Here is a 56,907-nt window from a genome sequence, read left to right on the forward strand (position 1 = left end):
GTCGATCAACGATAGATCGGATCTCCGTCGCCTCGTGGCCGGCTACGATGCCGAGATCGCATATGCGGATGCCGAAATCGGGCGCTTGATTGATCGTCTCGAACGGCACGGACTATACGCCGATACTACCATTACAATTACTGGGGATCACGGCGAGGAGTTCGGTGAGCACGGACTTTATAGAGAACACTGGAGTACGCACGATGGAACACAACGCGTGCCGCTAATCATCAAACCAGCTGCCGACATAAATTTCCAACAAGGAACCCGTGACCACCTTGTCACAAACGTAGATATGCCACCGACGCTGGCTGCTCTCGCCGATCTGCCAATTCCTGAGCGATGGCAGGGTGAATCGCTTGTACCCCTTTTTCAGGATTCTGATCACAATTGGCGTGATGCGATCGTTTTTGATCACGGCCTCTACACCGCACAGCGAGCCGTTCGAACGGCCGACTGGAAATACATCCGGACGCTGAATCCTGGAATGTGGGGTAGTGTCGTCCCGGATGAGCAACTGTACCAGATGAGCGAGGACCCGTGGGAACAAGATAACTGCGTTGCGTCCGCTCCCCAAGTGCGAGATGAGTTACATACACACCTCAGGACGTGGGTGGAGGAGTTCGTTCCGGAAACGGACGCCCTCCAGACGGTGGCTGCAGACGGCCCGGCTGGGACACTTGCGTTCAATACGGACTTCGATGGTGTCTGATGAACCTGATAACTTTACACCCACTGACTGTCTGGGTAGGGGCTCTATGCCAGTGCCGAAGCGAGGGAATAGCAGAATCCCCGACCGGCCGCTGGACAGCGTCAACTCCGAACACATCTCTTACGACACCAAACAGATGGAACGTGCCCCCGACCACTAAGCCGCCAGAATCGAAAAAGATGACCTCTGTGACCGCACTACTTCCTCAATGAGCCTTTCGCCGTTGCTGAGGAATATGGCGTACGCCTTGCTTTTTATGACGATGACCCCCAAACCTCCCTATTCTGGAGTGTCCTCTAGATTGTCCAATTTGACGAGGAATACCGATGTGCCCTCAATTTCCACGACAGCACGCACTACGGCGTCGACTTCTATCAGGGGAACTATTCAGCGATGGTTGGCAGTACCATTAACACAATCCGTGAGTTCGGGGATTGAATCCACTACTTCCGCTCTGTCGAGGGTTATGAGCGGAAATTCGTCGATAGGTGGCACAACGAGAGGGTGACCGAAATGAAGACAGCTATCGATGCGTATCAAGAAGTCGGCTTCAGTGTGTGGATCTGTCCAGATCACATTCCGCGAAGGGTCGGCAAACAGGACTGTGACGACACGAGGACGGGTTACCGATATGGATCGGCTATTCTCGATTGGTCATCTCAAGAGGCGTTAGAGTATCGTGGCATCAACAACGGTCACCAATACGAACGATACAATCTATGACAGTCGAGACGATAGCAGTCACAGGAGGCAATGGAAAAATCGGTTCGGCAGTACTCGACCATCTCAGGAAACACAGCTACGAGACGGTGAACGTCTCGCGAGGGAAAAGACGGGAGGAAATCTCCGACAAGTACGTGACTACGGACCTCCTCGACGCCGGCGAGACGTACGGTGCGCTCGCGAAGGCGGACATAGACGCCGTTATCCATATGGCAACGATTCCAAACCCCTATCGTGACCCCGATTTCAGGGTTTACCAGAGCAACGTTATGTCAGCCGCACACATCCTTGAGGCGGCCGACGCGCTCGGGTTAGAGTCGGTCTGTCTGGCTTCCAGTATCAACGCCATAGGAAGCGAGCATCAAGACCGTCCGGTGGATGTTCGGTACATTCCACTTGACGAAGCCCATCCGCGTATGCCCGGCGACCCTTATGGGATCGCCAAACACGCGATGGAGATCACCGCAGACGGCTTCGGCCGACGACCATCGACCAACCTCACCATCTCCTCACTGCGATACCCGTGGGTGACCACAGATGAGGAGATGCGTGAGTATTTTGTTGAACCCGACCGGTCACTTGACGCACTTCATAGCGTACATCCGGCAACGGGTCGGGAGGTGCTGTTCTCCTATCTCACGATTGAGGATGCGGCGTCAATCGCCCTGAAGGCGGTCGAGGCGGATTACGACGGCCACGAGGTATTCTGGGCAGTCGCAGACGACACTACGGCCGACGCAATGACCCAAGAGGTCGTCGATACGTTCTACCCTGAGACCGATGTGCGGGAACCACTCGCTGGTCAAGAAGCAATTATAGACAATTCGAAGGCAAATGAGTTACTCGATTGGGAGCCCAATCGGAGTTGGCGGGACCTGTAGCGTACGATGGGCGGATCTGAGTTCGCCGTCGTAGGCTCGTACACGCGGGAAGGAGGCGATGGAATTTCAACGTACCGCATTGAGGATAAGTCGATCACACTGTGTGATATTGCGTGGGAGGAAAACCCTTCATTCCTCGATATCCACCCCACACAGGAGTTCTTCGTCGCCGTGAACGAACGGGAAAATGGGTCGGCGGTCAGTTATCGCATCGAAGAGGAAGACGGCTCTCTTGACCGGATTGATGTCACAGAAACGGGAGACGCCGGACCATGCCACATCGCGGTCAGTCCGTGTGGAGAGTACGCTGTCGTCTCTCACTACGCTGGTGGCTCCGTGACGCTACTATCTACAAGTATCGACGGCGTATTTGATGGCCCACTAGATAGACAAGAACATATGGGGTCAGGCGCGCGCGACGGCCGCCAGACGGCCCCACACCCACATTCAGCGTGGTTCGTTACAGACTCGCTCATATACGTGCCTGATCTCGGCACCGACCAGGTCGTCGTCTACGAATTGGATCGTAGTGCGGAACAGCTTCGCCCTCTCAGCAATGCAACAATTGACTGTAGTCCGGGTGTTGGGCCGCGTCACCTGGCGATCCATCCGGACGAACCCGTTGGCTATCTTCTGAACGAACTTAGTCCGGCCCTCACAATTCTTGACCTTTCCGAGCCTCGATCCCCAGTCGTAGGAGACACTCACTCAACGCTTCCAGAGGACGCTGATCCTGCCGGGACTATTGCTGCCGACGTTCACGTTCACCCTGACGGCAAGGACGTGTTCGCCACAAATAGAGGGCATAACTCTATTACGCGGTTCGCATTGGGGGAATCACCACTGAATGTCTCTCGGGCGGGCGTCAGATCGACCGGTGGGGAGTGGCCACGTAATTTCTCGATTCACCCGGATGGCGAACAGATTTTCATCTGCAACCAGCACAGCGATAATGTCGTGCCATTTAGATTTGACCCCGATGTAGGCGCGCTTGACCGAATTGAAACAGGAGAAGTAGAGGTTAGTTCTCCTACCTGCATCAGATTTTTATAAGAATAGGTTGCTGGAAACTTGTTCCGAGTCTCAGTCCCCAAGACGGATGACTCTCAAGGGGGTATGACTCCTTACCTCGAAACTGACCGACAGCGACGGGTACAGCCGATACCCGTCCGAATTTATTAGTACTTACTGAGCTATATTAATGTGATACGAAGCCTGTACGGATGGTTCATCCCTCACTCCGATGGCACAACTTTCGGACCGGGACGCTGTGGTCCGTAGCCAAAACTGTAGCCGTTACCGCGGTTTTCATCTGGGCTGGCCCGTTGTTGGTCAGCCTCTCGGCCCTGGGGTGGAACGGCGTTCCGGTCGTTGCCGCCGTTGGATATTTGACCCGGATTCCGGAGGCAATCGAAACCGCTGAGCGCGAACAGCGTCGCGTCGCCTCTGAGCGGGTTGCGTTTGAGCGATTCGCCACGGAGGTACGGGAGTTGGATGCAGCCGACGCCGGAGCGACCGTACAGGGGCCTCTCCTCCACGATCCCGCGGTTCCGGCCGGTGATTCGACGGCCACCGTCCGGGATCTGTACCGGGACACGGTAATGAGCGTCGACCACTATGAGGCCGAGTACGACGAGCCGCTGGAAACGAACCTTACGGCCGAACTGGGGCTGGATCTCGCGACTGCAGTCAATACAACCGACGTGCTCCATCCGTCGCTCCAGCAGGCGTTAGCTCAGGCGAGCGACACGGCTGCACACAAGCGGGCTGACTTCGAGTCGCAGATAGACTCCGAACTTCGGTCGCTTTCGGCTGCCGAAGACCGGATCCGGGAGGTAGCGGCCTCAGTCGAACGTGTGCGAAGCCGGGACATCAACCAGCACCCGTTCGACGGCCTTCAGGAGGCCACCGAGCAGATCCAAACGGCGGAACAGACTTGTGAGTCGCTCATTGCCGACCGTCAAGCGGAGTACGTCGATGCTCCTATGGCGGGTGGGCTGACCTTACAGGAGTATCTGTATCAGCCCCACGAGTGGACCCATCCGGTCATAGGTGACGCCCTCGGTGTCATCAACACCATCCGGGACGTCGAAGGGCGGCTGCTGGCCATCGTGGTCGATCAGAGGTGATCTTAGTAGGTCCGCGAGTGGTCTGCGCCAAGCGAGGGCAACACAGCCCTCCTGGTCCACCGTGGAGACGATCTAACGTTCCAGATCATCGGTTTCTGGATGTCTAAGAGAGTACGAGTCTTCCGGTCGTCAAGCCGCTGGCTCATAAACCAGTTCGGTGTGCTCAGTTTGCGGTGATGAAGCCATAGTCAACCCATCGGGAACGCGGTTGCCGGCACGGCTGACCGCAATAACCACGCGCGAATCACCGAGGTCCTATGTGTCGTCATAGATGCCGGGCACAGATCCGACAGAAGAACCTCGATGTATTCAACCCTCAACAGCGCGTTATATACGACATGGCTCGCGAGCACAGCCCGGTCGGATCGAGCGAGACCCACGAGCGCTACTCCGAGTTCGTCGATAATCCGCGAACGAAGTGGACTATCCGCAGGTACCTCTCGAAGGGGGACCAGTACAACCCTCTCAAGACGGAAGGCAAGAGCCGGGATGATTAATCCTTTATATGGAAGTGTTCAAATAAGCGAGTCGAGGCTTTCGAGGTATCTTTCTCCGAATCAGTCTTATTTGAACAGTACCCTTTCTATATTGCCGGAAGTTTTGTTGGTGCCACACACAGGGATGTACTGTTTTACGTGTTCGTGGAACTCGAGCAGTACCGGCGTTGCTAGCCACAGACGCGCTCAAGTGGGACGACGTCTTGCAAATCGATGGGGGTACCTTGGTGCTCCTCGGGGGTGGACTTGCACTCGCAGATGGCTTGGCAGCGACTGACGCGACACAGTGGCTCGCAGAACTCACTTTCGTAGTCCTACCGGTGTATCTTTCCCTGTCTCGTTCTTGTGGTGATTAGCATCATAGTGTTCCTTAGCGAACTCGCTCGAATACAGCTGCAGTCGGGACATTTGCGTCGATCCCCATCACCATTGGTCCCCGGTACGCGACCGTTCTGAATACGACAGGCAAGGGTGCAGCTGTCTTCTTGGCAATGACGGGCGCTGTCACTGCGAGTTTTTGATTCGTAGTCCCAGTTGCAACGCCTCCGAGCGCCATTGCATTCGGGACCGGAACTATGCCCCGAGAACATATGCTCCGTGCTGGGGTCCAGTTGGACAGACTGATGATTCTTCTATCAGCGGTGGTCATTCTCGGTGATTTCGTGTTCCTCTGAGTACCTCCACGAATACTGGACGAAATCTCCCTATATAAGCTCCTACTACCCAGATATCTGTGGAGAATTTATATACTCATCATCAGAAATCGTGGACGAAATGTCTGACCTAACCGTCAAAGTAGCCGTGAAGGACGCACTCTCGGAGCACAGCGTCTCGGCAGATTTCTACGATGCCCTCGATGAGGAGGTCGCCGAACTGCTCAACGACGCCGCAGAGCGGGCTGAGGCCACCGACCGAAAGACGGTCCAGCCTCGCGACCTGTAGACCGAGGAATCACAGCAGACCCGTCACTCGGACGTAGCTTTTTGAGGTTCTTGTTCAAAGGTTACCAGACGTGTATGGCTGAGGCACCGAATACTGACCGGCAGGCGGTCGAGCCTGAGACTGGAGAGGTCCTTAGTGTATCCCAACTGAACGACCGGATTGCGTCGGTCATTGAGGACGCGCCTGCCCTCGACGGTGTCGGCTGTATTGGCGAGGTCACGGATCTCCATCAGAACAGTACGGCGCTCTATTTCACCCTCACTGACGGCAACGCCGAGCTTTCCTGTATGATCTGGGCGAACCGCTATCGGAAGGTGGATGCCGACCTTGAGGACGGAACTGAGGTCATCCTCGAAGGCGATATCGACTACTGGACTGAGGGTGGGAAAATCGACCTCAAGCCGTGGGAGGTGATCGTCGTCGGCGACGGCGACCAAGCGGCCGCCGTCGAGCGGCTACGAAGCGAACTCGAAGAACGTGGCTGGTTCGACGACGAGCAGAAACAACGTCCGCCGGCGTTTCCGGAACGGGTCGGTGTCGTGACCTCACTCCGGGGCGACGCTCGCTACGACATCCAGAGCGCGATCCACGAGCAGGACCCTACCGTCGACATCCTAGTGAAGGATGCGACCGTCCAGGGGTCGGAGGCACCGAAGTCCATCGCGAACGGGATTCACCATCTGGACCGGTCAGAGGACGTCGATGCGATCATCGTCGGCCGCGGTGGCGGGAGCGATTCGAACCTCCAAGCATTCAATACCGAACGGGTCGCGGAAGCGATCTTCACCGCGAACACGCCGGTCGTGACTGCCATCGGCCATACTGACGACCGACTGATCGCGGATCGGGTGGCGGACATAGCCGCGATCACGCCGACCGCCGCCGGCGAGTACATCGCGAAGTCGCGGACTGACTTCCTCGCCAGCGAGATTGAGCCGCTGGAGCAACAGTTGGAGGCCGCCTACGAGACCTTCGAGCAGGAGCACGAACACGAACAGGAACTGGCCGAGGCGGTTGAAGAAGCGACGGCTTCCGAGGGCCTTCCGCCGATCTACTACAAGGCCGCGATTGCTGTCCTCCTCCTGCTGTTGTTGCTCATTACTGCCCTCTGGTTGGGAGTGCTCTGAGATGGCGAAGGACCCCGATATCAAACGGCGGATGGATCGCGTCGAGGAGATCATCGACCAGTTCGATGCGGATGAGGAGTCGCTCGAGGACGGCCGTGAGTTCTACGACGAGGGCCAGGAATTGTTGGCTGAAATCCGGGAACGGCTCCAAGACGGGGACGGTGAGGTCATCGAAATCGAGTAGCTAACCCAGCAGTCGATATGTTGTCGGAAATTTAACCAACAACCGATCGGCATAATTGGTGTCTGTTGGTTAAGACGTAGCAGCTCCGAACAACTTACAGAACTAATTACAGGGTTCCCATCACGACGGTTTGCAGCCGGCGGGACGCATCGAAGCGATCCAAGATACAGCAGGTTCAGAGATAGCGGGCGCTGATGGACCCGTCACTCAGGGGCTCAACTGTGAGGTTTACTCTGTCGTGGGGTGGTGCGACGGTCACTACTGGTCGAAGGGTTGCCGCTGCTCGGAGGCCTGACAGCGGTTGATCCCGTCAGCAGTTATCTCGATGTACAGGGCGGCTCACATCCCGCATAGTGGAGACAGGTGATCCGATAAGCGTTGGTTTGGCCGTTGTCGACGTATCTAATCCGGAGTGGCCGTAGATACGATTACGTTGGATGCCGATTCCGGCCGAGAATCGTTAGTTAGCCGTTCCCAGTGGCTGTCCCCGCCGTCCCGACGCGTCGCTCAAGGAAATTATCAAGGATCCTGAACAGGCGAATCTTCTGGTCGATATCGGAGGAAGCGTGGCCCTCCTCGCCGAGTTCGACGAACTCGTAGTCGCCCGCGTCACCGCGTTCGTAGCCCAACTCCTGGAGGCGATCGTCATAGAGCCGCGCCTGCTCCACCGGAACGCGGCGGTCGTTGACGCCGTGGACCAACAACAGCGGACACTCGAGGTTCTCAGCGTACTCGACAGGCGAGCGTTCCCGATACAGTTCAGGATTCTCCTCGGGTGTTCCGAGGTTCTTCTCCATCAATTCGGTGCGGAAATGTGGCATCGTCGTTTCGTACATTCGTTCGAGGTCAGTCAGCCCGATCCACGCGATGCCGGCGGCGTAGAGGTCCGGGTACTGGACGGTCTGCCAGTAGGCCGAATAGCCACCGTAGGAGCCGCCGAAGACGACCACCCGGTCGGGATCAAGGAAGTCGTTCTCGGCGAGCGCGTGTTCCGTACCGACGGCTACGTCGCCCTGTTCGGCACCACCCCAGTCGTCGTAAAGTTCCTCGACGAACTCGCGGCCGCGGCCCGTCGACCCACGATAATTGACCTGCAGGACGGAGAAGCCGCGCGAGACCAGGAACTGGGTATAGAGATCAAACCTGCGGTAGTCGGCCGCACGCGGGCCACCGTGTGGGTTGACGATGAGCGGCGACGGCCGCTCGCCCGAGTCGTATAGCAACCCCTCGATCTCTAGTGTGTCGTAGGGGGCATATTCGATGGCGGCCTGTCGCGTCTCGGGGACGCCGTTGGATTCGAAGGTAAAGAAATCGGCGTCGGTGAAATCATCCGGCGAGAACGGGCCATAGTCCGCGGCTAGCAGCGTGTCCGTCGTGTCGTCGGTCAGCTCGTACACGAGCAGATCCGGCCGCGTGCTTGGCGTGGTGTGACTGACGAGCAGGCGGTCGTCGTCGATCTGTGTCGTCCCCCGCGCGGAGAACGTTGCGAAGCCTTCAGAGAGGTCGAGTTCGCGCGAGCTGCCGTCCAGGTTGTAGACGACCGGGACGACCGCCGCGTCGCGCGTTCGGTGGACGAGAAACCGCTCGCCGTCGGCGAGGAAGGCGACCGGTGATTCCTCCGAATCGGATCCGTACCACGTCACGTCCCCCGTCTCGAAGTCGTAGACGCCGGCGCGACCGAAGTTGGTGGAGTTGTCGGAGACGAGCAGCGCCGAGCCGTCGGGCGAGAAGTCGACGGGTGAGGCCTCCGCACCCGTCTCGCCGATCTCCAAGTTCCGGGGGTTCGACCCGTCGGCATCCATCACGTACACGTCTTGATTCTCGAAGTCGTCCGCCTCGTTGGTTGCGAAGGCGACACGCTCCTCGTCGGGTGAGAGCGTCGCGCTCGTAGCAGCACGCTCGTAGTTGGTGAGTTTCGTCGTCTCTTCGGTGTCGCGATCGTGGCGATAGACGTTCATTTGGCCGTCACGCGAGGACCCGAAGTAGAGGACGCGGCCGTCGTCGCTCACCGCTTGGAGGACGTTCTGCCCGTCCTGTTCGACGACGGGGTCGACGGTCCCATCGCGGTCGACGACGTGAATGTCGTTCTGTTCGTTGCCACCCTCGTCCATATGGAAGAACACCTCGTTGCTCGTTCCCCATTTCAGATACCAGCGGGCGTTGCGCGGCACCTCGCCGTCGGTGACGCGCTCTCTATTGCCGGTCGCGATGTCGATAAGATGGAGTTCGTTGCAGCCGGAGCCGTCGTAATAGACGGCGACGGTCGACCCGTCGGGCGAGACGGTCGGATGGTGGAAACCGGGGAGCCCCGCGAGTTCTTCGAGGACGTTCTCTACATCGTCAATCGGCATCTCACGCGGAGTAACGGCTGGCTCCGTCCTGAAGGTTTGGTTACACGACCACCATCGGTCCCGAAACTGAAGCGGGCCGGAGGATCGGATCACACGCGATATTAGTGCTTCGATGTTCCGGAGTGTTTTTGATGTCATAAGCGCTAATGTCGCAGTTACACTTACCCAGCTCCGACGAGCTTGCCACCGTGTCCTTCGAGCAAGATGGCGCGGAAGTCGGTAACAGTATCATTAAGGCGAACCCGCTGCCCGCCGCGGCCCGACACGCCGACACCCCCCTTACGATCGACGTGACTGGCGGTGTGCTCACTCAGGTCACGTACGAACCGGATCGACCTGCAACTCGCGAACAACCCGTTCAAGACCGGTTCGACCAACTCTCATCCCGCCCACCGCGTGATAACGACCGAACCTGACCCCGTACGCTGTCGATCCACAACTACCGTAGTGCCAACTGTCCCGGAGCATTCAACGTAGTCAGCGCAGTACGGAATGGATGGAATACATTTTTTCCCCGTTGGCTGCTGTATTCCCCACCAGATTTCGATATAAATTGGGATTATCTCGATTTAATCGGCATTAACTACCGACTGCCACTTTCAACCTCCCCTGAATAGCAGCCGGTGTGCACCAATACAGGATGGGTGCATTCGAATTCCCACAACTATGATCACCAGATCGGTCACGATCGAAGAGGTCGACGACCTGTACTTGACGTGGCACGACCACATCAACGCTTCCGCCCTCTACCGCCGGGCCCTCCACGAAGAGATGACCGTTCGCGGTGTCGACCCCGACGAACTCCGGACGCTTCTCGAACGGGCCCGCGAGCAGGGATACACGTTCGACGAGATTGCTGAGAATACCAACCGCTTTGCCGATCTCCAGTCACTCGTAGAGAACCAACAGTCCCAACGACCGGCTGGTAACGGTGCTGATGAGTAACCCGTATGTCACGTGAGCAGCCTCCCTCCAACCCGGATCATAGTACCGACACCTGGTCACTACTGACCGGTGCGATCCCCCGGCAGGCGGCGTTCACCGTCATCATCCTGTGCCTAGTTGCCGTCCAACCGGCCGCTGCGCAGAGTAACGCCGTCTGTAGTGCCGATAATCTCCCGAGTATGATTGAAGGGTTCTTCCAGCTAACGACCGCGCTGGGGATCGTCGGCCTCGCCATCGTGTGGCAAGCGGATTCGCTCATCGAGATGTTTACGCTGAATCCGGAGCAGAAGAAGGGGCTCAAACGGCACAAGCGGTCGGCGATGAAATCCGCGGTCGTCCTCGTTGTCTTAGGCCCCCTGTATACGGTCGCTGGCTCTACGATGAGCCTTCCACTGGCACAATGCGTCAACCTGGCCCCCTGGTGACCCTCCCACAGGTCTCGGTGCAAGCTCAATGAAGCAGCAAACCCTCCCCGTACTGACGGTCAGTTTGCTCCTGACCAGTCTAGTCACGGGTATCGTCGCCGCTGACCCACCGCGACCGGGCACGGAGGGGAATGGACTCACGGAAAACGAGTCGACAACGCTGTGGTCCCGCGATTCGGACACCTACATCAGCCAGGAGGAGTACCGCCAGCGGTACGGGGAGAATCGCTCTGCCATCCATCAGGTCGCGAATGGGACGGATATTACGTTCAAACGGCCGCCCGCGACAGCGGCGACGTGGACGCGGAACGACTTCGAGGACCTCGACGCCGGCGGCCCGGATACGTCCGTGCATCCACCGCACGCAGACCTCGAGGACGGCGTCTTCATCGAGGATGCTCACGCAACGATCTTCGCGGTCCAGCCCTCTACTCGTGGCCACCTCGAGTCCGGTGAAACCCCACTATACATCGCACCGAATGGGACGCTGCGCGGGTTCGTTGATTACCGCGTTCGCGTTCCTAACGGGAGCTCCTCCAGCAACACGACGATCTCGTGGTCGCTCACGGAGCACGAAATCGAAGACGTCCGCTTAAAGACGGACAGCGAGACCATCGCCGAGCGTGACGGAGCCCATACGCCGGCCCTCGACTACCAGATTGAGGACGACTGGAGTGCAAATCTCACGCTGGAAGCGAAGATACGCGTCCGGCTGAAAAAAACCGTCAGGACCGACCTGGGTGACCGGACGGACATCGACGTTACCTATCGGACGGAAACACGGGACGTCTCCGATTCGATCGCCGTCGAGATCTACGACCTCTCGGCGTCCCCCTACTACGCCGAGTATCCGAACGGTGACGCCGGCGTGGCCATCTTCCAGTCGCGGCCGTGGCAGGGGTACACGCTCACGGAGGACGGTGAGGCACGGGTCCGTGGCGTCTGGCGGTTCTACACCGCTCGGAACACCAACTGGGATACGCTCGTTCGGTCGAATCGGACTGCTAGTGCGACCGTTCAGTCGGATGCGATTCCGGTGTACGTTCACGCCTATCCCTCGCGGATCGGGCCGCGGGCTGAACCAGTTCGCGATGGCCCAGAGATTATCGACACTTGGGGCAATGATCGACCGTCTCCGGACGAAACTCTCGGCGAGAACATCAACACCGATATCGTCAACCAGTTGTACACGACGACGGATGGCCTCGCTGTCCGCACCGAGACAGTCGACCGCGATGCGCTCCAGGTAGCGGGGATCGTCCGTGGGGTGAACGCCTCGATTGTGGCGCCTGACCCTGGCTCTGAGCGACAGCTCCGCCGCAGTACTCTGACTGTTGAGATCCTTCGGCAGAACGAAAGCCAAGCCACACTCCGCATCGAACTCCGGGACAGCGAGACCGGCGCACCAATCATTCTCAGCGATCCCGACCGACAATATCCAATCGGCGGGAACACTCGTAACGGCTACATCTCCATCGCAGATCAGCGCGTCGAAACCAACGCTTCAGGGGTAGCGATCGTGACGATCGACGAGCCGGGGATCTACACGGCTCGGTACCACCCAGGCTCGTGGCTCGGGCACGACCCCGCGTATGTGAGTGCGACGGCAACTGCTCGGTGGCATCCGCTCGGCACCATCGACGGTTGGTTCGCGTTCATTTTCGAGGTCAGCTGGCAGCTCATCCCGTTTCTTGTGATGTTCTACGCAGGCAAGCGGCTCCTCCGAATGCTCGGTCCAGAAGATATCTTCCAATGGAACCCATAGTCTATGACTAGAAACCACCCACACATCAGTCGGCGAGCCGCCCTCCGAACAGTCGCAGGTGCCGCCCTCGTAAGCGTCGCTGGCTGTCTGAACGACAATGGCGGCTCTGGAACACCTGGTGACGGAACGACCTCTCCAGATGGCAACGGCCCACTCACCCGTATCGCTGTCGAGGGAACAACACTCGTCGTCGAACTCTCCGAAGAGGCCGACGTCAACCAAGTCAACCTCATCCAACCGAACGGCGAGTTATTCGGGAAGCGTAACGTAGCCGCAGGTGCTCAGCAGGTCTCACTCGAGATCGGCACCGCGTATGCACCCGGTGAGTATCGCGTACTCGCACTGAAGGGTGAGGAGACTGTCGCAGAAACCTCGCTCGCTATCCAGCCGGAATTGGTGATACGAGATGTTGGGCTCTATCGGAATAACCCGGATAAACCATGGGACGAAGTCTATGACGAAAGCCAAACGGATTCGAAAAAGAATGGGGAAGCATTCGTCACCGTGGAGAATACCGGGAGTGGTCCGGAAGCAGTAGTTGAACTCCGATTTACCGGGGATGTTCCCAATCCTGTCGATGATCCCCGTGGAAGTGGGATATACGAAAAGGAACGTGTCGTAGTCGGTGCAGGTGAGACAGTAGACATCTTCAGCAACTCGTTCCCGTTTGGCTCGGAAATCGGGGAGGACGGTATGGGTTGTTCAACTGATGGAAATAGCGGTCAGTTTACTGTCGTATTGGAGACTCGGACTGCAGGCCAACAAGTCACGAAATCCTACGACGTGGAGTACACTGGCTCTGACGAGATGCAGAATTGCGAGGTCACAATTAGCGAGGCTTGATGTATGGTTGATCTCATTGATGTCGTCTTAGAGGGGTTCAAGAGCGTTGTTGACTGGATTATTGGCCTCTTTATGGATGACCTGACGACCGGCTATAATACGCTCACCGAGGAATTATTCGGAACTCCTACACCTCAAACAGATGGCGCATTCGTTTTTGGCGAACCATCGAACGCACCCTGGACCACAATTCAAGATTCCCTCGTCGGCGGCGAAATTATGCTCATCGCATTACTGCTGCTCGTAATGAGCGTCCAAGGCCGGCATACAATCCGGATATTCAACATCGGAAGTGCCTATGAGGCGAAGAAGACGAAGAAAACGGCGTGGGTGGGTGCCTTCCTGATTATCGTCTGGTATTGGATCGGTGTACTCGCTCTCTATATCGTGGACGGGTTTTCAATCGCACTGATGCCGAGTATGGCTTCGCTTCGGAACGCTATGTTGGGCTTCCTCACCGTGTCTCTAACGAATCCAGGATTATCTCTTCTATTCGCCCTACTCGGAGGGATTTCGATGTGGGCATTGCAGGCGCTGTTCTACATCCGTGAGATTCTCCTCTACGTGTATCTCTACGGAATGCCAATCGCAATCGCTCTCGGATATGGGAATATTCCTGTTGTGTCTGATATCGCATTGGGCTTTGCCAAGCGATTTGTGCCCTTGGCTGTCCTGCCATTGCCGGCGGCGATGGTCTTCAAGGGCTATGATCTAATCTACGGCGGTGGGACGCTCACACCAGGAACAGCGTTCCTCAAATATCTCGTTGCTGCGTCCCTCCCGCTGGTTGCTCTCTATATCACCTGGAAGACGTTCAAATACGCGACCCCGTTGACGGCCAAAGTCGTCGGCGGTGCAACGAAAGGCGCAGCACTTGTCGGCGGTGTCGCCGCTGGAGCCTACGTCGGTGGCGCCGGCGTCGCGACGACCGCCGCTCGGTGGGGGCCGAAAGCCGCCGCTGGCCACGCCGTCGCCCAAAAGGCGGCTGCCCGCGGTGAGCATAGAGGAGACGATGGCGGCACGCCGTCGTACCGTCGAACAGAGAATGACCCAGGTGGAGCGACAGCAGAATCGGCGAGTGACGACCGTGGGATGGAGTTTGATCGAGGAATCCACTAACAATGTCAGCAGATCAAGACGCGGCCGCACGGCGCATCATGGATCAGTTCGGCGAGGAGAGTCGCATCCCGTATCTCAATATCGAGGAAGGGGACGTCGGTATGCTCATCGCCTTCCCCATTATTGGGCTGTTTATCGCTGGCCTCACCGGGATCGAATCACTGGCCCTCCCGTTCGTCGCTGGCGGGCTTGGCTTTGGCGTCGCCGTCATCTACGTCTCACCAACCCACCTGAACGCCTGGACGTGGACCAAAGACATCTATCGGTACCTCAAACGGCCTCAGGTTACATTCAGTGCGCCCGCCGACGCCGACACGAGTACCAACGAGTCAGAGCGCAACGAAGGCGGACTCGCGAACTACACGCCGTTCAAGCCCGACGAGCGAACGCAGGATCTCACGAACATCAAGCGGGCGTGGCCGGGCGCTGGTGCCATCCAGCGTGAAGACGGCGCGATGGAGGCGTTTATCGAGATCGACCCCGGCAATATGGATTTCGCGATGTCCGACGACTGGGCACAGCTCCAGGATGCTGGCGAAGAGTTCGCCAACAAAGAGCTGGACTCGAAGCTCAAACTCCACGCCACAACCCGTTCCTTCCCGGTCGAGCAGATTACGGAGAACATCGAAGACCGCCTCAACGACGAAGACGTCACGGAGAATCCGATCCTCCGGGAGCTTCTTGAGGAGTACAGGGAGACACGGCCGAAAGAGATGCGAGAGCGCGGCATCCAGCAGGTGCGATACTACATCGGCGTCGAGGTCACCCCGCTGGAGGTCTACGACCGCTTCCGCGACGAGGGTACGCCCGCCGAGAAGCTCACCCAATTCCCCGTCATCGGCTTCCTGTTCAACCCGTTCGTCACCCGTCGCGAGGACCTCACCGACGTCGAACGTCGCGCTCAGATGTTCGAGAAGCTCGACAGTCGGGTTAACGACGTGCGATCCGAGTTCATCCAGCAGGCGTCCGGATGGTCCGCACGGCGACTCAGCACGGTCGAACTGTTCGTCCTGAATATGGACTTCTGGAACGGTCGCGAACACGACTACGACGAGGCAGAGCGTATCGTTCGCGAACAACCAATCATCGGCCACTCGCGCCGGGAGGATGCGTTCGATGCGTAGCGCGATCCTCCAAGCAGGGGGCGGCGTGGGCAGCCAGCTCGTCAGATGGCTCTCCAGTCCGACCTCTACGGAGGGTGCGGCGCTCTATCTCCTCATCGTCGTCCTGCTCGGTATCGGTGGGAAACTCCTCTGGGACTGGTACACCGAAGACGACACGGAAGAAGTCGAGTTCTCCGACGTACTCGACGAAGAGACACTCGAACAGGGCGAGGCCGAACGCCAGCTCCTCGACGACATCGCCGAGTCACACAAGACGGTGACCGCGCCGGCTGCCGCCGAGTGGGAAACGCGAGCCGCCCGAGTCGGCGAGCAGTGGACGACGACACTGTACATCGCCGACTACCCGGACTACCCCAACGACGGCTACCTCAGCGATCTCTTCGAGATGACCGACGTGCAGTTCGACCTGACGGCCCACATCACGCCGAAAAACCAGGAGCGGGCCCGGAACGAACTGCAGGACATCGCCGATGACCTCCAAGTGGATGCCGACCTGGAACAGAGCGTCCGGAGTGCCTACCTCCAAGAGCGGGCCAACGAGGCCGCAGCGACGTACACAGCTGTCGAGAACGGCGCGAGCGTTTTCGACCAGGGGATGTTCATCACCGTTCGGGCCGACGAGAAAGACGATCTCAGAGACGCCGTCCAGAAGGTCAAGAGTGCGCTTCGTGACGACCCGGCGAACCTCACGCCGAAGACTGCAATCTGTCGGCAGGACCTCGCTCTTCAGTCCGCCGCGCCCATCGGCGACAACGAGTTCGGCCGCACGTCAATCGCACTCGGCGGCGCCGTCGGCGCATTACTCTCCTCGCCGCACAACGCGACGATCCTCGAGGAGGGCGGCGTCGAGTTCGGGATTCACAAGGACAACCAGAGTCCTGTGGTCATCGACCCGTTCGCCCGAGACAACGGGTACGCGATGTTCACCGTCGGCGACACGGGCTCGGGGAAGTCGTTCAGTTCCAAGCAGAACTTCATCCGCTCCATCGAACAGAGCAAGGACCGCATCGGCATCATCCTCGAACCGCTCAACAACTGGGCCGGTGTCTCGGAAGCCCTCGACGCCAAACGGATCACGGTCGGCGGGACACTCGGGCTGAACCCCTTGGAGATCCGGGAGACGCCGGAGCACGTCCAGCGGGCGATGGGTGAGGACGCAAGCCCGTTTAACGAGAAGCTCGATGACGCGATGAGCTTCCTCACCAACTTCTTCGCGCTGCGGGGGATCTCGCTGGGTGATCGGCGGACGACGCTCGAACTCGGGCTCAAGCGGGCGTACAAGCGCCAGGGCATCATCGACGACATCTCCACGCACAGCAATCCGAATCCGACCATCCGCGAGATGATGGACGTCTTCGAGGATATGGTCGACGACCCCGAGGAGTTCGTCGTCCGGTCCGACGAGGAGGCAGGGAAGATCAAGGAGGACGCGACGTGGCTGCTCAATCAGCTCCGCCCCTTCGAGGACGACGGTCGGCACAGCAACCTCGGCCAAGAGTCCGACTTCGACATTCGCGACGAGAAGGTCATTTACCTCGACCTCGCTCAGCAGGAGGGCAGCGTCGATAGCAGTACGGCACTGACTATGCAGCTCCTGATCTCGTTGGTCTACGAGCGGGCGAAAGTCTCGGAGAAGGAGGTCGTGTTCTACATCGACGAGGCGCGGTACATTATACAGGACGCCGCGAGCCTAGCGTTCCTCGAGACGGTGTTCCGCCATCACCGGCACCACGATCTCTCGATTCGGCTGGTCACCCAGACCGTCGACGAGTTCTTCGAGCACGCCGAGAGCGAGGCGATTCTGGACCAGTGTGCGGTCAAGCAGTTCCACCGTCTCGACGGGATGGACGAGGAGTGGGCCGACGAGTTTGGGTTGAACTACGCGCAGATGCGGTTCGTCCAGGACGCCGTGCCGGGCAACGAGGACGCCGGCTTCTCCGAGGCACTGGTGGGCGTCGACGGCGAATGGCGTGGGATCCAAGTCAAAGCGATGCCCAAGGAGAAGCAGGTCATCGACTTCGAGCCAACGGAGCAACGGCGATCCTCGCTCCCCGGTACTGGTAGTGACGCTATGAATCCGGATGCCCAGACGTTCCAGGATGATCTTGAAGCTCGAGTGACCGGCAGCGACGAACCTCCGTCCGAGCGGACGCCAGCGGAGACCGATGGGGGCGCAGCGGGAGGTGAGCAACGATGATTCGTGACTATCTTCGCGTGACGCCAACCTCCGAACAGATCGCTCCGGAGCGTCTGCCGCAGGCACTGGAGAGCCTTCACAAACTGACCACAACGGACTCGCCAGGGCTAACTGACAAGCTCAATCCGTTATATAGCGAGACACCCCTCCGATTCGAATTTCTCGCGCTCAGTGAGGGTGCAGACCACCCCGTCGAATTCTACTACGGTGCCGACGATCATCTGGATACCCTTGAGAAACGGCTCCGGTCGATCTATCCCGAGACGTTCGACATCGAGCGTACCGAGATCGACATCACATCCCGACTCGTGCAGCCTGTCGAATTCGACCGCGAGACATTCGTCGAGCACTATGAGTCAGGTGAGCTCACGTACGAGTTCGGCCCTGATGAGCGATACGAGCTCGAGGCTGACGACAACGATCGAGCGGGGTCAGGGGACGCCGAATCAGTCGCGGATGGAGGAACGGTCGGCGATCTGTCTGCCGACCACTTCATCGAGATCGGCGATACTGCCCTCGATCTCGCCCCACCAGATGCGATTCCCGAGGATGAGCCACTCACGACGCTTGCCAAACCAACGGTAACATCGGAGGGGACGATACTCGCCCGGCCAGCGACTAATACTGTCTCCCCACTCGGGGTCCGATGGCAAGGCTCGGTGACTCGGAAACAAGACTGGATGACCTCACTCGCGCCGTTTACAGGCGACGAAGCAGACGAGAGTCCCGAGGCTGTCGGCCAGCCTGGTGGTGCGCTCGCATCGCTCGTCGATGATCTAACTGAGGCCAGTGCGCCATTGGCGTTTCAGGTCGTCTTCCGACGACGGGCAAGTTGGCAGGGCGATGCCGAACTTCGCAAGGAAGACATCACCGACGGGCGGGATACCTGGGCACAACGAATTCTCGGACCAATCTTCGAATCTGGCGATGGGTCTGACCGCCGAAGCCAGGAGGAATTGAGTGGCACACAAGCAAAGCGCGTCGGAGCCATCGAGGCGAAAAATCCAAAGCGATCGTTCGCCGCGAATATTCGGGCCGTCGGCGTTCCAGTCAGTGACGACGGCCGTGAGACGCTCGACAAGCGGCTACAGTCACTCGGGTCAGTCTTCGATACACTCGATGGGCCGTACTACGAGGTCGAAGCGGAGCGGATACGCGATCAGGGGTTCCGGGAGGCTAAGAAAGAACAGCACGCACGAGCCGCGCTGCACCGACTCTTGGACCGCGAGATCACGACCGGTCGAGGGAAGACCCGTCCGGAGTTCATACTGAGTGGCCGAGAACTCGCGAACTTCTTGATCGTTCCCTCCTCGGAGCAACTCTCCGTAGAAGGAGCACGAGGAACGCGTGCGGAACAACAGAGCCGGAATCCGCTCGCCCGGCCTCACCAGGATCTGATGGATGAGTTTCGTGAGGGGATGGCTATCGGCTACGCTCTCGACGACACCGGTGACCCTGAAGATGTCCCGACACGTATTCCGCCCCGACTACTGCCGATGCATTACGGGCGGTTCGGGACCACCGGTTCAGGCAAGTCGAAGTCGTTCCTCAACGACCTGCTGTCGCTGTACAATACCACAGAGGGGCCGACAATCCTCATCGTCCCGAAGAACGATGAGATGGCCCAGAATTATATGCGGGCTCACGCGCGCCGATTCGGGATGACCGACCTCAAGCAGAACGTCGTTCACTTCCCGATCCCGGACATCCTCCCCGGGTTCTCGTTTTTCGATCTCGAACCCTCACTAGAGAGTGGTCGCCGGCGTGAGGACGCAGTCCGGCGGAAAGCCGACCACTACGAGGAGATCCTCAAGCTCGTTATGGACGCGGACCGATACAAGCGGGCAACCGTCGCCCCAACCCTCATCAAGACGCTCATCACGGCGCTGTTCGACGAGGAATACGGCCGCGAAAACGGCCAGTACCGAGAGTCGGCCGACTACTTCGCCCACCGACAGCTGGAACACGTCATCGACCAGCTGTGGGAAGCCGGCCCGCCACAGCCGAATCTCGCAGAGGCGCCGCAATCGAGTGATGAGGAGGTCGCCAGAATGATCCGGCGACAACTCCAGCACGATTCGACCACTTTCGACAACGTGATGGGTGGCGTCACACACCGTCTCAACTACATCTCGCAGGATCCACACCTGCGCCGCATTTTCAACAATACCCAGCGGCAGTTCGATTTCCGAGGAGTACTCGACGAGAATCAGGTCATCCTGTTCGATCTCGGTGACCTTCGTGACGATGCCGCCCGGATTATGACGGGCCTGATTCTGACCCATCTCGACGACGCGCTCAAAGATCGCAAGCGCGACCTCACACAGTACTCTGATGACTACGTCGTGAATCTGCTCGTCGACGAAGCAGCCTCAGTCGTGGTCTCCGATATTATGAACGACCTCCTCGAGAAGGGGCGGGGCTTCCGGCTTTCTGTGGGCCTGTCAATGCAGTTCCCCGAGCAACTGGAAGCGGAAGGCGGACGGAAAATCTACCTGAACGCCCTGAATAACATCGGAACCTCACTCGTCAGCAAAATCAACGTCGACCGCGAACTGGCGCGGGGGATGGCCCACGAGGATATGGATCCGACAGATTTCGCCAACCGGATTCGGTCGTTGCCCCGTGGGGAGTGGATCGGCAGCGTACCGAGTCCGGCGTTCGGGGAAACCGGGCCGTATCCGTTCAGCCTCAAACCACTCGAAATCCCACCGGGCCATCCCGAGAGTGAGCACCCGCTGACAGATCACGAGGAGGAGCGGTTCACTGAAACGCTCGCCTCGATGCACGAGGAAGCTAGTGATGACTACGGGGTTCCAGCAAGCTCATCCGCATCGACAACGAGCGCACCGGCGGAGTTAGACGAGGTGCTCAGCATCGAAAGCGCCGACCTAGATGTTGCGCTCGCGACCGTGGTTCGAAGCCTCCAGCTTCGAGAAGGATGCCGTGAGGAGAATGGTTGGGTGGCTGTCGAAGCGGTTGACGACGAACTCAGACGGCTCTTCGACGACGTCGACGCCGAACCGCCATCGTATGATGCACTCGCCGAAATCCGAGAACGGTCACGATACCTCGATACGACCGTCGATATCGACACCGATGAACTTCGCATCCGACTCACTGACGCCGGCGAAGAAGTCGCGAAACCCGATACTGGTGGCGTGCAGGCCGCTGGGGGGAGTGCCCACGACGCAGCACTCCGCCAGATCGAAGAAGAGCTTACCACACTCGGCTTCACGGTCTCGATCCTCGCACAGGATGGCAGTGAGAAACCCGACGCGAGGGCGAGCCACCCCGACGTTGCCGACCGATTCGCCATCGAAGTCGAAACGACGACACCCGAGAATCCCGCAAAGGTGCTCACGAACCTCCGGAAAGCCCAAGAAACAGGGGACATCCCGCTGTTTGTCGTTCGCCCAGGAAACAAGGAAACTGAGTGGGCCAAGCGCGTTGACGGCATTCTCACATCACCCGTCCGTACCCTCCAGAATGGTGAGACGCGGTTCTACACGACTGACTCGAATCTCACGTTCAACGGTGGAGCGACCGAAGAAGGTGGAGTGACGGCCGTGCGACCGGCGACCGACGACGAGAACGGGACCCAGAATATCTGGCAGCGTGATGGCGACGAGATCGTCCTCCGTGATGCCAGCGAGACGGAACACATCCGCCTCCCATCACTTGAAAAACTCTCGAAAGATCGTGTTCCGGCCATCTACAGCTACGACCACGCTGCCGACGAGTACGTCGTATACGAGCACGGTGAGCAACACATCTACGAGACGAAATCGGCGTTCGAGGGCGACTGGGTGCGTATCAAGAAGCCATTCGTCCCCGAAGCCGAACTCCCCGTCCCAGATTATACCCCCACGTCGTACGTTATCGTCATTCTCCCTGAGGAAGGCAACCCGGTCGTGTACGATACTGACGGTACGTACTCGATTGACACCATACTCGATACCGTCACCACAAGTGAGTGCGAAGAAACGGCGGGACAACAGGCTGACCATATCCACCAGGCGCCTCAGCCATCGATTGACGATATTGCTGATGATCCAGAGGCGGTTGTTGAGCGATTCGCAGAGACACACCTCGTCGAAGACCCGCAAAGCAGAGTAGCCGCCGGAGAGGTCTACGAAATCTACGAACAGTGGGCTGAAGCTCACGGGATTGATACAGATAGCAAACCCTGGTTCGGTCGTCGCCTCGGGAACTATGTCACGTTCGAGCGGAACACAGACAGTGAGAACGGCGACTCTGTTCGATACTACGAGGGGCTTGCACTCAAATCAGAATAGAGCTGGAGGTGAATACAATGCAATCCACACTCAGCGCCAAATATATCGTAAATACAAATTTGAGTTTGTATAACAGGAAACACCTCTCGCGTTACGGAAACATCGAGGCATATCGTCTCCGCAGCACCGAAATCAGCAGACAGCGCGGGGTTACGGCAATCAATCGAAATGCCGTAACACAAGCATTCTGGAGGGATTTTGCCGTATGCACGTATCGGGAGCCTCAAACTCAGGATTTCACGGAGTTAGATGATCTGTTATGGCAAAAACCAACTAGTATAGAACGGGGGGTCCCCGTTGGGACCAAGGGATTGGATCGCGACGTGAAGCAGCGTGAATTCTGTGCTGGCTCAGAGCTAGTGAGAGCCATACGAGGTCCTACGTAAGGATGAGTGAACCTATGGTCGACGAGCCGGAGGCGATTCCGGAAACGTTACGCGACCGTGACCAGTGGGTGTGTTGGCGGGAAGAGAAGCGAGACGGCAAACCGACGAAGATTCCGGTGACGCCGGGGGTTGGCGGGTTCGCGTCGTCAACGGATCCCGAGACCTGGACAGGCTTCGAGGCAGCACTCGACTACACCGAGACAGAGCATGCCGATGGCGTCGGATTCGTGTTTACCGACGACGATCCCATCGTCGGCGTGGATCTGGACGACTGCCGTAATCCCGAGACAGATGATGTCGACGACACGGCACTGGACATCATTGATCGACTCGACTCCTATACGGAGGTATCACCGTCCGGGACCGGCTATCATATCCTGATTACCGGCACACTCCCAGACGGGCGGAACCGGCGTGGGAGCGTCGAACTGTACGACACGGCACGCTTTTTCACCGTTACTGGCGACCACGTTGAGCGGACCCCAACGCACGTTGCACGTCGGCAGGACGCGCTCACAGCGATTCACCGCGAATACGTCCAGGAGGCCGAGCGTGACACAGCACCCGAGTCCGAACAGCGTGGTGACGCTGACGACCGATCACCGACGAGCGGTGCAGTCAACGTCGACGTTGACCTCGAAGACGAGGACCTCCTCGAAAAAGCGCGAAACGCATCGAACGGCGAGAAGTTCGAGCGGCTCTGGAACGGGAATACGGCCGGCTACGACAGCCAGTCCGAGGCCGATATGGCGCTGTGTTGTCTGCTAGCGTTCTGGACCGGCGGCGACCGGACCCAAATGGAGCAGTTGTTCCGCCAGTCGGGATTGATGCGGGAGAAGTGGGACGAGGTCCACTACGCTGACGGGTCGACGTACGGCGAGAAGACCATCGAACGAGCGATTGCGACCACGTCGGAGTTCTACGACCCGGCCACCGGCGACGACACCGCGGACGCCCACGATCCCGCTGTCGACTCGTCTCCAGGTGGCGACGCCGGTGACTCGGGGCGAAGCCGTGCGTATCTAGCCGAGAAGAACCGACTGTTGACCGAGCGGGTCGACGAACTCGAAGCGACACTAGCGGAGAAAGCCGAGCGGATCGACACCCTCGAAGCAGAAATTGAGCGACTCACCGAGGAACTCGCAAGTCGCGACCGAGAGTCAGGGGATTCCCAAGAGGCGCATACTGTCGATGCTGGTGAGGGTAATAACGAATCCGAGACAGCGTCCGTGTGGGGCCGGACGAAACGGTTGTTCGGAAGTAACTCTAAGTAACGGCGAGACCGCGACGTAGCGTTTATTCTCCCCGAGAGGGGTGACGGGGCTTCGAACTGCCCCGAGCAACGTATGCATTCCGAGCGACAGCACCAGCGAGACCGAGGTATTGACCGAGAACCAGCTCAGCCGAACGCATCTACATCTCCCCGGCCCGGCCTTCATTTCTCAGTCCCGAACGACCGGAGCAATGCGTCGATCGTCACCTTCGTCGAGTGTGTCCTCGTTGAGCTTACGCACGAACACGTCGGAGCCGAGTACAGCTCCTCGAACGTCTGGGGAAAAAAGACACAGTACATCGCCGCTGATACGGCCGACGAGACGTTCAGGAAGCGCCATTTCGACGAACGACTCGGATGGCACGAGCAGATGCTTCCTCGTGAGGAGGTTCGTGACAACCTGATCAACCGACTCACACGGGCCGTGTCACTGGCGTCGAACCGAAGTCATACTGCTCCTGTCGACCAACCCGATACCTTCCGTGTGAAGCCCCTGCGTCAGCTGCGAACCGACTCACAAACTGGCAGTTGTTAACCAACAGACGCCCGTGTTTCGGCCGTCGCGTTGGTTAACATCACCGCGACGGAGACCATCTTCTGTTCCATACGGCCAGGTCGTGCTTCCAGCAGTACGTTTGTCGGCGCCAGGAGGCGCGAGGCGCGCTCAAGTAGCGTGTCCGACCTGATCTCGCATAACTGGTTCAGATGCAATCGATGATACAGCAGACGATCACGTACAACTCGAAACCAAGCTGATCGAACAAGACCGAGATGCGACCGGCTTCTCGACCGCGGATGTCGACGAAACATCCGCTCAACACCTCGTTGGCGATCTTCTCGAGGACGATGTGGTCATCCCGGTCGCCGAACAACGAGTTCTCGTTCACGAGCCGAGTGGCACGGCGTTCGACTCTATTACGCAGCTAGCTGTCTTCCACCGAGGCTGGGCGGCGGCTCGTGGCGCCGGTGAGGAGGACGCGTAATGCAACAGACGCTCTCCGGCTGTGCGTTCTGCGATGCGCGCCCCAGCTCGGAACTGGGCGACGCCCGCACTTGGGGAACCGACGAGATCGTCACACACCCGATCTGCACGGCGTGTGCGAGACAGGCAACCGCTGATCCCGAGGACTGCGACCGACACGCGTGCGATAGCTGTGGACTGGTTGTCGACGCCTTTTCAGCCCGTACCTCGTTCCGAGTGCAGCTCGGCAATCTCGAAGGGACAGTCCGCTTCTGCGCGCGGTGTGCTCCGGATGATCCGGCGACGTATTGGACGCAAGACCTCGAGCCACATCTCGTCGAGTAACGGATCATAAACGAGATGGCGAATATGGGTAAACCAGTAATTGCCAGTAACACCCACTAGACCAGAGATTTTTAATACTGCACCCACCTATTTCTCGATAGTACTGGGGAGCATCGTTATGTCGAGTCAACGAGATTCCACCGGCGGATCGTCTGCACTTGAGCGGTTCCTGAGCGGTGGCCGCATCGATCCTGAGGACCTCGGAGAGCCCCCGCTCGCAAACACGGAGGATTCGCTACTCGATCGCGAGCGAATCCACGTCGAGCCCGACACGGACGAGGAGTGACTGTGTGCACGGAGCGGACCCAGTTCCAGACCATCCCGATTCAGTAATTTTCCCGGCCGACCACGGCAAAGCGACTGTTTTCCTGGGGAAAGAAGCATTACTCGCACGGTTGACTGACCGCCGATCAGCACGGCATCAGGCGGTCATTGATCGCTTCTTTGAACTGAGCCGTGACCAGGCGTTCTACTATACGAATGTCTACGTGCTTGCGGAGGTCTTTACCAGCGTTCGGTACGGCACGTCGGCTCGCGAGACGGCCCAGTTACAGGCAGATATCGAAGACTCTGCGATCCGGGTCCTGCACGGCAGTGATGACTGGAGCAGCACCAATCTATCGAACACGCCGAAGGAGGTCTTTCTGGCTGCAACGCAACTGTATGAAGAACGCGAGAAGATCGTGTTCAACATCACGGAGGCCACACTCGTTCTTGAAGCAGCTCGCGCCGAGGCTAGCTTCGTCTTCACGTATGATGGGACGATTGCCACGCTCGCGCGAAGTTTCGGGCTTGATGTCCTTCCGTATTCCATGCCGCACCGCTCGACAGGATAGTCCTCTCTTCTGACACCGGCAACCAGGCTGCTCAGTCACACTAGGGGGTTCCACTCGCTTGAAAGCCCGCAGCCGCTCGGCATCCCGCGCCCCACGCTGCGCTCCTCGTTCCTCCGGTGCTAGCGGGGTCGGGGGACGACCGAGGCGGCCTCGCCCTTTCTGAGTCCACCAGGAGGTAGGCTGGTTCTCTGAGCGTGATACCCGGTTGGCCGGTGTTTCTCTACGGCCCGCCCCGCTCGCCGCTGCCGCCCTCCGCGTCGCTCGCGACTGACCAATCCCGGCGGCCTCGCGACGTACTGGACGCGCGACCTCGAGGAGCATCTCGTCCAAGAGCTCAGCGAATGAAGAGGACTGGCGGTGTCCGTGCGTCACCCTCTGGAATATGGGCTGAGCCCGTCATTTAAATACTTGTAGCACGATGGTACTACTATGAAATACGCGAGTGTCAGCGTCAAGTTCCCGGTCGAACTCGATACCGAGATCGAGCGATTCCTCGATGAAACGGGGATCTACACGAATAAGAGCGAGTTCATCAAGGAAGCCTGCCGGTCCCATCTCCGAGAACTCAATGACGACACGGCGATCGCCGCGCTTCGGTTAGAGCAGCTGCTGGCGCAGGCCGAACAGAGCCGCCAGTCCGATAGCGATATCGACGCAGAGCTCGCGGCACTCGGGGAGAAAGTCGATGCGGACGACCTCGAACAGGCCGTCGAAGAGGCACGAAAGGAGACGTCCGAGCAGGTGTACGGGTCTGACGCGTGAAGATCCTCGATACGAATCTGTGGGTCTTCGGGACGTTGCGAACCAACGAGCAGGCGACCGAATTGCTTGCCGCAATCGACCGCGGCGAGACGACATCAGCGATCAACGCGTATATGATCCAAGAGGCGCTGGCCGCCTTCGACCGGACACAGAGTCTCTCTGCGGCGGACCGTGATACCGTCAAAACGAGGTTTCTGACGCGACTCACGCGAATGACAGGGCTCATCGAGGCGCCGTCGAGTCGTGATGTCAGTGAGGCACTCGTACGGGAGCAGCGATCAGCACCCGCAGTACAGACGCTCGCCCGGGTCTGTGGGATCCAACCCAAGGACGTTCCAATCCTCGTGTTGGCGTTCGAGCACCGTGACCGTGAGCCGACCATTCTCACGAACGACAAATCCTTCGCCGAGTTCGAGCCAGCCGCGCACTCACTCCCTGAAATCGCCATCGAACACGTTCCCTGATGACGCCCCCATCTCGCTACGGCAGTAGCCTCCTGACACCCGTGTGATAACATAACACTGCCACCATATATTGAAAACGACGGCGGTACTCGGTATCGGTATGGAGTGCCCTGCGTGTGGCGGCCCTATCACGCTGGAAGTGGGGCCGAATTAGCCGCTCTCAGCATCAGTGGCGGATGCAGTGCTTGCTGCTGACGAAGACGAGCAGATCGTCGTCACCCGACATTGCTGGGCGTGTGGATGGAGTGAGGAGCGGTCGGTGTCCATCGACTCCATCGAAATAACCGAGGGAGACACCCACGCTGTCGAGCGAGCTGCGCTTCTCGACGACATCATGACGGAGGCCACGGCGATTGACGACCTCGCGACGCTCGAAAACGCCCTCGCCGAGGTTCGCCGTCAGCGTCGTCTCGAGACTGCTGGGTCTGGCTCAACTGACGACGTCGACGGTGGATAGGTGCTACTCATGACCGAGACCGACGCGCTTTACGACGTTCGAGAACGGACGAGGGATCCAGCCCACGCATCGGTCGACGACGTGATCACACTCGTCCTTGAGCGAGCACGGGAGCCGCGTGCCGACCATCATAACGCCCATTTCGATGAGGCTATGACTGCTGTCGTCGATCGATATGGGGCGGATGCTGTCCGAACCGTCATCCACCGTGTGCTCGTCGAGCACTATCCATTTCGCACAGCCACGGTCAATCTCGACATGCGCAATTTCGATGGTGTTCGGATCGGCACGACGGCTGTCTGGACCCTTCGGGAGTTGAACGCGCAGGGAGACGACTGAGACGCGTCTCGTAAAAGCCCTCGACCGCTCGGCATCCCGCGACCCACGCTGCGCGCCTCGCTTCACTCGGTGCTTGCGGGATCGGGGGACGTCCGAGGCGGCCTCGCCCTTTCTGAGTCCACCAGGACGTCAGCTGGATCTCCGAGCGTCGAGGGCGAATAAGCAGGTGGTTCGATACGGCCCGCCCCGCTCGCCGCGTTCCGCCCTCCGCGTCGCTCGCGACCGACCATTCCGGGCGTGCGGGCGCTCTCCACACCGCCCGCGCCCGTTCCGGGCTAAAATGAATGTGCCCTCGACGCCAGCGGGAAAGCGAGAGGGGTTGCGCGGCGTGGCTGCTCACCCCCCACGCTTTCTCCGCTGGCCGCTCGCTCCGGGCGGGTCGGTGAGCGGTGCTGGTTGGTCGTCCGCCTCGGGCGCGCTCTCGCTCGCGCCCACAGGGCGCTCGCGAAGGCGCGAGCGAGAGCGCGCAGATGGTTCTGTCGGTTGTTGTCGTCGAGGAAATCCGCGATGTTGGAGCATCGCGGTGTCGGGCGCGTGAGCGCCTTCAGGAACCAGTGAGTTCCAATGTCAAGTAAGAACGTCTCCAGTGAAGTAGTTTCGGTCGATGAACAGGCTTTCGAGAAACACGACGAAGTCGAGGTCGACGAGGACGGATTCGAGGTCGTCGACGAGACCCCGGAGTTCCGGGCGACGGTCGACATGGAAGTGCAGGCGAAAGTCGATTCCAACCACCCAGATGCGCGGGTCGAGGAAGGCCCGGATCACATGTTCGGGAAGACTCTCGAACAGGAGGAGCGCATCGAGGCCCGGGAGGCCGAACTGGAGCACATCAGTGCCCAGGCGGAACTCAGTCAGCAGGAGGGACGCGCGAGGCGGACGCGGGAGGTCGTCGTCGAGCAGTGTGGCCGGGATGAGCCCAAACCGGTGGAGCGCACGGACCTGCGAGAGAAGCTGACGCAAGAGGAACTCGCGGAGGTCAACGAGCAGGCGATGCGGATCAGCGACGAAGTGCAAGGCGGCTGGTCGAGAGCAGTCGTCGCGAGGCAGTTGGCCGAGAAGGTGCAACGCGGAGAGGACGTGACGAAGGCAGTGCTGGAGACGTTGGAGGAACTGAAGGCGGTCCCCGGTGCAATCGTGCCCATCGCGGATGTGCCGGACGTGTCGGTCGGAGAGGTGACGGTCGAAGGAACTATCGAGACCCTCTGGGAGCCTTCCTCCACAAGCATCCAGCAAGTCGGGCTGATAGCGGATGATAGCGGGAAAATCAAGTTCACCTGCTGGGAGAAATCGCAGCAGACGGTAGTGCAGGAAGGTCAGACAGTGCGGTTCAGGGCAGCAGCCAAGAACTGGTACGAAGGCCGGTGCTCAATCGCGCTGACCAGGTGGTCTCAGATCGAGTTCCCGGAGCGCGGTCGGTGGTGGGAAGAATAGGGAGTCGAGGCAACCCTCTTTTTTACTGTGTGCCGGACCGGCCCTAACCCCGCCGCCCCACCCTCCGCTCCGTGCTCGCTCCCTACGGTCGCTGCGCGCGCAGCCACGACCGTTCTCAACAGCGGAGGGGCGACTTCAACACCTCACAACCAGATGACGCAGGTCGTGTTTATTCGCGCCGGCGAGGGGTGCAACGCGATGTCAACCGACTCATCCGAGTACCACGATTTCGATGCGTGGTTCGCCGGCTTCTTCGACGGCGAAGGCTGTATCCGCATCTCGATTGCCGACCGAGAGCGGTACAGTACTGGCTTTGAACTTACACCAATGGTCCGAATCACCCACGAACAGCTGACTGGAACTCTCGACGCAGAAGGCTGGATTGGCGTGAAAGTAGACCAGAATAGTGAGTATCGAGTCGACCATCGACTTCAGCCGCAGATCGAGGTCACCGAGACGTATCGTGACCACCTGATGGAGGCGCTCTGTGCGTACTGTGATGCTCACGACGTGAACTGTCATGTGTCGAGTCTCGAATCCAACGAGAACCGGAGCGACCAGTACATCTGGGGCGTGCAGGGTATCAGCAATACACGGACGCTCCTGACCCCGCTCCGCGATCAGTTCATCGTCAAGCGCGAGCAGGTCGATCTCCTCCTTGACGAGATTCTGCCCCGGATGGACCAGGGCGTGCATCACGAGAAAGAAGGCTTTCTTGAACTGATGTACTACGTCGACCGGTTCAACTCGTACAAGGGCGGCAGGCGAGGGCAATACACACTCGAGTATTTCGAGGAACTCTGGGGGATGGAGTACTCACCGAAGTAGTCAGATTGAGCTCGACTCAGTACGTGCTTCGGTATACGCGCTCCCAAGACGAGGAAGGTGAGCGTGCAGCGTGAGGTTTGTCCTGCCCTCAGAAGGATGGAGGGCGATACAATTCGTCCTCTCGGACCCAGTTATGAGTGATCAGCAGACAACGACAAGCCGTGAGCGGCTGCGAATGCATCTCGTGCAGGCACTGACTCGTACAGAATCAGACGATGTCCAGTGGCATCTCAAGGCTGCGTTGCGAGAATGGGAGAACTTGCCGCCGACACCGCTGCAAGAGTGTCCTATCTGTGGGAAAGTCGGACTACCGGAACGGATTCAGCAACATAAATGCACTAATTGAGAGCAGATAATGGGATAGTTCGCATACCCTTCAGCGCAACCACCAAACGAAAGGTGAATACAGATGAACGATAGAACGAACTAGGTCATAACATCCCTGATTCCCGTCAGAAGCGTCGTGACCGAGACAGAGGTTGTATGCAGCAGTTGGTCGTTGTTTGTTTCAACCAATCAGAAACGAAACAACCCCTATATGAACGTGCGGGTTGATTGAGAAGGGACAGTTCCTACAACCCGGTTTTTAAGTCGGTGTATGGCCAATTCAGAGTATGGGAATCGTCCGGGATTCAGAACACAGCGACAGTGCGCCGACCATCGAAGGGACGGGAATCCGGGTCAAGGACATCGCCTCTGCATACGAACACAGCGGCTACGATCCCGACGAGATTACACAGCTGTACCCCGATCTCAGCCTGAGTGACGTTCACCGGGCACTCGCATACTATTACGACCACATCGATGACTTCCGGTCGCCCTCGTCCGAACCGGCGTCCGCGTAATGCGACCGCTGTACTGCGACGAGAGTATCTGGATTCCCGTCGCTGATGGACTTCGACGGCGCGGGTGGACAGTTCACACCGCCCGAGACGAGGGAACCCTCGGTGATCCTGACGGTGAACAGTTGCGGTACGCGGTGGAACATAATTGGCTTCTCCTGACGTTCGATGATGATTTTCTCTCACTCGTCGAAGGCCAAGAGTTGGAACACAGGGGATTGCTCTATGTTCGACAGGCTGGACGGCAGATCGGCGATGTCGTGAAAGTCGTTGATGAGCACCTACAGTACCGATCCGAGGAGGATCAGTCGATTCAATACTTGTAAAGTAGCGATACTCGCCCGTCTATAGACTCCCTGAACGGAACGGTTCTTGTGGGGTGTGGGAAGCCTGCTATGACACCCTGACGTAATCGTATTGGGTGTTAGTTAATCAATCATCGAATCCAGCGACTCCTTCTGCTCGGCGGTTTCGACGTCATTATAATGCTTGTTCGTGACCGCCAGATCCTCGTGTCGGAGTTGTTCCTGCGCCTTCTCGGGCTGCTGTTGGTAGAGTTCTTTCCCGAGCCCGCGGCGTGCTGCGTGCGGTTTTAGCACGTCGCCATCGGAGGCGCGGATCCCAGATTCAATGCACAGTGTCTCAAGGACGCTGCGACCACCGTGCGTCCCGGGTGCCTGCGGGATGCGGTCGTACTCCCGGTAGGCTGCGAGATAGTCACCGGAATCGACGTCGTCGGGAAGGCCCTTCAGGAGCGTGTGCGCGTGCCGCGTCGCGAACACCGGCCACTCGTCGTTTGTCGGGTTCTGCCGGCGCTTGTGGACGCGGAGGTAGCGTAGCGCCCGCTCGTGGATCGCGACCCGCTGCCACTCACGTTTCTTCGCCCACACCCGCATCTGGCCCGTCTCGAGGTCGACGTTCGACCACCTGAGGCCGTCGCGTTGCTCGTCGCGACCGTCCCGGAGAACCTCGGCCCCACGGACGCCCGTGTACCCGAACAGGGCGATCAAGGCGCGGTCCCGACTCGCAACGGTCGGATCCATCCACTCGTGCTCGGCGGCGCTCTCGGCGCGCCAGTCGGCCCACCGGACGATCTCCACGCGGTTCTGTCGCGTCCACCGCTGTTGGGTCGTGGGGTCGCTGGTGTCCTCGGGGAGCTCCTCTTTCGGTGCCTGTCGGAACGCCGGGTTGGATTCGAGCCACCCACGACGAACGCAGTAGGTCAGCCATCCGGAGACGACGTCGTAGTAGTTGCGGGCGGTCGCCGGGGAGATCCCGTCGCCGTCGACGCGCCGGCGGAGGTAGGAGGCATAGGTCACCAGCACCCGCGTGTCGAGATCGGCGACGGTCTCGGCGCCGCGGTCCTCGATGTGCTCGATGAACGACTTGAGGATGTGGCTCGCTGTCGATTGGTAGATCCCCGAGTCCCTGGAGTCGAGATAGTACTCCACCGCATCCTGGAGGGTGGTCTCGTGACCCTGATCCCTGGAGGAACCGGCGGTCTGAGTGCGGTCGACCATCTATCCTTCCGCTACAGTGGCGACCCACAAATATCCACTACACACTACTGTTCTAATGTAAAGTCTCTCTGTCTGAAATCTAATCCCCCGTATTCGCAACTTATAGAATCTCTGGACCAGCAATAGTATCTATTCGCCGGATATTATATTGTATATCGGTATACCGAATATAGGCATCCTGAGTTGAGACGATGGCCAGCAGTGGCTGTCGCGCATAGAAACATAAGTGCTCAAAAATGACTACCGGAGTTCGTCGACGAGAGCATTAGCTGCGTTATCGGCGAGCTCACCCGCCAGACGTCTCTGCCAGAAATCGATATCCTCGTGGCCGATCGATTGCACACCCCACGGAACTATTCTACTCTCATCCGGTGTCCCACCGCGAAGCCAACTCTCCTCGGGGATGTCGATGAGCCCATCCATCCATGATTTTGAGGTCAACGTGAGCGCGATATACTGCTCGCCGTGGAACGGACGGCCTTTGTGGTTCGAAAGGATAAGCCAAGGACGAGCGTCTTCCTCGCCTTTGAACGGGTCGTCGCCATAGACGACGTCGCCCCGCTCGAAGATCGGTTTCTGTTCGTCGGTCACTGTTCGTCATCAACGCTCGGATGCGGGTCGCTGGGCGCGTGCTCGCGCCAGGATTCCTTGTCCTCCCCACCCAATTGGTCGTTGAATAGAGCCGTTGCTCGTTCATACCCGCTGTATCCGTCAAGGCGCTCGGCGTCCTCCGTCACCGCCCAGTACGTCGCCTTGTGTTCGACGAGGGCACGATCCTTCAACCGCGAGAGAGCCGTACTGACCGCACCTTCGTCGACGCCGATCTGGGACGCGATCTCGCGCGCTTTGAACGCTCGATCCTCGTGAGCTGCGAGAAAACCGAGGACTTGATCGGGGACGGAGAGGTCCTCGAGTTCGTCCTCACTCGTGTTCTCGAAGGTGTCTCGGTCGATGGACATCGGTGAACGGAGGTACGCCATACGCTGTAAAGAGTGTTAGGTATGAAAGCTACGAAAATGCTGAAGGTGACTCACTGTCCATCGCGAAGGAATTCGAGAACCGTATGCATTGAGGCGGCCAGTCTCAACCTCCCAAAGCCTCTGTAGTTGCGAATAGCCACGTTTTGCCGAACAGGATTCAGGTCTTCGGCCAACTCGCAACCCCCTCAACGGAAAACAAGCCCTCGGAACCTGTCGTGAACCCGAAATACGGCTACCAACTCGAATCACAGAACACGGTCAGATATCTCTGTAGGATTAATTCGGCGCAGGGGACTTACAAATCGTCGCAAGGAGTGAGGTCCATTTTAACAGCATTTGTCCATTCTCACACAGATGCAAGGAGGAAGCCCACGGTTGTAGCCGTGAGGGAGATCCGACCCTCTCTATCTGTGTGTTTTAGGTAGAATACGCTCGAATATTCGCGAGGGAGAAGCCACGATCTAGCCCCCACGATACCAATGCAACAGGATCTGACGTTAGTAATAGGAATTATTCATCGTGTGGATCGCCTCGCTTGGCTGCGGGAGGCGCGCTCCGTTCACGTCCCCGGCGAGACGATCGAGGAGTTACAATGACTGTGTGCAGCAAACCGCTCGACCCCCTCGTAACGGGCGCGCAGGTCGGTGTGCTCCTAACACTGGTGTGGTTCGTGAGCCCTCTCGACTCCAAGAACGTGTGGACCGATCGCGGGAAGTTCATCCGGTGGCACGAGGCGCTGCGGCGTGCCGTGAGAGAGCACCGATGAAACCCGCGAAGACTAAAGAGGAGCTCGATCTGGGACCCGACGAGGCGCCCGGAGCGGACCTTCGGGCGATCGGCGGTGGCGACGGCGTCGGCAACGATGCGCGGTATCACAAACTCGACTGCCCGCACGCCGACACCGCCCAGGTTGCGCCAGTCGGCGCGTTGCGGGCGCGGTCCGGGATCAAAGCTGCGCGCTGTTGTCACGATCCTTAGCAGGTGCAAAGTCGCAGTACCACCACAGGATCTGTCGAAATCCTCAACTTCAGACAGTTTAGAGAGACTGTGCAGAATACACAGCGCGTATCTAGAACTTCTACGTATCGACTATCAAATACACTTTTTGATGAAAGAATAGTTTACATTATTACAGTATATCACATAAGTAAATATGAGATTCCAAACGGCGTCTGTCCAGCGTTTTTTAATATACTTCGAGACAATATATGAAATTATATATTTATTATAGATATATAATTAAACATATATGATGGGTTAGCCGTTACAAGCAGGTACGGCGACAGCTTACGAATAGCCCATATTGAGGCTCACAATATTCGTGACCTCCTCTAGCTTTTGAGGAATCTCTTCGTCGTACCGGCTTCCCTGCATTCGACTGGAAGGACCAGAAACACTGATGGCGCCGTGGACCTCGCAGTTGTTATCGGTAACCGCCCGAGCCACACAGCGGAGGCCAGGCAGCCGTTCCTCATCGTCAAAAGCGACGCCCTGCTCGCGGATCTGATCAAGCCGATCAAACAGTTCCTCACGCTCGGTAATGTTGTTTTCTGTCGTCGCTGGGAGGCCGTGTTGATCGATTATTTCCTCAACTCGTTCACGGGGCAGTTCTGCCAAGATAGCCTTCCCGAGAGCCGTGCTATGGAGGTGGACACGGTGGCCTGTGTAGGAATCGACCTCTACGGCATTTTCACCCTGCTCACGGTGGAGATAAATTCCTTTGCGATACTCCTCAACAAGTAGGTTCACAAGATCGCCGGTCTCCTCCGCTAAACCTTCGAGTTCTGGCTTTGCGACCTGGTGAATTTTTGGGTTAGTATCGCCCAGGGTATTGTCGGCGCGGTACTAGGCGTCGACGGCCGGCAGTAAGATTAGGGTGGCCGTGTTCGCAAATGATGTCAAAAACGACGCGCTGGAGCGGAGCTGACGGGGCGAGGTTTTATTGGGATTACTTTTCGTCGATAGCTGCGACCAATGCGCAGAGGGCCTCGAAAAAGATGGACGCGGCGAGGACGGCCGTCGAGTTGGATTGATCGTCATATGGTGGCGACACCTCGACGAGATCGAACCCGACGAGGTCTAACCCGTGGAGCGTCCGTGTCAGTCCGAGAATCTCCCGTGAGGTAAGCCCACCCGGCATCGGTGTACCAGTTCCCGGAGCGAATGCGGGATCGACGACATCGATATCGATGGTGGCGAATGCCGCCCCCTCGACTCGCTCTTGAACTGCCGTTCGGATTTCGTCGATAGAATTCTCCCCGAATTCATCTGTGGTATAGTATTTAATACCGGAATTTTCGACGCGGTCGATGTCCTCGCGACCGTAGAGGCCGCCTCGGTCGCCGATTCTGATCGACGTTTCTGGATCGATCAACCCTTCCTCGATAGCGTAGTGAACGGTCGTCCCGTGGTTATGATTCTTCCCAAAGTACTCGGTCCAGAGGTCTGAGTGGGCATCGAACTGGACGAGCGAAACAGGTCCGTACTCGTCGGCAACGGCGCGGAGTACGGGGAGCGTAGTCGAGTGATCACCGCCGATGATGGCCGGTGATGCCCCGTTTTCGAACACGTAGTCGACTCGATCCTCAATCTCCTCGAAAGTCGTCTCCGTATATCCCGGTACGACAGGCGCGTCGTCGTGGTCGACGATCGCAAACTCCCGGAGGTCGGTATCGGTGACGGGGTTGTACGGTTTGAGTAGGGTCGACGCCTGCCGGACCGCCCGCGGCCCGAAGCGCGCGCCAGGCCGATAAGTTGTCGCGTCGTCGTATGGAACGCCGAGGACTGCAACGTCAGCGTCGACGTCCTCGAGTTCATACGTGTGTTCCATTCGCATAAACGTCGGAATCCCCGCGAACCGGGGGACCTCCATCGGATCGATCATCGTTCGGGTATCGTCTGAAAAAGAGTTAAAAATATTGGTGATGCTGAGCAGATATTCGTTCCGATTGAACATCAGCGGTGTCTGATGCTTTGATGGCTATTATCGAAGATCGACCGGCTATCGAGTATCGTAATCGAACAACGAACGTGCTCGACTTGGTCTTTTTTAGGGTATACCATCCGAAACAGACAGAGATAATTTTAAATCTTTACTGGATAAATTTGACAATACCAAAAGTTTATATAGTATTCATTTGTACTCCTGTCTGTTCGCTATGTTAGAACAACGCATACCCGAGAAGCGAGGTGCTGCCTTCGAGATCGCAGCGGGCGACACTTTCGAAGTAACTGACCCCGAAGGACAGCAGGTCGCGGACCTCGTTGCCTTCAATGCCGAGAACCCATCAGAGCGGTTCTCTACGAAGTACAGCTACCGGCGGAACAACAAGGTCCGAGTGTCGACGGGCGATACCCTCTACACGACGGAGGGTCGTGAGATCCTCACCATCACTGAGGACGACTGCGGGGTCCACGACCTTCTATACGCGCCCTGCAACGAGTGGGTGCTCGACGACTATTACGACCAGCCCGACCAGAACGGCTGCCGGGAGAACCTCTCGGAAGCCCTCGCGCCGCTTGGTGTTGACGAGGACCTCGTCCTCAACACGCTGAACGTCTTTATGAAGTCCACGATCGCTGAACAGACGTACATCGATATCCGGGAGCCTCCGTCAGAACCGGGCGACACCGTACAGTTCCAGGCGGAGCAGGACTCTTACGTCGCGGTCTCCTCGTGTGCCGGCGAGTCCGTCGTCAACGCCGGCGAGACGAACCCCATTGACATCCGCGTCCCTGACGGAACGGACATTCATACGAACTTCTGAGCGGCGGGATCCTGTCGTCCGGCATCCGGCGCAAAAAAAAACGCTTCCTCGATATTTTTGATCGAAACGACAGCGGTGGAAGTCGTCTGATAATGACCGCTCTTGCCTCGTACCGTCGATCACAGCCAACGGGGTGAGGACCAGCGGTGCATACTGAGACCAGCTATTATCAGTCGTCGGCCGGCGTCCCTCCTTTGGCGTGCTGTCCGGTGCCGCCTTCCAGGTCGGCTGGGTCCGCTTCGCGGACCTCGTAAATGAACTCATTGACGCGGTCTTCCGGCGGTTCCGGTGTGAGGTACGATACTACGATCATAACCCCAATCACGACAATGGCGCCGGGGAAGCCGACCCAGATGTTGAACACTGACGTGTCGGTGGCCAGCAGGTAGACGAGCGTCGCGGTGCCGGCGACAAGCCCAGCACTGACCCCATACTTGTTCGCGCGCGGCCACCAGAAGGCGGCGATGGCGACGGGGAACAGCAGGAAGTACCCTGGGAAGCTCAGATCGAGGACGAGCTGGATGAGCTCGCCCAGCGGCCTCGTCGCGACGAGCAGCGCCCCGAGTGCGATAACCCCAGAGACGACCTTCGAGTACGTCGCGAGCTTCTTCTCGGAGGCGTCACCGCTGATGAGTACTTGGTAGACGTCTCGGGAGAAGATGGAGCCGATCATGAGGATGATGGAGTCCGCGGTCGACATCGCGGCTGCGACGGCTGCGGCCATCATCAGTCCGAGCAGCGGCCCCGGCATCTGTTCGATGAACCGGAGGACGACCGTGTCGGTCTGCGCACCCTCTAAACCAGGGAATACTACGAGCCCAGCGAACCCGATTAGGCCTGCGAACAGGGTCAATAGGAACGTGTCGCCGACGCCCTCTGCGAGACCCAGTCCCCAGACGCCGGAGTGGTTCTTCGCGGCGTAGTATCGCTCCCACATATGCGGCCAGACAGGAAGTGAGAGCCCGAATCCAGCTGCGACGGTGTATAGGTTGATGAGGTCGCCCTGGATAGTGCCGACTTTCGCCGCCTGCTCGGTTGCGCGAACGTAGATATCTCCGGGGACGGTAAAGACGATCCACAGGGAGACGGCGGCGAGACCGCCGAACAATAGGATTGCCTGGAGCGCGTCGGTGTATACGACACCTCGCATCCCCCCGATCGCGATGTACACAGCCATAAATAGGCCGATGTAGGCAATAGCGGCGTTTTGGGAAATGAATTCGCCCGTGAGCACGTTCAGGACGAGCCCCATACCCTTGAACTGAATCGCGATGTAGAAGAACGAGAACCCAATCGCGATGAGGGCCACGATGACGCGGAGTGTACTACTGTCGTCGAACCGATCACAGAGGAGGTCCGACGGGGTGACATAGTCTTTCCCCATCTTACTGATTTTCCAGAACTTCTCGCCTAGAATCACCATCGCCGGAATGTCGGTAACGACGATAGCGCCGACGATGACGATGCCTGCGATGCCGAGGCTGTAGGTGATGCCGCTGCCCCCAAGGAACGTGAACGAACTCAGTGCGGTCCCAATCCCGGTGAGGAAGATGAGGGCTGAACTAATCGTCCCTTCGGCGACGAAGTAATCGCTCACGTCGTCCAGGGTCAGTTGCGAGCCGCGGTACCCTAAATAAACGAGGACTAACAGATACACCGTGGTGACGGTCAGACCCATCCAGACCCAGATCGATGGCATCGTCAGGCCCCCTCCCTCTTGATCTCAGAGACGTCGGTCGACTCTGCGTCTGGTTTCTCCTTCGGTCCCTGACTGACGACGTCGCTGATATCCGGTTTCCCGAGGTAATACCATGCGAATGTCGCGTTTGCGCCCGTGACCGCGAAGACGAAGACCACGAGCACGACGAACGCTTCGGGTAGCCCGAAGACGAACCGTCCCGCAGCCTCACGGTACGACTGCAGATAGAGGACCAAGCCCACGTTCGTAATAAGGACGAACGTCAGCCAGATCGCGCCCCGTTTTCGTTTTGCTAACATAGATGATCGTGTCCCGACTGTTGATCGAAAGCGGCACTGAGGCCATCTAGGTCGCAGTCGACCCGCCTGTGGTGGATACGAACGGTGCCGGTCGTCGTTCCAACCGGGCGATCGGTCCGACGCTCGTTGGCTTTGAGTGCGTATTGCCAGCCGAAACGTGCTGGCTCGGAGCGTACGAAACCGTGCCTTGTGGTATCTACTGTCATATGTGACTTGCGGTTGCGACCTTGTCTCAATAATATTTATATCTTTGGGAGGGATTGGAGAAGCGTGACAGTCAACATTAATCGCGATAGGCTCGTCGAGACAATGAAGGAACAAGCCGAAATCGGCGCTACCGAAAAAGGTGGCCTCGATCGCCTCGCGCTGACGGACGCTGACAAGGCTATTAGAGACTGGTTCTGCGAACAGCTCGAAGAGCTTGGACTGGACATCCGAATCGATGAAATGGGTAACATCTTCGGATATCGTGCAGGGGTAAACCCGGATGCAGGAACCGTTCTGTTGGGGTCTCACCTCGATTCACAGCCGAACGGCGGGATCTACGACGGTGCGTTGGGAGTGATTAGCGCGCTCGAGTTCTTACGGACTCTCGAAGACGAAAATATCAGTACCGAATCAGGAATAGAGATCGTCAACTGGACGAACGAGGAGGGTTCTCGGTTCCCACCCGCGATGATGTCGAGTGCTGTTTGGGCCGGTGAAATCCCGATAGAGGAGGCATATGCTACGACGGACCAGGACGGAGTGACATTCGTCGACGCCCTGGAACGTATTGACTATCGTGGAGAAGTGCCCGCCGAACCACAGCGGGACTACAACGCCTCTCTGGAACTTCATATCGAGCAGGGCCCCTACTTGGACAAGGGAGGGTACAACGTAGGGATTGTAACCGGGATTGTTGGACTCCGCTGGGGGGAATTCACGTTCTATGGCCAGGCCAACCACTCGGGAACGACCCCGATGCACTATCGCAACGATGCGCTTGTTGCGGCCAGTAACCTCGTCACCCTGATTCGGGTGATACCCGGGACGCTTGGGGAACGAACGGTCGCAACTACCGGAGTTCTTGAGGCCGATCCCGCCTCAATCAACGTCATCCCGGGGAAGGCTCGCGTAACGTTCGACCTACGCGATCCGGACGATCAAATAGCCGACACCGGTGTCGAACGCATCAAGGCGGAGGCGCGTGCCGCGGCGGAGCGTGAAGGTGTGACGTGGGAGTACAAAGAGCGAATGCGTGCATCGAGCGTTGACTTCGCTGATCGTTGTGTCACCGCAGTTCGGGAGGCCGTCTCCGACTTGGGGTACGACGGACGTGATCTGGTGAGTGGAGCGGGACACGACGCGACGTACACGGCGAGCGTTTGCGACACTGGAATGGTGTTCGCGGTCAGCGAAGGCGGTAAGAGCCATACACCCGAGGAGTTCACGGACTGGGACGACTGCTATGCCGCGGCGAATACGTACGCGAACGCCGCTCTCTCGCTCGCTGGCGTCGCTGACGTGACCGACAATGACTGATGAGCGACTTGAACGGCTTCGTCGGGAGGCTGACCGTCTTGGGTTCGACGTCTCCACGTCGGTGCTCGAAAATTGTCTCGAAACGGCAGAAAACCTGCGAACGACGGCGAGGGCGCTTGATGACCGGGCCGACGTAGAAGTGTCCACTTATCCGGACGTTTCCTCAAGAGGAGAGTACAACGAACTGCTCGCATATTATGAGACTGCCCGACAACGACGTGCAACTGGCCCGCTTTCGGGTTTGCGTGTCGTTATAAAGGACAATATCAGTGTAGCTGATCTCCCGCTGACGTGTGGCTCGAAGCGGATTGCTGTTGTTCCCAACACCGATGCGACTGTCACATCTCGACTACTCGATGCGGGTGCAGTCCTCGTCGGGAAGGCAAATATGGATGCCTTCGCATTCGGACCGAGCGGTGAATTCAGCGACTACGATCCGGTCGAGAATCCCACGTATCCCGATCGTGTTCCCGGAGGCTCCTCGTCCGGAAGTGGTGCCGCCGTTGCCTCAGGAGAGGCCGAAATTGCGCTCGGAAGTGACACCGGCGGCTCGATTCGGATCCCGGCTGCCGCTTGCGGAGTCATTGGGATGAAACCCACACACGCACTCGTCCCACGGCACGGGTTCGTTTCGTTTGCCCCATCGCTTGATACGATCGGCCCGCTCGGACGGGATATCGAAACTGTTGCCAAGACGCTGTCTGTGTTAGCTGGCCCAAGTATTCACGATCCGACGGCACGCGATCGGTCCCTTCCACGCTTTTCGGAGGGTTTTAACCTCCCTGAGAATCCGACAGTAGGGCTGCCACAAGAGTTCTTCGAGGCCGCAGACAACCGAGGTCGCCGAAGCCGTTCGGAACGCTGTCAGTAATTCTCCTCTCTCGATACAGTCCACCGAGCTGGCTCGTGGCGCGATCGAAGGGGCGTACTTCCTCATCGGAGCGGCTGAATTTGTCTGGTATTTGGATCAGGAAGGAATTATCCGTGGTCAGGGATCGGAGTACACGGACGCGGTCCGAGAACTACTACGGGCCGTCCGAGATGTTGATTTGGGAGACCACATCGCGTCCCGTATCCTCCCCTCAGCGCTGTTGGACTCCGAGACGGAGGGCGGTTCGTATTTCGCTGCGCGGCGAGAGGCATTTCAGTATATCGAGCGAGTCACTGAAACCTTGGATACGGTGGATGCACTCGTTCTACCGACACTACGCACACAACCGCCCGGGTTCGGAGAGATGGAAAGTGCTGAGGATATGTTGGCGCTATTGGGGAACACAGCGCCATTCAATCTTGCACGGGTGCCGGCCGTGTCAGTTCCCGTCGGGACGGTTAAGGGCGCACCGGTAGCAGCGCAGGTCGTCGGATCTCAATTCAGTGACTTGCAGACGCTCGCTATTGCCGAGCAGTTGCCACGGATTGATTAATATTAGAGATTCTAAACGAGTTTGGATTATCCAAACCCAGGCTAGCGCTTTCTAATCCACTCTGATAGCTTATTCTGACTTTTTTAATATAGTGAACTGTTCCGTGATATTATAATTGTAAGAGGAGGCTATTTTAAATACGTGGATTGCAATTTACACCGCCTGTGTTACATAACTAGTATTGTAATCCCCGTTAGATAGTTTGCTTTATCCAAATATACTAAAGTTCCAATTTTTGACTCTATATTTGAATGTCTTATTTAAATATGGGTATTAAAACAAAGTTCGAGCTAGATCAGCTCAAAAGAGTTGCTAACTCTTCAGTGAGATAGCTGCGAAATCCTCCCGAGCAGGTGGAGGTCTTCTCGCCACTCACCGTTGAACTTCGGGAGCAACCGGTCCCAAGGCTCGGTGTGAGGAATCCGAGGCTACTCCGATTCCCGGGCCTAATCCATTGACTCCACCTTATTGAGACATTATGACATCGTCGAATGCGTCCGAAACAGAGTTGAGGAGATCGAATGGGAACGAGTCACGCTCGTATTGGAACGCAGCGAATTCTCTGGCCCATTAGGACTCGGTACGTCCTTGGTTATTCTCGTAGTTTTCCATCTTTCCTATATCATATACCCCCCTTAATCTCAATTGGCAAATAAAATAAGAAAAATTTTTATGATATGAATATCCGACTTGGCTATGCAGATGAAAGAGATTCGAATCCCCGAAAAACGAGCAGTTTCGTTCAAAGTCGGTGAAGGAAAGGAATTTGAAGTGACAGATCCAAAAGGATCCCAAGTAGCTGATTTAGTGGCTTTTCAAGCTGATAACACCAGTATTAGATTTTCTACAAAGTACACGTATAAAAAAACTGGAAAAGTAAGGATATCAATAGGTGACTCCCTATTTACTACAGAAGGAAATCCTATTCTGACGATTGTATCTGATGACTGTGGAATTCATGATTTGTTGTACGCTCCGTGCAACGACTGGATTCTTACAGATTACGGCCAAGAAACAGATACTCACGGATGCAGGGAAAACTTGTTCGAAGCACTGGAGCCTACCGGTATCCCGAAGACAGATGTTCACAGTACATTGAATATATTTATGAAGTCGACAATCGCTGAACAAAAGTACATTGATATTCGTGAGCCCGAATCTGAGCCAGGAGATACAATTCGATTCAGGGCAGACCAGGAGTCGATCGTTGCCGTATCGTCGTGTGCTGGTGAATCAACAGTGAATGGAGGAGATACGAAACCAATTGACATCAGAGTACCAGAAGATTCAGTTATCAACTCTAATTTTTAGTAGGATAATTACACTCTCGATAGTAAAATAAAATTTAGATTAAAACCACGGCTGGTACTGTATATATCAAATGAGAGCCTATACTTAGCATTATTTATTAGTGATGGAAACAGCAGGATGGGCACAAAAAACGGATCTTGATTAAATCTCTACGCTTGGTCTGTCTGCAGGGAGATCGCGATGGCGTCTGCTGTGCTTGCTACCCTCCTCGGTATTGTTTCGTAGAATTCCTCGTCTTGCATCCGACTTGTCGGCTTTGTAATACTCACTGCGCCTTGGATGCAGTCATTCTTATCAAGTATTGGAGCTCCGACTGCCCGTTCACCCCGAAGCTCTTCCTCGTCGTTGAGTGCGAACCCGCGTTCACGGATTAGCTCCAGTTCGTCGAACAACTCTTCCCGATTCGTAATGGTGTTCGAAGTCTTTGATGGAAGACCGTCTCGGGCAAGTATCTCTTCAACGTCATTGTCTGGAAGGTGCGCAAGTATCGCCTTTCCATAGGCTGTATTGTGGAAGTAACTGGTTTTTTGGGTTATTTGCATAAAGTACTTCGTTCCGACTGCCTGCTCACCACTCGCCCCATAGAGATATATCGGGCTATATTGATCCTCTGTTACGAGGTGGACATATTCATCAGTCTCCTTCGCCAAGCGGTCAACCTTCTCCTTCCCCGCAATGTAGAGGGGATCGTTGTTTCGCACGAATTCCCCTATACTCAGGAATTGCAAGCTCAATTCATATGTGTGGCCGTTCTTGACGACCTTCCCCTTCTCACGGAGCGTCGCTAAGTGTGTGTATGCTGTACCTTTAGGTAGATCCAGTTCGTTCGCGACATCACTAACTCGTGCTCCGTTCTGCTCTTTTAGGACATCGACTACTTCCCAACTCGTCTCAGCAGTCGTCATCGTTCTTGGAGACTCATCGGGCATATATTAGGTAGCCGTCTGGTGGGATCTTAACCGTTCGGACCGTTGAAGGTGTTAAGATTAGAGTATTGAATTGTGAAATGCGGCGAGTGCTTTGAGCTAGCGATCTACCGATTTTCAAGAGCTATCGTAGGGAATCGGTTATAAAAGAGACTAGTTCGGTATTTCAGTAGGCCAAATCAGACACTGGCGATGCGCCCATCACACGGGCAACGTCCTGCTCTGGGGCGGTCTCGAAGACGGAGACCGACTCAGCCAGTCCCTTCTCAACCCGTGCACGGAGGGTCGCGGCAAGTTGGTTGATATGATAGCGATCGGGTCCGATCGAGATTTCGAATGCCTGGCGTGCGTCGTCGGAGATACGTGCGAGACACCGATTCTCGTCGTGGACGATCGCCACGATCGACAGCTGATCAATAGCCGCTGATCCAGCGCATCCGTCAAAGGTACCTCTCAGCCTCGTCAAGGACCAAGATCATCGGCTGGTCGATGTGTTACGTAACTGCCAGCGAAGGTCTTCGTCCGTGGCATTCTGTCGAGGGGTGACACCTCCGGATACGACCGCGACCGCCCGTCTGAGAACGGCTCCCGTCGTAGCTCCAAGACCCTCAACGAGGCCGGTACCGACATCTGCGTACTGTTCAAGGCGGCCCATCGTATGCTTCGCGAGGACCGTTTTCCCGACCCCTGCGGGTCCGTGGGTCATAACGTTCTTGGCGGCTTGGCCTGTGTCGCGGGGTCTAACGCCTCTATGAAGATTACTAAGTTCCCCTGGATCACCAAACAGGGGTTGAGTGAGATCACGTATCGACAATTGCAGTAAGTATGTGGATTGAGTATCTGAGTAAAATCATCTGTGAATATTTAAGATGGCAGATGTCATCTAATCGTGACAGATGCACACGACAAAAGAATTGGATGCCACTTCTTTTGAGTACCAGGTCGATGGAGACGCAGTCCCCAAAGAAACAGTAATGCCATCCGTAACATCCGATGACCGAATGGGTATTGTGATGCGAACAGGGGCCGAGGGACTCGGCGCTGGTAACTTTATCCTCTCGTATGTCACTGCGTTCTACGATTATCTCAGAGAAACCCGCAAAGAGGATTTTTTCGAGTATCCGGACTACTACACCTTCCAGACGACCAATGAACCGGCGGACTACCGGATGCTCGACATTTATCCCGATCACAAAAACGTCACAGTTGAACCTGATGCAGAGCAGCTATTACGAGCGATCAACGACCGAGGGATAACGACTCTTCTCGTCCCGGATGTGCCACCTACGTCTCCCGACGTAGATAACATCACACTCCAAAGCGTTCACCGACGGATCGATCACTGCTACGTATACGCTCCGGATGGTCGTCCCAGCAATGGAGAGTTCTTAATACGTCAGCCACACCAGCCGGCAAGTGAGTGGTTCGAAGCAACTGTCGAGTCACTTACCGGTGACTCTGAGGTAAGCGTTCCCTCATTTGGTTCCGACAATGACTGGATAGATCAGCAGTTCCAAGAGGTCTCGGTTGAACAGGCCGTTGAACGTCTGCCAGTTTAGAAGCGTTACCAAGAGATAGTTTCTGTCTTGATCGATGGATGGTTCCACTGTATTGAGCGAGTCGCCACACTATCATTTCGGAGAACGTCGGTGACCGATACGCGCTGTGTATACAGCACGGGCTTAGAAATACCCACTGGAACTGATAGCCTCTCCAACAATCCGTTCATAGATTTGTATAGTACCTGATCCACTGAATATCAAGGAAGAACATCCCTCGGAGCAGGCGGTGGTTCAAGAATTGAGGAAGCCCAATTCAAGTACGCTAAGAAATTGGTACCAGGGTCGGTGCAGTCTCGCAATCACGGGCTGGTCGAGGATCGAATTCCCAGATCGCGGCCGCTGGTGGGAATAGCCGGGGCGATGCGCCCCTTTTTTGCTGGGGTGTACGCGGTCACCGCCACCTACCACCACCTCCACGTTCCGGGCTGCTCACGGCGCACAGCGCCGTTGCGCGGCCGGGCTTTCGCCACTACAGTCATCGGTATCAGCGCCGTCCTCCGTGGTGTGTATTTGCCCCCTAATGGGTGAGGGGCATTCCGAGAGACGCGATTCGCGTGCGTCCCCTCGTGTGTATTTATGGCAATCAGAGACATCTACGAAACGGCGTTCGACGAAGACGTCCAGACGGAATCGAGTGCGAACCAGTGTCCCGAGTGCGGCGGCCGGGTCACTACCAACACAGTCGAGACCGTCTGCGAGGACTGTGGCCTCGTCATCGACGAGCAGCGGATCGACCACGGGCCAGAGTGGCGGGCGTTCGACGACGAGCGCGAACGGACTGGCGCTCCGTTGACGGCGGCACGACACGATCGAGGGTTGTCGACGGAGATCGGCCGCGGGACCGATGCGAACGGGAACGAACTCTCGGGACAGAAGCGACGGCGGCTCGCTCGGATGCGGCGTGAACAGACCCGTGGGCGGTTTCAGTCGAAAGCTGAACGCAACCTCGCACACGGGCTTAGTGAAGTCCGCCGGATCAGTAGTGCGCTCGAACTGTCCGAGACGATCCGTGACCAGGCCTGCCGGCTCTTCCGCAGCGCTCAGAACGAGGACCTCCTCCAGGGCCGGTCGATCGAGGCGATGGCCGCCGCGAGTGTCTACGGCGCGTGTCGGTGTAACGGGCGACCACGAACGCTCGACGACATCACCGAGTCGGCGCGCGTCGAGCAATCGCGGGTGACGGACGCATACACGACGCTGAATACGGAACTCGGCCTACCAGCCCAACCCGTGACGCCGAGTGCGTTCGTCCCGCGGTTGGCATCGGAGCTCGATGTCTCCGATCAGATCCGGCAGCGGGCTCGGCAGTTGGCGGAAGCATCCGAATCGACCGGAGCAATCACGGGGGTTCAGCCATCCGGGTTCGCCGCAGCCTGTCTGTACAAGGCCGGACGCGAAGACGGACGGTGGCTCACCCAGTCGGACGTCGCTGACGTTGCGAACGTCTCGGTGGTCACCGTGCGGACCCACCGCGACGCGCTGGACGAACTGGCTGTCTAACGCCCCGACTGCTGATTTTCGGTTGTATGTCTGTAGGCTGATTGATGGGAGCGCTATTGTTTAAATCCGAAGACGAAGCGTGACATCCTCACCCGCCGTGAACGGCGGGGCTTCCTACAAGGGAAGGCTCGCTACGCGAGGAAGTTTCGGAACTGTACGCCGAGAGGGTCGTCTGTCGGGGTTCCCGACTCGCCTCCCGGTGTCCCGTGGTGCTGTCACAGGCACTCCCGTCCCGTGGCGAGTCATCGCCCGCCGGTTTCCAAGGCAGGCTCCCCACGGGTCAAGGCGACCGGCGAGGTTGGTCGCCGCGTTGATGTCCGCTTGGTACTCCGTTACCCAACAGTCGTCGTTTGTGCAGCGGAATGCTGCCTGTTCCGGGCGCTCCCCGACGTGACCGCAAGCGTGGCACGTCTGCGACGTGTAGGCCGCGTTGACGTACTCGACGGGGATACCGGCGTCGAAGGCTTTGTCCTCGATGCGCCCCTGCAAGCGGGCAAACGCCCACGAGTGGAGGCGGCGGTTCATCCATTTGCCGTAGTCCAGCGACTCGCGGATGTAGGTCAAATCTTCGAGGACGATAACCGGGTCCTCAAACTGCCGGGCGTACTCGACGGCTTCCCGGCTGGCCTTCTCGACAATATCCGTGAGCGCGTGCTGGTAGTGGGTGAACCGCTCGTCAATCCGCCACTCGGCGGATCCGCGCTCTTGCAGGCGCTTCAGCGTCGTGTGCATCTCTTTGCGGAGGTGTCGCGCTCGCCCGCCGTCAACGAACAGCGGGTCCACCGGAGCGCCCTGCTCGACGGCACAGCCGACGAGCAACGACGACTCACCCACGTCGAAGCCGACCGGCGTGGGGTCGTCGGGCGTCTCCGGTTGCTCAATTTTGTACTCGACGGTGACGTGCAACGTCCACGAACTGCTGTGTTGGCGCAGGCGGAACTCGCCAACGGACACGTCGCCATCATAGAGTCGGTCCCACAGCTCCCGCTGGTCGGGGTTGATTCGCAACGGTATCCAGAACGAGGTTCCGCGCCCGGCCTGTGGCACTCGCCAGCAGAACTCGTGAGTGCGGTCGGGCGAGTGGTCGAGCTGCCACCCACGGTTCGTGAACCGAATGGGATGGTCCTCGGCCAATTCCTCGGCGTCGTAGGTACGCCGGAGTTGCGGGACGTACTGTTTGAGCGCGTCCTTCGCGTAAGAGGACAGGTCGTAGCCGGTCACAACGTCGTTGACCGCCGTCTGTGTGTCGGCCCCGGACGCGAAGGCGTCACGGAGCGCACAGCGGTAGGTCGCCTCGGTGCGCTGGAGCCGCCGCTCTTTGTGCGCCGTAGGTGGCGCGAGCGTGGCTTCGAGCGTCTTGGTGGCGGTCGTCATGACCGACATTCGACAATCGAACAAACACACCTAATACACATAAAAACCATGCTAACTACACATATATATGGGCAAAGAGATTCGATTCATAGTCGAGGAGGACCAGTTCGAGCGACTGAAAGCGGTGAAAGAACGGCGCGGCTACACTTGGAAGGGGCTGATGCTGGAAGGTGTAGACGCGCTCGACATCGACGACAGAGACAAGTAGGACCGACGGCCAGCGACGGTTATAGTGGACGCACAGGGCGGCAGACGCGATTCCTTCTCGGCGTGAACAGCGGGATTTCCTCGCTACTTCAAAGATGACCGACCAGTACGCCGACTACGAAGCCCTCCGACCGCTCGGTGAAGCGACCCACGTTCCCGACGACCAACTCGCCAGTAGTAGTGGCGAGCCCCGGCGGCAACGCTCTGGTGGCGTCGACACGGACTATCCAGACGACCCGACAGCAGATGAGACCGAGTGCGCTTCCTGTGGAGCGTCAATCCCCGCTGGCCAGTCGAAGTGCCGGTTCTGTCTCACCAACCATCTCGAAGGAGCCGACGACCAGGACACATCGACTGCCGAACGGACTCTCCTCCACGTCATCCAGCTGCTCGTAGAGGCGTCGACGTTCTACGGCGCCGTCGGGAAGGGATCTGCTGCGGCCACCCTCCTCGCGAAGGGAGATGATGACCCAGTAGTCGATGACTGCAAGCTAATCTACGATCTCGACGAGGAACCGGCCCCACAGCTTGTCGATCAGTGGCCCTCGCTCCCCTCGGCGACACGGGTCACGTCTGAATGTGGTAATCAGCTGCTCGCGGCTGCTCGTGAGCGGACGGCGTGGACAGAGACGACGCAGTCCCGTCACGACGGCGAGCACGCGACGTTTCTCTACGACGAAACCGGGAGCGAGGTTCGCACCGAAGCTCGTCTTGCAAGCCTCCGTGAGGACGCAGACAACGACCTCTGGCTGGTGCCAGCGATTGCGCTCCAGGAATCCGTTGACAAGACCGATACCGAACAGCCACGACGCGAGCGTCCAAACAGAACTCACCTCGAGTGTCGAGAGTGTGATCGGGAGACTAAGCATCGATTCCGCGAATTCGAGGCTGTCCCCGATGACGAGTGGACCGGGCAGCCAATGTGGGGCTGTCAGCGGTGCGGCACGCCACGCTACGGGCCCGAACCCGAAGCCGGTCAGTAAAGACGACGTCAAATTAACCAACAATCCTGGTGTCGGCTCGGAGTTGTTGGTTAACAGAAGCCAGCTCGCGACCACCCGACGATACCACACCTGCTGACTGCCCGCCGGTGTTTTTCGGCGCCGAGAATTGGCGGAGGCGCACACATGGACCCACAAGACACCCCTGGCTATCGACTTCACCGCGCGCTCAGCAGCCTCACCAGTATCGACAGCGACCAATTGGAGCCCGCTGATCAGGAGCGAATTAGCACCGCGACGACGCTCCTTGAGCAGGTGGATGTTCTCACCCAACCGAATACGACATCGGACGGTGACGTCCACGGAGACTCCTGACAGCACGACGCGTCAGCAGTGCAGTGTCCTGTGGCCGTCACAGCGTGAGCAGTTGTTCGCCCCCTGAAGGGGTGCGGGGGCGCGAGACCGCTCCCGAGAACAACCCATAGCAACACTCCAAGCCGCAACGACATCGACCGGCGCGCTCGTATCGGATCCACAGGCAGTCCGCGAGCTCTGTGAGAACCACTACTTCGGGACGCTCAACTGGGAAATAGACGACGATGGCGAACTCGTCATCTGGGGCTACGACAGCTTCGACGTGTACGAGGCTCGTGAGAACGGGCTTCCTGACTACGACGGTGGCATCGTCACCCACGAGTTCCTCCGGTCGCTCGCAGAATATCTCGAACCGGACGAAGAATTCGACATTCAGACAGCCGGATTTACCAAGTGCCGATTTCCCGTGCTGGCGAAACGGTACGTCATCCGCGACGGTGAGGTGCTGTACGCGGACCTCAGTTCCCCCGACCCGATCGACGAGTAGCGTTGTTCGTCCCCCGGGAGGGGTGCGGGGCGATCCAGTCGTGGGTCGTTCTGCGAGGTGATTGTTCAATGGGCCACCGCGCACTCGTTGCGTACGAACGAACTGACGGACAGTACACGCTCCACTACTCTCATTGGGGTGCAGCAAATCTCAAGCTCAAGCACCGAATCTCGGCCAAAACACCGTTCGGTGGCGACGACACCGACTCGAAGTGGGCGAAACAGCTGCTGGCAGAACTGGCCGATGGCCTCGAGGCAGACGCCGTCGACGGCTACTTCGCCGGCAAAGACCGACCGTCGACGGTCGTCAAGCCGAAGCCCCGCGCCACCGGGCTCACCCTTGAGGAGATCATCGCTGACCATCTCGACTACCTCCATCACGAGGCGTTCTACGTGGTGTCAGCCACCTTCGAGGTGGCCGCCTACCGGACGCTGTGGTTCGGCCTGCAGTACGACTCCGAGACAATCGACCACGGCGAGACGGTCGGGAACGGCGCGCTCGCGACCGTTCGGTGGCACGATGGCGAGCCGGTCGGCGACGGCCACCTACAGGGACAGTTCGCGGCCCTCAAAGACGTCGTCGGCGACATAATCGACAAGGGCGTCTTCACGCCGTCGACGGCGAGGCAGTACCTAAAACGGAAGCTCGCTGAGCGGGTCGGGGACCGACAGGAGCTGCTCATTCCGACTGGAGAATCACCCTTCGAGAGGGCGAGCCTGAACCACACCTAATTCGATCTGCTTCGTGGCAGCTGCTGTTTTTCAGGGGTCGGAATGGGTGAGCCCCGCCGTAGGCTCGTGATTCGATGACATCAGACGACGACCCGTTTCACGACTGCGAGTTGGATCCCGAGGCGATCCTCGGAACACACACCTTCGAAGACGTCCTGTTCACCGACGAGACGGAAACCCCGGTGAACGTGCTCACCGGCGAGACACCGGCACATTCGCAAGCAACCGTCGAGGAAGCGAAGGAGTTCGTTGCGAGTATCGACACGGAGACGCCCCAAATCGCGCTCCCCACATCCGTCGAGTCGCAGGTCGAAACACAGAGCAAGCCCTACACGGCGGCCGCATTCTTCCACTTCAAGGCAACTGGCTCGCTCGAACGCCACCGCGCCTACCACGCCGCCTACGAGGCGGATGCGTTCGCGGTCGACTTCGAGGCAGACTACGAATCGGGCGACCTGACTATCACTATCGAACGAGCGGACGAGGCCTGAGAATCTGTTGTCACGAGCAGGTTTTTCGAGCGCCGGCGATGGGTACCGGCGCAGCTGGAGCGAGCAACGACCCCCGGTGCGTCGGCGTTTCGAGGTGTTCGAGATGCATATGGTGATATACGCACTCGTAGAGGCATCGACGCACGACGACGCGCTGTCCACCGGAAAGTCGGTGTTCGACCGCCTGGTCGGCGCGGACCCACACGCCAGCGCCGTCTTCGATTACTGTGTGACCTTCGACGAGGAGGACACGTCCGTTGCGGGGAAGGCATGATGGGGGGAGTTGCCGACGGCAGCCCCCGTCGACTCCGATGACGGCCAGGACCTGCTCGAGCGTGGCTGGGAGGCGACGAAGGAGGAATTCGAGCGGAATCTCGACCGAGTGAAAGAGGCCATCGAGGAGCTCTCCGACGAGGAGATTATGCGCGACGAAGATCTCGCTCGGCACGCCTTCCATCAGGTCGGCGCCTACGACGGGCCAACGATCTTCCTGTACAACGAATATGCGACCGGTATCCGTCACCGTGGACAGCTGGATCGACTCCTCGAGGAGAGTGAGGAGCTTTGGATCGTACCCGCTGACGTCCACTTCTGAATAATGCCCAGGATCACCAACTGGCAACGCGAGAGCCGCTCGCCGACGCTTGCGTATCGGAACACCGAGACCGGTGCGCGAGCCGTCCTGCATCGAGCCCCGGATTCCTACCGGTACAAGTGGCGCGGAGCAATCCTCATCGACGGCTACCCGGTGTGGTCGCGGGGGTACGAGACGAAGGACGCAAAATCGTTCCGTGACGAGCTCCGTGACCGGCCAGCGCCCGAACTGAGTTGTCCCGAGTGTCCGAACAGCGATGTAGCAATCGGTGGGAAAACGGCTGACGGTGCGAAGGTTCAGCGCTGGTTCGAGTGTCGGAACTGTGGGTACGAAACATCCTCGCGAATTGTCTACGGCGCCGAGCGCTGATTGATTGGAACGTATCTGCGGTGACGTTTATTTTGGGCCGGAATGGGTGGCCCGTCTCAATCGGGCCAGATCCACAGATGAGTCTGGAAGTCATCGACCGCCACAGCGAAGCACTGTTCGAGTTCCTCTGGTGTCCCGTCTGCGGGCACGAGGTATTCAGTCACATTCCCTTCGAAGGTGTGTTCTGCAAGAACTGCAACACGCAGGTCGAACTCCAAGAATCCCGAGAGACGCGCGGCTACGAGGAGGCCGTTCTCGCCTGCTTCGACACCCACTCGACGTGGAACCTCCACGTCGACGAGAAGCTCCGTCGCGACCTACCCGATGGGTCGGCACGGGTGAAGATCCTCGGCGCACCGGGTGCCTACGAGGTCGACTGGTGGAGTCCAGCACCCGGCGATGACTGGCAGCCGGTCGAACAAGGCGAGTTCGACGATGTCGACGAACCAGCCGATATCTCCCATCTCGCGTAGTACAGCTTCAGCCGTAAATTGCTAGACACCTATTGTGGAGTGTCTGTCGCTCGAATCTAGCAGTTCAGCGTTGAAGTAGCAGTAGGGGAAAGCAGTCCCTGTGGCTGTTTGTCACCCCCCGAGTGGTGCGGGGGTGCTCGAACGAGTAGCTCCCGAACAATCCGATGAGTAGACCTAGCGACCCATATTCGATCGAACAGTCACGCCCACCGAACAACTGCGACATCGCCTACGTCGGGTATCGGCAGCGCAGGCAGGCTATCGTTGAGAAACGTCCCGGCCAAGAACGGCTCACGCCAGAGCGGAGTCTCGAACTGGTGAATCACAGTCCCTCGGGATTCGAATGGGGATATGGTGGTAGTGGTCCGGCACAACTCGCGCTCGCACTCCTCCTCGACTACACAGGTAACGAAGCGTTCGCCCTCGACCACTACCAGGCGTTCAAAACCGAGGTCGTGAGCCAGCTGGACTGTGCTGGGTCTGCTCGAAGCTGGCGACTCACCGGGCCCGAGATCGACGCAGTCCTTCACGGAACACCCGGCGAGCCGGTCGCACCGTCCATCAACTAATGATCACAGAGAGCAATCTATGGTAGAACCCACTCAGCAGTCTCGTGCGAACGAGGAATCGACAGAGAATAACGAGCGACAGACACCAACCGAGTACATCGAACGTAGTGACATCGGCGTCTCACTCACCGTGAAGCTCACTCGCGGTACTGGCACCCGCGACCAAGACAAGATCGTCGCGAAGGCGAAAGGCAAGACGCTTGAAGACGCCCGCGAGGATATGGAAACCCTCCGCGAGTACATCCACGATCTCGCCGAAGACGCTCGCCAGATTCAGCCAGCAGACCCACACGAAGAGTAATTCTTTTGATAGTCGCACAGAATTGTGTAACCATAGGATGTACGAAGTATGCGGTGAGAAGGAACTCAAGGTCATCCTCGCGCTCGATCCGGGCGATTCCATCTCCGGCGTCGCGCGGAAGATCGACGAGAACCGGGAGACGATTCGGCGCGTCGTGAACCGTCTCGAGGAGGCCGGCTACGTCGCGTATGATGATGGTCTCCAGTTCCTTGATCAGACGATTCGGGATGTCGGGCTCGAGTTCCTGGCCGCAGCAGCGGCTACCTCACCGCCGTCAATCCCGGAGGCGTACGTCCTTCCGCAGTTCGCCGGCATAGACTACGCATTCACCGCTATCGATGCAGTCTACGTCTGGACTCGCGGTGGCTATCAGGTCGCTCGCGAGCCGGATGACTATCCGCTGTTCATCGCCGTCCACGAGTCCGATTTTGACGCCTGGACGGCGTTCTTCGACCGATTTGGGATCCCAACTGCGGAGGAACGCCAACCTGCCGACAAATTCGACGGTGCCATCCAGATCGTCCTCGAGCCCCGTTCAGAAATCGAGGGCGAGATGGTCGACGGACGACCCGTCATCCCGCTCCAAGAGACCGTGGCGTTCGCAAACGAGTACTACGCGACCTTCGAGTCCGCACTCGATATGCTCGGCCGGATGTACGACGATGTCGATACAGATGCGAACTATCGCATAGAGCCTGTCTAAAATGAGTCAGGAAGGCCGCAGTAAGGCGCTCATCCAAGTACTCGAAGAACTGGAACAGTCCGACATCGGATTCGTCCTCGTTGGTGGGTACGCGATCAGTCAGTTCGAACCGCGATTCTCGACCGACCTGGATCTCGTCATCGCCCCGGATGACTACGACGACATCGTGGCATTCCTCGAAGCACGCGGTTTCGAACGGACGACCGAGCTCGAAGTTCCACCGGAAGAGACCATCTATAATCGAGAGATCGACATCTTTGAACGGACCGAAGGACTCCCCCACCCGGTCGGCGTCGACATTCTCGTGAATGGGCTTGGCTGTCGGCAAACCGAGGCGGAATGGTCGTTCGACTATCTGCGTGACCACAGTACTGAAACGACGATTTCGGGCGGGACCCGGTCGACGACCGCACGAGCAGCTGACGGAGAAATCCTCGTCGCCGCGAAACTCCATAGCGGCCGAAAGACGGATCTCGCTGATGTCCTCGCCGCTATCCCAGCGATCGACCTCGATGGCGTCGAGTCGCATCTCCACCGCGGCGATGCTGATGCCCTCCGGTCGCAGCTCAGTGAGGCCCAAGCCTTCATCGAAGAAGGTGGGCTGGATCACCGATTCAAGAGCATGTTCGGCCAATCGTCGGCATCAGCCGACGACATCGAGACGCTCCTCGAATTCCTCAAACGACAGCAGAAGTGAAATAGCGTTTCCCAGGCCTACAGCGACGGTATCTGTGCGTAGCTATCGCTGAGAAGGGACGCCCAGAGAGAACCGACGCTGTTTGTCCTCGCCTCAGCAGGAGCGGAGGCGACCATCCATAAGCGACACAGGAGGGCGCGATCCAGACTCGAACGAACTGTCACCAGAACAACGCCTCGAACCCCAGAATACGCGACTCATCAACGCCGGCATCGTGACGATTCACGATATGGAGACGCTGCGAGCCTGCGTCGCCTACGAGAACGCGAATCAGCAGCGCGTCCAGATCCTCCGCCGACTCGAACAGCGGGCCAGCGAAATCCGCGAAGAAAACGATTGAATCGATAGTCGTGGGCTGTTTGTCGGAGCCTCGGTGGGTGGAGGCTCAATCCAGATGAGCGATCGACCAGAAATCGAGATTCACCGACAGACTGCGTTCGGTGACGATGGCCAACTCGAAGTAACCGAAACGAGCGTCGAGACCTCACTCAAGGATTTCGGCGCTGACGTGGATCATCGCGACCGAGATTCGCGTCTTGACCAGCCCGAGGCGAGTGAGTTCGGCGTCGACGATCGACCCGAAGTGGAGCAAACATCCGAGGGAGATCAGTCAACCCTCTTCGCTGATACGGACGAGGATCAGCAAACCCTCAACGGTGAGGATGCGGCCGCTCGCTGTCTCTTCAATGAATAAACTGCCCCTATTGATTAGTCATCCGTCGAAATATTGTAGTCTGAGTGCTAATTTTGAAGCGACGCTGAGGGCCTAATAGCCGGTGGGTTTTTTCAGCCTCCAGCAGGGGTGCGGGGAATCCGAATGCCCGCATTCAACCGATGGAGATGAATCCGACTACCGACCCACGAACAGTCGTACAGGATGCGAGTGAGCGATGGCA

The 56,907-nt window shown here is 58.1% G+C and carries 60 protein-coding genes and 3 pseudogenes (2 of these 63 running past the window's edge); 53 read left to right on the plus strand and 10 right to left on the minus strand.

What is annotated here, in order from left to right:
- The 7 genes from H5V44_RS16050 to H5V44_RS16085 form a co-directional block, all read left to right on the plus strand.
- Positions 1-712, plus strand: the 3' portion of a protein-coding gene (locus tag H5V44_RS16050; RefSeq protein WP_185194150.1) for a sulfatase family protein. Its footprint begins 677 nt before the window's first position; the window shows 712 of its 1,389 coding nt (coding positions 678-1,389); its start codon lies off the left edge, out of view; the stop codon is at positions 710-712.
- 719 nt (positions 713-1,431) lie between these two features.
- A complete protein-coding gene (locus H5V44_RS16055) occupies positions 1,432-2,316 on the plus strand; it encodes an NAD-dependent epimerase/dehydratase family protein (RefSeq protein WP_185194151.1) in 885 nt (294 codons plus the stop codon).
- Positions 2,317-2,322: 6 nt separating this feature from the next.
- On the plus strand, positions 2,323-3,369 hold the full coding sequence (locus tag H5V44_RS16060) for a lactonase family protein (RefSeq protein ID WP_185194152.1): 1,047 nt from the start codon (positions 2,323-2,325) through the stop codon (positions 3,367-3,369).
- A gap of 170 nt (positions 3,370-3,539) precedes the next feature.
- On the plus strand, positions 3,540-4,445 hold the full coding sequence (locus tag H5V44_RS16065) for a DUF7260 family protein (protein ID WP_449271820.1): 906 nt from the start codon (positions 3,540-3,542) through the stop codon (positions 4,443-4,445).
- 1,271 nt (positions 4,446-5,716) lie between these two features.
- On the plus strand, positions 5,717-5,884 hold the full coding sequence (locus tag H5V44_RS16075; RefSeq protein ID WP_185194154.1) for a DUF1931 domain-containing protein: 168 nt from the start codon (positions 5,717-5,719) through the stop codon (positions 5,882-5,884).
- 74 nt (positions 5,885-5,958) lie between these two features.
- Positions 5,959-7,011 (plus strand): exodeoxyribonuclease VII large subunit, encoded by a 1,053-nt coding sequence (xseA, locus tag H5V44_RS16080; RefSeq protein ID WP_185194155.1) that lies wholly within the window; start codon positions 5,959-5,961, stop codon positions 7,009-7,011.
- 1 nt (position 7,012) lies between these two features.
- Positions 7,013-7,195 carry an exodeoxyribonuclease VII small subunit gene (locus H5V44_RS16085; RefSeq protein WP_185194156.1) on the plus strand — a complete coding sequence of 61 codons (183 nt, stop codon included), beginning with the start codon at positions 7,013-7,015 and terminating at the stop codon, positions 7,193-7,195.
- 464 nt (positions 7,196-7,659) lie between these two features.
- On the opposite strand, the gene H5V44_RS16090 is transcribed toward H5V44_RS16085, so the two are convergent.
- A complete protein-coding gene (locus H5V44_RS16090; RefSeq protein ID WP_185194157.1) occupies positions 7,660-9,546 on the minus strand; it encodes a prolyl oligopeptidase family serine peptidase in 1,887 nt (628 codons plus the stop codon).
- A 666-nt stretch (positions 9,547-10,212) separates the two neighbouring features.
- Here H5V44_RS16090 and H5V44_RS16095 point away from each other — a divergent pair.
- The 21 genes and pseudogenes from H5V44_RS16095 to H5V44_RS16195 all read left to right on the plus strand — a co-directional run bounded on the left by H5V44_RS16095 (position 10,213) and on the right by H5V44_RS16195 (position 31,512).
- Positions 10,213-10,491: a hypothetical protein gene (locus H5V44_RS16095; protein ID WP_185194158.1), complete on the plus strand. Its 279-nt coding sequence runs from the start codon at positions 10,213-10,215 to the stop codon at positions 10,489-10,491.
- Positions 10,492-10,496: 5 nt separating this feature from the next.
- Complete coding sequence (locus H5V44_RS16100; protein WP_185194159.1) at positions 10,497-10,916, plus strand: hypothetical protein; 420 nt, start codon at positions 10,497-10,499, stop codon at positions 10,914-10,916.
- Between the two features lie 28 nt (positions 10,917-10,944).
- Entirely contained in the window at positions 10,945-12,681 is a 1,737-nt protein-coding gene (locus H5V44_RS16105) for a hypothetical protein (RefSeq protein WP_185194160.1), read from the plus strand.
- A 3-nt stretch (positions 12,682-12,684) separates the two neighbouring features.
- Entirely contained in the window at positions 12,685-13,524 is an 840-nt protein-coding gene (locus H5V44_RS16110; protein WP_185194161.1) for a hypothetical protein, read from the plus strand.
- Between the two features lie 3 nt (positions 13,525-13,527).
- On the plus strand, positions 13,528-14,643 hold the full coding sequence (locus H5V44_RS16115) for a hypothetical protein (RefSeq protein WP_185194162.1): 1,116 nt from the start codon (positions 13,528-13,530) through the stop codon (positions 14,641-14,643).
- 2 nt (positions 14,644-14,645) lie between these two features.
- Positions 14,646-15,767: a hypothetical protein gene (locus H5V44_RS16120; RefSeq protein WP_185194163.1), complete on the plus strand. Its 1,122-nt coding sequence runs from the start codon at positions 14,646-14,648 to the stop codon at positions 15,765-15,767.
- Positions 15,760-17,964 carry a VirB4 family type IV secretion system protein gene (locus H5V44_RS16125; RefSeq protein ID WP_185194164.1) on the plus strand — a complete coding sequence of 735 codons (2,205 nt, stop codon included), beginning with the start codon at positions 15,760-15,762 and terminating at the stop codon, positions 17,962-17,964. The genes H5V44_RS16120 and H5V44_RS16125 overlap by 8 nt, the downstream gene beginning before the upstream one ends.
- Positions 17,961-22,262, plus strand: coding sequence for an ATP-binding protein (locus H5V44_RS16130; RefSeq protein ID WP_185194165.1), 4,302 nt, complete (start codon positions 17,961-17,963; stop codon positions 22,260-22,262). Before H5V44_RS16125 ends, H5V44_RS16130 begins: the two co-directional genes overlap by 4 nt.
- Before the next feature lie 388 nt (positions 22,263-22,650).
- A complete protein-coding gene (locus tag H5V44_RS16135) occupies positions 22,651-23,922 on the plus strand; it encodes a phage NrS-1 polymerase family protein (RefSeq protein WP_185194166.1) in 1,272 nt (423 codons plus the stop codon).
- Between the two features lie 691 nt (positions 23,923-24,613).
- Positions 24,614-24,904, plus strand: coding sequence for a hypothetical protein (locus tag H5V44_RS17680; RefSeq protein ID WP_343067778.1), 291 nt, complete (start codon positions 24,614-24,616; stop codon positions 24,902-24,904).
- Positions 24,904-25,227 (plus strand): DUF7558 family protein, encoded by a 324-nt coding sequence (locus H5V44_RS16145; protein ID WP_185194168.1) that lies wholly within the window; start codon positions 24,904-24,906, stop codon positions 25,225-25,227. The genes H5V44_RS17680 and H5V44_RS16145 overlap by 1 nt, the downstream gene beginning before the upstream one ends.
- Before the next feature lie 118 nt (positions 25,228-25,345).
- Positions 25,346-25,513: a hypothetical protein gene (locus H5V44_RS16150; RefSeq protein ID WP_185194169.1), complete on the plus strand. Its 168-nt coding sequence runs from the start codon at positions 25,346-25,348 to the stop codon at positions 25,511-25,513.
- A gap of 4 nt (positions 25,514-25,517) precedes the next feature.
- Complete coding sequence (locus H5V44_RS16155) at positions 25,518-26,063, plus strand: hypothetical protein (protein WP_185194170.1); 546 nt, start codon at positions 25,518-25,520, stop codon at positions 26,061-26,063.
- A 429-nt stretch (positions 26,064-26,492) separates the two neighbouring features.
- Complete coding sequence (locus H5V44_RS16160; RefSeq protein ID WP_014555890.1) at positions 26,493-26,825, plus strand: ribbon-helix-helix domain-containing protein; 333 nt, start codon at positions 26,493-26,495, stop codon at positions 26,823-26,825.
- Complete coding sequence (locus H5V44_RS16165; protein WP_185194171.1) at positions 26,822-27,289, plus strand: hypothetical protein; 468 nt, start codon at positions 26,822-26,824, stop codon at positions 27,287-27,289. The genes H5V44_RS16160 and H5V44_RS16165 overlap by 4 nt, the downstream gene beginning before the upstream one ends.
- Before the next feature lie 100 nt (positions 27,290-27,389).
- Positions 27,390-27,746 (plus strand): annotated as a pseudogene (locus H5V44_RS16170) (hypothetical protein).
- Between the two features lie 9 nt (positions 27,747-27,755).
- Entirely contained in the window at positions 27,756-28,085 is a 330-nt protein-coding gene (locus H5V44_RS16175) for a hypothetical protein (protein ID WP_185194173.1), read from the plus strand.
- A 564-nt stretch (positions 28,086-28,649) separates the two neighbouring features.
- Positions 28,650-29,516 (plus strand): DNA-binding protein, encoded by an 867-nt coding sequence (locus H5V44_RS16180; protein ID WP_185194174.1) that lies wholly within the window; start codon positions 28,650-28,652, stop codon positions 29,514-29,516.
- Between the two features lie 198 nt (positions 29,517-29,714).
- Positions 29,715-30,344 carry a hypothetical protein gene (locus H5V44_RS16185; protein ID WP_185194175.1) on the plus strand — a complete coding sequence of 210 codons (630 nt, stop codon included), beginning with the start codon at positions 29,715-29,717 and terminating at the stop codon, positions 30,342-30,344.
- A gap of 614 nt (positions 30,345-30,958) precedes the next feature.
- Entirely contained in the window at positions 30,959-31,189 is a 231-nt protein-coding gene (locus H5V44_RS16190) for a DUF433 domain-containing protein (protein ID WP_185194176.1), read from the plus strand.
- Positions 31,189-31,512, plus strand: a complete 324-nt coding sequence (locus H5V44_RS16195) for a DUF5615 family PIN-like protein (protein ID WP_185194177.1) — start codon at positions 31,189-31,191, stop codon at positions 31,510-31,512. Before H5V44_RS16190 ends, H5V44_RS16195 begins: the two co-directional genes overlap by 1 nt.
- A 102-nt stretch (positions 31,513-31,614) precedes the next feature.
- Here H5V44_RS16195 and H5V44_RS16200 read toward each other — a convergent pair whose 3' ends face one another.
- From H5V44_RS16200 to H5V44_RS16210, 3 genes are all read right to left on the minus strand, one after another.
- Positions 31,615-32,706 carry a tyrosine-type recombinase/integrase gene (locus H5V44_RS16200; protein ID WP_185194178.1) on the minus strand — a complete coding sequence of 364 codons (1,092 nt, stop codon included), beginning with the start codon at positions 32,704-32,706 and terminating at the stop codon, positions 31,615-31,617.
- Between the two features lie 240 nt (positions 32,707-32,946).
- The gene (locus H5V44_RS16205) at positions 32,947-33,297 is read right to left on the minus strand and encodes a type II toxin-antitoxin system PemK/MazF family toxin (protein WP_185194179.1); all 351 of its coding nucleotides are present in this window, start codon (positions 33,295-33,297) and stop codon (positions 32,947-32,949) included.
- Entirely contained in the window at positions 33,294-33,665 is a 372-nt protein-coding gene (locus H5V44_RS16210) for a MarR family transcriptional regulator (RefSeq protein ID WP_185194180.1), read from the minus strand. Before H5V44_RS16210 ends, H5V44_RS16205 begins: the two co-directional genes overlap by 4 nt.
- A gap of 613 nt (positions 33,666-34,278) precedes the next feature.
- Between H5V44_RS16210 and H5V44_RS16215 the strand changes: the two genes are divergently transcribed.
- Both H5V44_RS16215 and H5V44_RS16220 read left to right on the plus strand, forming a co-directional pair.
- On the plus strand, positions 34,279-34,452 hold the full coding sequence (locus tag H5V44_RS16215; protein ID WP_185194181.1) for a hypothetical protein: 174 nt from the start codon (positions 34,279-34,281) through the stop codon (positions 34,450-34,452).
- On the plus strand, positions 34,449-34,664 hold the full coding sequence (locus H5V44_RS16220; RefSeq protein WP_185194182.1) for a hypothetical protein: 216 nt from the start codon (positions 34,449-34,451) through the stop codon (positions 34,662-34,664). The genes H5V44_RS16215 and H5V44_RS16220 overlap by 4 nt, the downstream gene beginning before the upstream one ends.
- A gap of 309 nt (positions 34,665-34,973) precedes the next feature.
- Here the strand turns inward: H5V44_RS16220 and H5V44_RS16225 are convergent, their stop codons facing one another.
- Together H5V44_RS16225 and speB are read right to left on the minus strand one after the other, a co-directional pair.
- A complete protein-coding gene (locus H5V44_RS16225) occupies positions 34,974-35,435 on the minus strand; it encodes an IclR family transcriptional regulator (protein ID WP_343067776.1) in 462 nt (153 codons plus the stop codon).
- Between the two features lie 199 nt (positions 35,436-35,634).
- Positions 35,635-36,642 (minus strand): agmatinase, encoded by a 1,008-nt coding sequence (gene speB / locus H5V44_RS16230; RefSeq protein ID WP_185194183.1) that lies wholly within the window; start codon positions 36,640-36,642, stop codon positions 35,635-35,637.
- Positions 36,643-36,844: 202 nt separating this feature from the next.
- Between speB and H5V44_RS16235 the strand changes: the two genes are divergently transcribed.
- Entirely contained in the window at positions 36,845-37,453 is a 609-nt protein-coding gene (locus H5V44_RS16235; protein WP_185194184.1) for a DUF1989 domain-containing protein, read from the plus strand.
- Between the two features lie 169 nt (positions 37,454-37,622).
- Here H5V44_RS16235 and H5V44_RS16240 read toward each other — a convergent pair whose 3' ends face one another.
- Both H5V44_RS16240 and H5V44_RS16245 read right to left on the minus strand, forming a co-directional pair.
- Entirely contained in the window at positions 37,623-39,152 is a 1,530-nt protein-coding gene (locus H5V44_RS16240; RefSeq protein ID WP_185194185.1) for a sodium:solute symporter family protein, read from the minus strand.
- A 2-nt stretch (positions 39,153-39,154) separates the two neighbouring features.
- Positions 39,155-39,451: a hypothetical protein gene (locus tag H5V44_RS16245; RefSeq protein WP_185194186.1), complete on the minus strand. Its 297-nt coding sequence runs from the start codon at positions 39,449-39,451 to the stop codon at positions 39,155-39,157.
- Between the two features lie 270 nt (positions 39,452-39,721).
- Here H5V44_RS16245 and H5V44_RS16250 point away from each other — a divergent pair, with 270 nt between their 5' ends.
- The 4 genes from H5V44_RS16250 to H5V44_RS16265 all read left to right on the plus strand — a co-directional run bounded on the left by H5V44_RS16250 (position 39,722) and on the right by H5V44_RS16265 (position 43,710).
- Positions 39,722-40,975 (plus strand): allantoate amidohydrolase, encoded by a 1,254-nt coding sequence (locus H5V44_RS16250; protein WP_185194187.1) that lies wholly within the window; start codon positions 39,722-39,724, stop codon positions 40,973-40,975.
- A complete protein-coding gene (locus H5V44_RS17905; protein ID WP_185194188.1) occupies positions 40,968-41,846 on the plus strand; it encodes an amidase family protein in 879 nt (292 codons plus the stop codon). Before H5V44_RS16250 ends, H5V44_RS17905 begins: the two co-directional genes overlap by 8 nt.
- 28 nt (positions 41,847-41,874) lie before the next feature.
- Positions 41,875-42,399, plus strand: a complete 525-nt coding sequence (locus tag H5V44_RS18220; protein WP_221625804.1) for an amidase family protein — start codon at positions 41,875-41,877, stop codon at positions 42,397-42,399.
- A 696-nt stretch (positions 42,400-43,095) separates the two neighbouring features.
- The gene (locus tag H5V44_RS16265; protein WP_185194189.1) at positions 43,096-43,710 is read left to right on the plus strand and encodes a DUF1989 domain-containing protein; all 615 of its coding nucleotides are present in this window, start codon (positions 43,096-43,098) and stop codon (positions 43,708-43,710) included.
- A gap of 149 nt (positions 43,711-43,859) precedes the next feature.
- Here the strand turns inward: H5V44_RS16265 and H5V44_RS16270 are convergent, their stop codons facing one another.
- Entirely contained in the window at positions 43,860-44,615 is a 756-nt protein-coding gene (locus H5V44_RS16270; RefSeq protein ID WP_246404069.1) for an IclR family transcriptional regulator, read from the minus strand.
- A 917-nt stretch (positions 44,616-45,532) separates the two neighbouring features.
- Here H5V44_RS16270 and H5V44_RS16275 point away from each other — a divergent pair.
- Complete coding sequence (locus tag H5V44_RS16275; protein WP_221625797.1) at positions 45,533-46,195, plus strand: hypothetical protein; 663 nt, start codon at positions 45,533-45,535, stop codon at positions 46,193-46,195.
- 579 nt (positions 46,196-46,774) lie between these two features.
- Positions 46,775-47,698: a transcription initiation factor IIB gene (locus H5V44_RS16280; protein WP_185194191.1), complete on the plus strand. Its 924-nt coding sequence runs from the start codon at positions 46,775-46,777 to the stop codon at positions 47,696-47,698.
- 88 nt (positions 47,699-47,786) lie between these two features.
- Here H5V44_RS16280 and H5V44_RS16285 read toward each other — a convergent pair.
- Positions 47,787-49,081, minus strand: a pseudogene (locus H5V44_RS16285) (RNA-guided endonuclease TnpB family protein).
- A 58-nt stretch (positions 49,082-49,139) separates the two neighbouring features.
- On the opposite strand from H5V44_RS16285, the gene H5V44_RS16290 reads away from it, so the two are divergent.
- The 16 genes and pseudogenes from H5V44_RS16290 to H5V44_RS16355 form a co-directional block, all read left to right on the plus strand.
- The gene (locus tag H5V44_RS16290) at positions 49,140-49,280 is read left to right on the plus strand and encodes a hypothetical protein (RefSeq protein ID WP_185194192.1); all 141 of its coding nucleotides are present in this window, start codon (positions 49,140-49,142) and stop codon (positions 49,278-49,280) included.
- Positions 49,281-49,374: 94 nt separating this feature from the next.
- Positions 49,375-50,262: a biosurfactant protein 1 gene (locus H5V44_RS16295; protein ID WP_185194193.1), complete on the plus strand. Its 888-nt coding sequence runs from the start codon at positions 49,375-49,377 to the stop codon at positions 50,260-50,262.
- Between the two features lie 144 nt (positions 50,263-50,406).
- A complete protein-coding gene (locus H5V44_RS18225) occupies positions 50,407-50,595 on the plus strand; it encodes a hypothetical protein (protein ID WP_394354562.1) in 189 nt (62 codons plus the stop codon).
- 106 nt (positions 50,596-50,701) lie between these two features.
- Positions 50,702-51,082, plus strand: a complete 381-nt coding sequence (locus H5V44_RS16300; RefSeq protein ID WP_185194244.1) for a hypothetical protein — start codon at positions 50,702-50,704, stop codon at positions 51,080-51,082.
- Positions 51,083-51,150: 68 nt separating this feature from the next.
- Positions 51,151-51,813, plus strand: a complete 663-nt coding sequence (locus H5V44_RS16305) for a DUF6735 family protein (protein ID WP_185194194.1) — start codon at positions 51,151-51,153, stop codon at positions 51,811-51,813.
- 74 nt (positions 51,814-51,887) lie between these two features.
- Positions 51,888-52,304 (plus strand): hypothetical protein, encoded by a 417-nt coding sequence (locus H5V44_RS16310; protein WP_185194195.1) that lies wholly within the window; start codon positions 51,888-51,890, stop codon positions 52,302-52,304.
- A 103-nt stretch (positions 52,305-52,407) separates the two neighbouring features.
- A pseudogene (locus H5V44_RS16315) lies at positions 52,408-52,899 on the plus strand (hypothetical protein).
- Positions 52,900-52,902: 3 nt separating this feature from the next.
- The gene (locus H5V44_RS16320) at positions 52,903-53,268 is read left to right on the plus strand and encodes a DUF7568 family protein (RefSeq protein ID WP_185194196.1); all 366 of its coding nucleotides are present in this window, start codon (positions 52,903-52,905) and stop codon (positions 53,266-53,268) included.
- 77 nt (positions 53,269-53,345) lie between these two features.
- Positions 53,346-53,741: a DUF7567 family protein gene (locus H5V44_RS16325; protein WP_185194197.1), complete on the plus strand. Its 396-nt coding sequence runs from the start codon at positions 53,346-53,348 to the stop codon at positions 53,739-53,741.
- Between the two features lie 164 nt (positions 53,742-53,905).
- Positions 53,906-54,310, plus strand: coding sequence for a DUF6166 domain-containing protein (locus H5V44_RS17330; RefSeq protein WP_221625798.1), 405 nt, complete (start codon positions 53,906-53,908; stop codon positions 54,308-54,310).
- Positions 54,311-54,329: 19 nt separating this feature from the next.
- The gene (locus H5V44_RS16330) at positions 54,330-54,611 is read left to right on the plus strand and encodes a DUF7389 domain-containing protein (protein WP_185194198.1); all 282 of its coding nucleotides are present in this window, start codon (positions 54,330-54,332) and stop codon (positions 54,609-54,611) included.
- Between the two features lie 37 nt (positions 54,612-54,648).
- Entirely contained in the window at positions 54,649-55,314 is a 666-nt protein-coding gene (locus H5V44_RS16335; RefSeq protein ID WP_185194199.1) for an RNA polymerase subunit sigma-70, read from the plus strand.
- Between the two features lies 1 nt (position 55,315).
- Positions 55,316-56,011 (plus strand): nucleotidyltransferase family protein, encoded by a 696-nt coding sequence (locus H5V44_RS16340; protein ID WP_185194200.1) that lies wholly within the window; start codon positions 55,316-55,318, stop codon positions 56,009-56,011.
- A 118-nt stretch (positions 56,012-56,129) separates the two neighbouring features.
- The gene (locus H5V44_RS16345; RefSeq protein WP_185194245.1) at positions 56,130-56,351 is read left to right on the plus strand and encodes a hypothetical protein; all 222 of its coding nucleotides are present in this window, start codon (positions 56,130-56,132) and stop codon (positions 56,349-56,351) included.
- Between the two features lie 54 nt (positions 56,352-56,405).
- The gene (locus H5V44_RS16350) at positions 56,406-56,705 is read left to right on the plus strand and encodes a hypothetical protein (protein ID WP_185194201.1); all 300 of its coding nucleotides are present in this window, start codon (positions 56,406-56,408) and stop codon (positions 56,703-56,705) included.
- 140 nt (positions 56,706-56,845) lie between these two features.
- Positions 56,846-56,907: the 5' portion of a DUF6166 domain-containing protein gene (locus H5V44_RS16355; protein WP_185194202.1), read on the plus strand. The gene runs 625 nt beyond the window's last position; the window shows 62 of its 687 coding nt (coding positions 1-62); its start codon is at positions 56,846-56,848; its stop codon lies beyond the right edge, outside the window.

The sequence above is a fragment of the Halobellus ruber genome (assembly GCF_014212355.1).
GTDB lineage: Archaea > Halobacteriota > Halobacteria > Halobacteriales > Haloferacaceae > Haloquadratum > Haloquadratum rubrum.

Coding starts and splice junctions, on each gene's coding strand:
- H5V44_RS16235 (WP_185194184.1), top strand. CDS start 36,845: ATGTTAGAACAACGCATACCCGAGAAGCGAGGTGCTGCCTTCGAGATC.
- H5V44_RS16115 (WP_185194162.1), top strand. CDS start 13,528: ATGGTTGATCTCATTGATGTCGTCTTAGAGGGGTTCAAGAGCGTTGTT.
- H5V44_RS16350 (WP_185194201.1), top strand. CDS start 56,406: ATGAGCGATCGACCAGAAATCGAGATTCACCGACAGACTGCGTTCGGT.
- H5V44_RS16120 (WP_185194163.1), top strand. CDS start 14,646: ATGTCAGCAGATCAAGACGCGGCCGCACGGCGCATCATGGATCAGTTC.
- H5V44_RS16180 (WP_185194174.1), top strand. CDS start 28,650: ATGTCAAGTAAGAACGTCTCCAGTGAAGTAGTTTCGGTCGATGAACAG.
- H5V44_RS16210 (WP_185194180.1), bottom strand. CDS start 33,665: ATGTCCATCGACCGAGACACCTTCGAGAACACGAGTGAGGACGAACTC.
- H5V44_RS16310 (WP_185194195.1), top strand. CDS start 51,888: ATGACATCAGACGACGACCCGTTTCACGACTGCGAGTTGGATCCCGAG.
- H5V44_RS16330 (WP_185194198.1), top strand. CDS start 54,330: ATGGTAGAACCCACTCAGCAGTCTCGTGCGAACGAGGAATCGACAGAG.
- H5V44_RS16175 (WP_185194173.1), top strand. CDS start 27,756: ATGACCGAGACCGACGCGCTTTACGACGTTCGAGAACGGACGAGGGAT.
- H5V44_RS16145 (WP_185194168.1), top strand. CDS start 24,904: ATGCAACAGACGCTCTCCGGCTGTGCGTTCTGCGATGCGCGCCCCAGC.
- H5V44_RS16240 (WP_185194185.1), bottom strand. CDS start 39,152: ATGCCATCGATCTGGGTCTGGATGGGTCTGACCGTCACCACGGTGTAT.
- H5V44_RS16095 (WP_185194158.1), top strand. CDS start 10,213: ATGATCACCAGATCGGTCACGATCGAAGAGGTCGACGACCTGTACTTG.
- H5V44_RS16335 (WP_185194199.1), top strand. CDS start 54,649: ATGTACGAAGTATGCGGTGAGAAGGAACTCAAGGTCATCCTCGCGCTC.
- H5V44_RS16060 (WP_185194152.1), top strand. CDS start 2,323: ATGGGCGGATCTGAGTTCGCCGTCGTAGGCTCGTACACGCGGGAAGGA.
- H5V44_RS16195 (WP_185194177.1), top strand. CDS start 31,189: ATGCGACCGCTGTACTGCGACGAGAGTATCTGGATTCCCGTCGCTGAT.
- H5V44_RS16100 (WP_185194159.1), top strand. CDS start 10,497: ATGTCACGTGAGCAGCCTCCCTCCAACCCGGATCATAGTACCGACACC.
- H5V44_RS16110 (WP_185194161.1), top strand. CDS start 12,685: ATGACTAGAAACCACCCACACATCAGTCGGCGAGCCGCCCTCCGAACA.
- H5V44_RS16135 (WP_185194166.1), top strand. CDS start 22,651: ATGAGTGAACCTATGGTCGACGAGCCGGAGGCGATTCCGGAAACGTTA.
- H5V44_RS16340 (WP_185194200.1), top strand. CDS start 55,316: ATGAGTCAGGAAGGCCGCAGTAAGGCGCTCATCCAAGTACTCGAAGAA.
- H5V44_RS16275 (WP_221625797.1), top strand. CDS start 45,533: ATGCACACGACAAAAGAATTGGATGCCACTTCTTTTGAGTACCAGGTC.
- H5V44_RS16130 (WP_185194165.1), top strand. CDS start 17,961: ATGATTCGTGACTATCTTCGCGTGACGCCAACCTCCGAACAGATCGCT.
- H5V44_RS16270 (WP_246404069.1), bottom strand. CDS start 44,615: ATGACGACTGCTGAGACGAGTTGGGAAGTAGTCGATGTCCTAAAAGAG.
- H5V44_RS16290 (WP_185194192.1), top strand. CDS start 49,140: ATGGGCAAAGAGATTCGATTCATAGTCGAGGAGGACCAGTTCGAGCGA.
- H5V44_RS16325 (WP_185194197.1), top strand. CDS start 53,346: ATGAGTCTGGAAGTCATCGACCGCCACAGCGAAGCACTGTTCGAGTTC.
- speB (WP_185194183.1), bottom strand. CDS start 36,642: ATGTTCAATCGGAACGAATATCTGCTCAGCATCACCAATATTTTTAAC.
- H5V44_RS16265 (WP_185194189.1), top strand. CDS start 43,096: ATGCAGATGAAAGAGATTCGAATCCCCGAAAAACGAGCAGTTTCGTTC.
- H5V44_RS16305 (WP_185194194.1), top strand. CDS start 51,151: ATGGGCCACCGCGCACTCGTTGCGTACGAACGAACTGACGGACAGTAC.
- H5V44_RS16055 (WP_185194151.1), top strand. CDS start 1,432: ATGACAGTCGAGACGATAGCAGTCACAGGAGGCAATGGAAAAATCGGT.
- xseA (WP_185194155.1), top strand. CDS start 5,959: ATGGCTGAGGCACCGAATACTGACCGGCAGGCGGTCGAGCCTGAGACT.
- H5V44_RS16280 (WP_185194191.1), top strand. CDS start 46,775: ATGGCAATCAGAGACATCTACGAAACGGCGTTCGACGAAGACGTCCAG.
- H5V44_RS16295 (WP_185194193.1), top strand. CDS start 49,375: ATGACCGACCAGTACGCCGACTACGAAGCCCTCCGACCGCTCGGTGAA.
- H5V44_RS17330 (WP_221625798.1), top strand. CDS start 53,906: ATGAGTAGACCTAGCGACCCATATTCGATCGAACAGTCACGCCCACCG.
- H5V44_RS16090 (WP_185194157.1), bottom strand. CDS start 9,546: ATGCCGATTGACGATGTAGAGAACGTCCTCGAAGAACTCGCGGGGCTC.
- H5V44_RS16215 (WP_185194181.1), top strand. CDS start 34,279: ATGACTGTGTGCAGCAAACCGCTCGACCCCCTCGTAACGGGCGCGCAG.
- H5V44_RS16200 (WP_185194178.1), bottom strand. CDS start 32,706: ATGGTCGACCGCACTCAGACCGCCGGTTCCTCCAGGGATCAGGGTCAC.
- H5V44_RS16065 (WP_449271820.1), top strand. CDS start 3,540: ATGGTTCATCCCTCACTCCGATGGCACAACTTTCGGACCGGGACGCTG.
- H5V44_RS16245 (WP_185194186.1), bottom strand. CDS start 39,451: ATGTTAGCAAAACGAAAACGGGGCGCGATCTGGCTGACGTTCGTCCTT.
- H5V44_RS16320 (WP_185194196.1), top strand. CDS start 52,903: ATGCCCAGGATCACCAACTGGCAACGCGAGAGCCGCTCGCCGACGCTT.
- H5V44_RS16150 (WP_185194169.1), top strand. CDS start 25,346: ATGTCGAGTCAACGAGATTCCACCGGCGGATCGTCTGCACTTGAGCGG.
- H5V44_RS16220 (WP_185194182.1), top strand. CDS start 34,449: ATGAAACCCGCGAAGACTAAAGAGGAGCTCGATCTGGGACCCGACGAG.
- H5V44_RS16085 (WP_185194156.1), top strand. CDS start 7,013: ATGGCGAAGGACCCCGATATCAAACGGCGGATGGATCGCGTCGAGGAG.
- H5V44_RS18225 (WP_394354562.1), top strand. CDS start 50,407: ATGGACCCACAAGACACCCCTGGCTATCGACTTCACCGCGCGCTCAGC.
- H5V44_RS16105 (WP_185194160.1), top strand. CDS start 10,945: ATGAAGCAGCAAACCCTCCCCGTACTGACGGTCAGTTTGCTCCTGACC.
- H5V44_RS16125 (WP_185194164.1), top strand. CDS start 15,760: ATGCGTAGCGCGATCCTCCAAGCAGGGGGCGGCGTGGGCAGCCAGCTC.
- H5V44_RS16185 (WP_185194175.1), top strand. CDS start 29,715: ATGTCAACCGACTCATCCGAGTACCACGATTTCGATGCGTGGTTCGCC.
- H5V44_RS16160 (WP_014555890.1), top strand. CDS start 26,493: ATGAAATACGCGAGTGTCAGCGTCAAGTTCCCGGTCGAACTCGATACC.
- H5V44_RS16190 (WP_185194176.1), top strand. CDS start 30,959: ATGGGAATCGTCCGGGATTCAGAACACAGCGACAGTGCGCCGACCATC.
- H5V44_RS17905 (WP_185194188.1), top strand. CDS start 40,968: ATGACTGATGAGCGACTTGAACGGCTTCGTCGGGAGGCTGACCGTCTT.
- H5V44_RS16075 (WP_185194154.1), top strand. CDS start 5,717: ATGTCTGACCTAACCGTCAAAGTAGCCGTGAAGGACGCACTCTCGGAG.